This window comes from Enterococcus sp. AN402, assembly GCF_040719405.1.
GTDB lineage: Bacteria > Bacillota > Bacilli > Lactobacillales > Enterococcaceae > Enterococcus > Enterococcus faecalis.
Genome location: NZ_JBFDTM010000004.1, coordinates 167375 through 225045, shown reverse-complemented (window position 1 = coordinate 225045; position 57671 = coordinate 167375). Strand labels below are relative to the sequence as shown.

The window sequence follows — 57671 nt, the reverse complement described above, 5'->3', positions numbered from 1 at the left end:
TACACATAAACCAAACTTCTTTCGCTTTTTTATGGCCGATAACGCGCGCCAAGTAACCTGAGCCGTATCCACCATCAAAGCTACCGACATTTGGTCCTGTTTGCCCAAACTTAGCATTTTCAGCCGCAATTGTTAAATCACAAACTAATTGTAAAACATTGCCGCCGCCAATGGACCAGCCTTTCACCATTGCGATGACTGGTTTGGGAATGACACGGATTAACCGTTGTAAATCTAACACATTTAAACGTGGAATGTTGTCTTCGCCAACATAACCACCATTACCTCGAACTTTTTGATCGCCACCCGAACAGAATGCTTGGTCACCTGCCCCTGTTAAAATAATAACCCCGACATCTTCTTTATCACGACTAATGTTGAATGCATCAATCATTTCCATGACTGTTTTTGGTGTGAATGCGTTGTGAACATGCGGGCGGTTGATAGTAATTTTTGCTACTTTGCCTGCTTGCTCAAATAAAATTTCATCATATTCTTTAATTGTTGTCCAGTTTCTCATTAGGAAACCTCCTTCATTAATCTCATCTTTTCTATTATACACAAGAATCGGCACTTTAGAGAAAAAGTCGCTTGAATTTTAAGAAAAAACATGGCTATTTCAAATTTTCTTCATTCCTGTATAATAAATAAAAAACCTTTTATTCTCTCTTTTATTAGAAAGGACTGATTACTATTCATCTTTTAGAGTATTTAGGCATCACGATTCAACACGTTTCTGCTGAGAAATGTCAGCTTACTTTAGCGGTAAAAGACGTGCATAAACAACCCTATGGCCTTGTCCACGGGGGCTTAAACGGCGTCTTAATTGAAACTGCCTGTAGTTTAGGTGCGAACGAAAACGTTCCTGAAAACACTTTTGCTGTCGGCATAGACTTACAAGTAAATCATCTTCGTAGTGTCCATGATGGTAGCCTTACCGTGATTGCGACGCCCGATCACTCGGGAAAGACCCTTCAAGTTTGGGAAGCAAAAATTTATAACGCAGACCACCAATTGACGAGCGTGGGGCGTTGTACCTTAACAAATCGACAAAAAAAACAGTAATCTTTACAGGTTACTGTTTTTTTGTTTATGGTTTTTAATAAGTAATTAGATTACTTCGTTTATTTAATTTTAGTACCAACCATTTGCTAACCAGAATGATTTAGCTGCATCCCATGAACCATAGCGACCTGCTACGTACTGATCTGCCACGCGTTCTTGGTTGGCAGGTGAATAGTCACCATTTAAATAAGAGGCAGATAATTGGTAACGACCGATATACTGACCGTTTGTTGCATCGTAAGAACCACTAGATTCACGTTGTGCGATCCACTCTTTTGCATCACTGCTTGCGGCAGGTGCTGCTGGTTGCGCTACTTCTTGAGCAACAGGTTGTTGTACTTCTTGTTGTACTGGTTGTGCAACAGGTTGTTCAACTACTTGTTGAACTGGTGCAACTTCTACAGCTGGTGCTGGAGTATTAGCAACTTCTTTTTCTGAACGAATAACTAATTGTTCTCCTTCAAAAATTAAATCAAGGTTTGGCAATTTGTTATCAGAAGCAATTTTTTGAATTAAGCTATTGTCTCCTGCAAATTGATGAGAAATTGTTGATAAAGTATCTCCTGCTTTAACTGTATATAAGCTTTCTGCGTTTGCGTCTGTTCCTAAGAATAATCCTAAACCTGCGGCCAAAGTTGTTCCAAGTAAAATCGTTTTGATTGATTTCATGTATGTTTCTCCTTTGTAATTAAAAATATTTGATTGTTGCTCTTAGCACTCGGCAACAACCACGTCTGCTTCGCTTTATCGAAACGACTTCACATACTTTATCATCGAATGGCCGGCCGTAGGTGAATATCTCGTGACAATTTATTACTAGAATGTCGGTTTTGTTACATTTTGTAATAAAAAGCTGCTGGAAGCTTGATATTATCCTGTTTATATTTTGCGAAAAAAAGTTAAAAAAACAGGATTTTATTTTTGAGAAACCGTTTTCCAACCCTTGATTAGCCCTTAAATGTCGGTTTTTTTACATTCGTTTCAGTCAAAAAGTAACAAAATGTTAAAGATACTAGACATAAGAATGTTTTTTTCAAAATTCACGCCTAAAAAGAACAGGTGTTTTCTTTGAATTTTTTTATCATTTACTATTTTTATTTTTCCTTCTATTATATAGTTAAATTTTATATCGTATTCATTTTTCGATTCTGAAAAAACACTAAGCACTTCCTATTGAAACAAAAAGAGTTAAACAAAAAAATCTTATATTTTGCTTGTTATTTATTCATTTTAATCTTATTCAAAAAAGGAACAGCTAAAGCAACTATGAAAACAAAGTATTGAAAATAAAGCAGAATAAATATTCATTTTTATTGTAATTCACGAATAAAAAACAAACAATCACTCGAACGCTTGTTATTTAAAAACGTAATCAGTTTTTTCTCTTTCTATTTTCCAATCTATGAGTAATAAAATATATGAATCTACATTTAAGTCATTTTATTATCAAATATTCTGAATATTATAAGAATTGGAGTTTTATCTATGAGTGACAAAGAACAACTTGAGAAATTAGACAAATCCTTTCTGGGACAACCGAAAGGACTAGCAACACTGTTCTTCACAGAAATGTGGGAACGTTTCAGTTACTACGGCATGCGTGCTATTCTAATGTATTACATTTACGATACCGTAGCCAATGGCGGTTTAGGTCTCCCCAAAGCAACTGCCTTAGCCATCATGTCCATTTATGGATCAATGGTTTTCATGTCCAGTATCATTGGCGGTTGGGTCTCTGACCGTGTCTTAGGTTCAAGGAAAACTGTTTTTATTGGTGGTTTGTTAATCATTGCTGGACATATTGTTCTCGCTACCCCATTTGGTGTCCCCGCCTTATTCGTTTCTATTATGTTAATTGTATTTGGGACTGGGATGTTAAAACCAAACGTTTCAGGGATGGTTGGCCATCTTTATTCAAAAACTGACTTACGTAGAGATGCAGGCTTCTCCATTTTTTACATGGGGATTAATATCGGAGCCTTAATCGCTCCCCTTGTTGTCGGAACTTTAGGACAAGAATATAATTATCATTTAGGCTTTTCCGTTGCCGCAGTTGGGATGTTCTTCGGGCTACTACAATATTATTTCCAAGGACGTAAATCTCTGGCTGGGATTGGTCAAGCCCCAACTAATCCAATGTCTAAAGAAGAGCAAAAGAAATTTGCTAAAGCATTTATGTTGGCAATTGTCGTTGCTTTACTTATTTTTGGTGGCGCCTATGTCACAGGACATTTAACAATTGATTTCTTTATTAATACCATCAGCGTGTTAGGAATCCTGTTACCAGTTTATTATTTCAGCAAAATGTTAACGTCTAAAGATGTCACTGCTGAAGAAAAACCAAAAGTTCTGGCTTACTTGCCATTATTCTTAGCAGCAATTGTTTTCTGGTCATTGGAAGAACAAGGTTCGTCTATTCTTGCTCTATTTGCAAATGAACGGACGCAAACGAGTTTGTTTGGCTTCCCGATTGCCGCTAGCTGGTTCCAATCATTAAATCCTGTATTCGTAGTTATTTTGACCCCTATTTTTGTTACATTATGGACAAAACTAGGTAAACGTCAACCATCAACAGTTGTGAAGTTTTCACTAGGGCTAGTCTTTGCTGGTCTTTCCTTCGTCTTATTAATGTTGCCAGGTCTACTTTATGGTACCGAAGGACGGGTGAGTCCACTTTGGTTATTCTTTAGTTTCTTCATTATGATTGTCGGAGAAATGTGTTTATCTCCCGTTGGCTTATCGATTACTACAAAATTAGCACCGAAAGCTTTCGAAGCTCAAACCGTTGCTATTTGGTTATTAGCAGATGCCGCTTCACAAGCCATTAACGCTCAAATTGCTCGTTTCTATACACCTGGAACAGAGTCAGCATATTTTGGGATTGTCGGACTTGTAGCTGTCGTTGCTGGGATTCTCTTATTCATTGTGAAAAAACCAATCCAAAACTTAATGGGTGACGTCCGTTAAACCGTCAAAAAAGTTGCCTTTCTCTTTTTTGAAAGGCAACTTTTTTATACAGCTTTTTGATAACGTTTTCATCAAGTGGTATACTAAATAGAAGGAGGACGAGGACATGCGTTACTTAATTGGCGGTATTTTTTTATTGATTAGTATCTGGCAATTCATTGTTACTGGACGAACATTTTCCTACTTAAAGAAAGAGGGCGGCAAAAGAACCTCACCATTTATTCTGTTAGGACTATGGAGTAGTTTAGTGTTTGCTATTATTTCATTTGCTGTGGCGATTGCTTCTTTCTTTTATGTGAGTTTTTAGTAGAAGGCTAGCCATAAGTAAAAGGAGCGAAATTGCTAGTCTCGCTCCTTTTACTTATTTTTTATGGTTGTTTTCCAATATAAGCTAAAATTCCACCATCGACATATAAGATATGTCCGTTAACAAAGTCAGAAGCGTTAGATGCTAAGAAAACTGCTGGGCCAGCTAAGTCTGCTGGTGTGCCCCAACGATTAGCAGGTGTTCGTCCCAAGATGAATTCGTTAAATGGATGCCCTGGTTCTCTTAATGGTGCCGTCTGCGGCGTTTCAATGTAGCCAGGTCCAATCCCATTACATTGAATATTATATTGTCCATATTCAGAAGCAATATTTTTCGTTAACATTTTTAGTCCGCCTTTTGCTGCTGCGTACGCACTAACTGTTTCACGACCTAGTTCACTCATCATTGAACAGATATTGATAATTTTGCCATGACCCTTTTCAATCATATCTGGAATAACCGCTTTTGCCATAATAAATGGCGCATTCAAGTCAACATCAATCACTTGACGGAACTCTTCTGCTGACATCTCCACCATTGGAATTCGTTTAATAATTCCCGCATTATTGACTAAAATATCAATAGAGCCGACTTCTTCTTTAATCTGAGCAACCATCGCTTGAACTTGCTCTTCATCAGTGACATCACACACATAACCACGTGCTTCAATCCCTGCAGCCCGATAATTTTCCAAACCTTGTTCAACTGATTCAGGAGATAAGTTATTAAAAACAATTGTTGCTCCTGCTTCAGCTAGGGATTTCGCAATCTCAAAGCCAATCCCATAGACAGCACCTGTAATTAACGCTACTTTTCCATCTAATTGAAAATCATTCATTTTAAATTCCATGTTTTCTCCTCTTTCTTTGGTTTATTTTAATTGATCCATTGCAACCATATCCATGTCTGTGTACGTAATATTTTCTCCGCACATGGCCCAAATAAAGGAATAATTACTTGTACCAACCCCAGAATGAATTGACCAGCTTGGTGAAATGGCTGCTTGTTCATTACTCATTACTAAATGTTTCGTTTCGTCTGGTTTACCCATCATGTGGAAAATCCGCGTATCTTCTTCCATATCAAAATAAACATACGCTTCCATACGACGTTCATGTGTATGACAAGGCATTGTATTCCAAGCGCTACCTGGTTCTAAAATGGTGTAGCCCATTTGTAACTGGCAACTTTCACAAACGTTCGGATGAATGTATTGGTAAATTTTACGTTGGTTCAATGTTAATGGATCACCCGTTTCCATTGGGGTAATTACATCAATACTAATTTTTACGTTGGGATATTTATGATGTGCTGGCACACAACTAATGTAAAATTTCGCTGGATCATCAGGGTTTTCTGAAGAAAAACGAACATGTTTTGTTTCTTTCCCAATATAATAGCCATCTTGTTTTTTCATTGTTTCTTTGGCGCCATCAATTTCAATAAAGCCTGGTCCCCCAATATTAATAACCCCTAGTTCACGGCGTTCTAAGAAATAGTCAACCCCTAATTCTTTGTCCAAAATAATTTCTAATTCTTCTGTGGTCGGTGTCACACCACCAAAAATCATCCGATCATTATGTGTGTAGGTTAAGCTGATTGCACCTGGAATAAAAACTTTCTCTACTAAAAATTCATCTCTCAATTGTTCTGTTGAATAGTGACGGATATCCGCCGGACTATGTGTATAACGTGTTTCCATATTTTGCATAACTAAAATCTCCTATCTATTTATTTTTCCTGAGCCCGTTGCCAAAAAAGCAAGGACTTCTTTTTGACTAAATTGATTACAATCACCATGGACAGTATGTTTTAACGCACTAGCCGCTGTCGCAAAATCAATGCAGGTTTGTGGATCATAGGCAGCTAATATGCCATGTAAAACCCCACCAGCAAACGCATCACCGGCACCGACACGGTCAACAATCGGTTGTAATCGATGACATTTGGACGTATAATACGCACCTTTGTACCATAGCGTTCCGATTAATTCATTATCTGTCGCTGAGTGTACTTGACGTTTGGTTGAATAAAATACTTGAATGTTGGGATAACGTTCTTGCATTTTTCGGTAGTACCACGTTAATGCGTCTTCAAGTTCTTCCTCTGGTTCTGGAATCTCCAGTAAATAACGAGCATCTAATACCCCAGCTGAACAAATATCAACAAATGGAAGAATGGCCTTCAATGCCACGCTCGCTTCTTTCTGGGACCAAAGTTTCCCTCGATAATTAATGTCAAAACTTACTTGGCACCCTGCTTGCTTCGCTGCTTTAACTAACGCAACCGTCATACTTTGCCAATTTTTTGATAACGCCGCTGTAATCCCTGAAATATGAAAGATCTCTACTCCTGAAAACAGCTCATGTAAGTCCCATTCCATTTCTTCGATTTGAGCAAAGCTTGAATAGGCGCGATCATAGACAACACTGGCTGCTCGTTCTCCTGTACCAGTTTCCAAGTAATACGTTCCTAGACGTGTTCCGCCAGTTCGTACAAATTCCGTTGAAACCCCATAACGACTTAAATGCTTTTTGGCGGCTTCTCCTAATGAATTATCGGGCACTTTACTAGCAAAAGTCACTTGGTGGCCATAGTTCGCTAACGAAATCGCTACATTCGCTTCACCACCGCCGTAATGTACAGCGAAATTTTCTGTTTGTGCTACGCGTATTCCGACAGGCGTGGACAAACGCAACATGATTTCTCCCAATGTTACGACTTTCCCCATGTGCCTACACCCCTTTGATTGCTTGGAATTTTTCCATATAGGCTTGGGCAACCTCACGAACTTTTTCAAAATCCCCAGTTGCTGCTGGCGCTAACAGATTACCGCCAACACCGACGGCCGTCACACCTGCAGCGAACCACTCGGCCATATTTTCCAAACTGACACCACCCGTTGGCATAATATTTAACTGAGGCAATGGCGCTTTAAATGCCGAAATAACACTCGGTCCATAAACACTTCCCGGAAATAGTTTAATAATATCTGCTCCGCTTTTCAGTGCTTCTTTCATTTCTGTGATGGTCATACAGCCTGGCAAGTAAGGAACTTGATATAAATTGCAAATTTTAGCGGTTTCTTCATCGAAGCTTGGACTCACAATATATTCAGCCCCTGCTACAATAGCTAAACGAGCAGTCGTAGCATCCAAAACTGTCCCCGCACCAATGACTACGTCAGGATTCTCTTGGTATAACGCAACTAATTCCTGAATCACTTCTGTTGCTTGAGGAACAGTAAAGGTTAACTCAATCCCCCGCATACCGCCTGCTACAATGGCTTGACTAGCTTTTAGTGCTTCCTCTTTTGTCTTTCCGCGAACCACAGCAATCACGCCAGCATTTTCTAATTTTTGTAAAATTGATACTCGCTTCAACAGACTCCCTCATTTCTTATTTAGAAATATATATTTATTATAAAGAAATTCACAACTTCATTATACAGATAAAAAAAGAAAATGCAAACGTTTTTACAAAAATAAAAAAAGAAAGACAAACAAAAATCCCAATCGACTTTTGTTTGGCTTTCTTTTTCTACTATAATTTCGCTTCAATCGCTGCTTTTGTTGCTAAAAGGGCTTGATTAATCGTCGTTTTATTTTCCTCTGTCAAACGATATTTCGGCATGCTCACACTAAAAGCACCCGCAATTTCGCCATCTTTCATTAAAGATACTCCGCTACAGAAAATATCTTGTTCAATTTCTTCATCATCGTAAGCAACCCCCGTTTGTTGCACTTGTTTTAATTCTTTTTTCAAACGCAAGGGATTGGTAATCGTATTTTCGGTATAGGGAATTAATGTCTGCGTGTCTAAATATTGTTGCACTTGTTCTTCCGTAAATTCTGCTAAAACGGCTTTACCCATGGCCGAATTATACAAAGGTCGAGTAATTCCCACTTTCGAGGACATGCGAATGGTTTGATTTTTCGGTTCTAATTTATTGATATACAGAATTTCATTATTATTTAAAATCCCTAAATGAATGGTTTCATCGACCGTATTTTGAAGGTTTTCTAAATAAGGTACCGCAATTTCAGCTAAATCGATTTGCTCCACACTTTGATTCGCATAGCGAATCAATTTTGTTCCTAAGCGGTACGTTTTGTTCGTGTCTTTTTGAACATAGCCAATTAATGTTAAGGTTTCTAAAATTTTGATTGCCGTTGATGCCGTCATTTCGGTATTCTTTGCAATTTCCTGTAAGGTTTGATCGGGTTGTAAACTTAGACAGTCCATGATTTTAGCCGCTTTTAACAAGACTGTTCCGTAAGGTTTTGTTTCTTTCATCGAAACCCTCCTTTTCCATATAAGAAATTATATAGAAAAATAAAGAAATTGCAAGAAAAAAAGAACTCGAAGATTCATTCAGTAACGTTTTACTTTCACTTCAGGTCTTTCTCCCAGTCCTATTTCATTCTTATTTTCTTTTCTTTAACTCATCAGAAACATCTGCATCCTTAGGAATTAAAAGATACTCACTAACTTCTGTGGTTTCATTAAATACGACATATAATTTTTGTTCTTCATCGAAATCGCCCAAATCAATCGCTACGTAATTGGGACAAACTTCTGAGATACCATGAAACATTTGACTAAAGATTTTTTTCGTCATCCCCACATTACGATGCTGCTCTTCTGCTTTTTCCACCGCACTTTGTAACGTATATCCTTCATCTAAAAAACGCTTGATCCAATGCACTTTGACGACTGTATGTAACCGATATTTCCGTGGACCGTTTGCGTCTTTCGCAATGGAAGAAATATACCCTTTTTCTTCCCAATAACGAAGTTGACGTGGCGAAACTTCAGCAATTTCACTTAGTTCACTAATTCCTATCAACAAATTTTCTTCATTTAACAAACGCTGAATCATTTTTGACCACATTAGTTTAACTTCCTTTCCCTTATCCTTTCCTTAATTGTAGTTTTTTTTACACCTTTGTCAAGTAAGTTGACAAAGGTTCTAATTAGTTGTAAAGTAGTTAATGCAATTTAATTTGAAACTTACAGAAAAAGGAGCGATATATGTGACTTCACAACAACCTGTGGATATTCACGGAAAACCTTATAACCGGTCGTTACTAGTCGGCGTTTTACTAATCGGAACATTTTGTACGATTTTAAACCAAACACTTTTAACGACGGCCTTACCTACATTAATGAAAGAATTTGATATCTCTGCTTCAAGTGTACAGTGGCTAACCACTGGATTCCTACTTGTGAACGGCATTATGATTCCCATCAGTGCTTGGTTGATTAACAAATTGAGTTCAAAAAAATTATACATAACAGCGATGTCAACGTTCTTAATCGGAACCATCATCTGTTTTGTAGCGCAAGACTTCGGCATGTTATTGACTGGACGTCTTGTTCAAGCCGCAGGGGTCGGCGTATCTATGCCTCTTTTACAAACAATTATGCTTTCAATTTTCCCGCCTGAAAAACGTGGCGCTGCCATGGGCACAACGGGAATTGTTATCGGATTAGCACCCGCTTTAGGTCCAACATTATCTGGTTGGATTATTGATTCTTATACATGGCGTGACCTTTTTGGGATGGTCATTCCAATTGTCGTTTTAGTCCTAATTTTAGCTTCATTTTTAATGAAAAATGTCATTCAATTATCTAATCCAAGTATCGATGTCTTATCGGTCATTCTTTCTACTCTCGGCTTTGGTAGCTTACTTTACGGTTTCTCAAGCGTTGGTGATAAAGGTTGGGGTAGCCCGCAAGTCTATGGATTCTTAATTGTTGGTGCGATTGTTTTATGTCTTTTTACATATCGACAATTGCATTTAGAACAACCTTTCTTAGAACTACGCGTTTTTAAATCAAAAGTCTTTACTGTTGCGGCCATTTTATCTGGCGTAACCAACATGGCAATGATTGGCGCCGAAATGGTTTTACCTTTGTATATCCAAAATATTCGTGGCGAATCTGCCTTCCATTCAGGGTTAATGCTTTTACCAGGAGCGTTAGTTATGGGACTTATGATGCCAGTAACGGGTCGCATTTTTGATAAAATTGGTGCCCGTCGTCTTGCGATTACCGGGATGTTTATTTTAACAGCTGCAACGTTACCGTTTGCTTTCTTAACAAAAGCAACACCTATTATTTATATCATTGTCCTATATGCGATTCGGATGTTTGGTATTTCGATGGTCATGATGCCTGTGACAACTTCTGGCATGAATGCTTTACCAATGAATTTATTAAGTCACGGAACTGCTGTAAACAACACCTTCCGACAAGTAGCCAGCTCAATTGGAACAGCTGTTTTGATTAGTGTTTTAACAAATGTTACCAAAGACGGCTTACCTGCATCGGACTTATTAAAAACAGCCCCACTCGCTTATCGCGATCAAGCAACAAACGCAACACTAAACGGTTATCACGCAGCCTTCTTCGTGGCAACAATCTTTGGCGTTCTCGGCTTGGCGATTACTTTCTTCTTAAATAAAAAAGAAGCGATGCCTGTTAAGGAAGTAGGTGCAATGAAATAATGATTATTTTCCTTTTAATCCTTTGCGTGTTAGGCTTTGCCTATACGAATGTATTTGACCGAAAAGTCTGGCATAAATGCTGTATGGTTATTTTTGGTTTAGGGTTCTTAGCTTCGTTAAGTCTTATCGTTTTAAACGATAAAGATCATTTTGGTATGACCGAAGTTACTCAGGACAAAACGTTTGAACTAAAAAGCAGTAGTTCAAGCAAAGATGGCCCCAACATGTTATTGTACCAGCCGTTGGGCGATGGTTCCGAAAAAGTTTATTTATATAACACACCAGATAAAAAGAAACTACAAAAAACAGGAACGGAAAACGTCACAAACACAGTTCAAAAAGATGCTCAAAAAGCCACATTAGTCCAAAAAACGACGAAATGGTCCTATCAAGAGTCTTGGGCCAAAACACTATTTGGCCTTGCTGACAACGATAACCAATTTGCAAAACAAGAAAACACCTTCAACATTGCTAGTGACTGGCTAGTTTTAAGTGCTGATCAAGCCAAAAAATTAGGCGAATATATGGAACAACATGCCGCTGATATCAAAAAAGAAGGGACTGAAACAGTTGGCAAAAAAATGATGGCTGCTATGATGGCGAATCCATCAATGTCCCAAGAAGAACAAGCGAAACTCACCGAACAATATACCAAAGAGTTTCAACAAGAATTGATTCAGAAAATTCTTAGTGACATGAAATAAAAAGAAGGACTGCCTGAGAAACTTATCAGGCGGTCCTTCTTAACGTTATTCCTATAAACTACACTTATCAATAAACGAGAGTTCTAAACATATCATTAATCATCGAAAACAATCTTACATGTCTATATTAATGTTCCAACTTGTCCAAAATTCCAAATAGCTTTATTTTTCTTTTTTAACTTTATTTGTTGCTTATTCTTCCAATTTAACGGATCTTGCTCATAGGTTTCAAAATCAATTTCAGCGACAAGCCATTCTTTTTTATTCTTGTCATAAACTAAAGTAACCGTAGCATTTTCACTTCCATCTCGAACATTTTCTTCCACTTTATCGTCTTTTAATCGAATTGAAATAGACAGGTCAATATATAAATCAAAACGAATCATTTGCAAATCATCAGTCACTTTCAAACTATCATTATTCATTATCAACACTTGAAAATCCTGACAATACATTTCCATTATCGGTTTGATTATTTCAAATGTTTCAATTAGCTCTTTTTTGACATCTTTTTCCACATTCGTTAATAAGTCAAAATTAAAATTATTTTGTATACAGTCATTATATGACTGATAAAAATCTGCAACCACACCTAAAAGCTGTTTTTGAATTGCCTGATTATTTAGAAATGTTTTTGAATCTGTTAAAATTACTTCCTTGTCCTGATCTAATGTGATTGTTTTCTCTTTAGACTCCAAGCCAAAAGAAGGATTTTCAACTTCAAATTCAAACTGATATTTTCCTGGAATCAATGGACCAATTTTATTGTTCTTGATTTCAACAGCTCTTTTCTTGTGAACAACAGAAACTTTCTCCAAATCACTCCCTGTTAATAACTGAATATAACGTTTTCGAGGTAAAAATGTCGTTTTCGGGAATAACCCTTTGGTTGTAACCTTCTTAAAATTTTTCGGATTCAGCAAAAACTGTTCATCTACATTCCCCGCTAATTGAGCAAAGAACAATGAATAGCTTTCTTTAGATATTGCTGAACCATCTGAATAAGTCGGACAAATCATCTTACCTGTGTCAGCGTCTCCCTCAGAGATAGTTCTAACTAATTTTTTTGCTATTGCTTCTGGTGCATAATAAATCCTTCTAATGACATAACTAGTAACGAATAGCGACAGCGTGAATACACACAAACTACCTATAACCAGTAGTTTCCTTTTTTTCATTATAAATACAAATCTCCCATAAATGCTTGTTTTAAATATTTAAATGAATGATTATTACTATTATCTGCGGTATCAATTGTCCACTTATCTGAATTTTTTGTTAAACGAACTTCATAGCCTTCACCACTTGAATAATCATTAGTATTAGTAGAAGCAGATTCAAACTTAGCAGGTAGTTGTTCTAATACATACTTTTCAGCATCGGTTTGCGCTTTGTCATAATCTGAATATTTCCCTTCATTTTTATCCACAAATTCAGAGACAATTCCTGTCAGATCAATACTATCAAAGTGAATTGTTTCTGGTTTTACATAAACAATCGCTGATTTTGGATAAAATTCTTTAAAAGAATAACTGATTTTTGCTTTTTTAGCATTTGCTGATTCAAATGCTTTCACCGCTGTCTCCAATTCTGCTTCTGAAGGTTTGTAATCGTAAAACTGTTCATTTAGCACTTGTCTAAACTCTTTACTAAATGTTTGTTGTTCCTCCCCTAAATTATTCGTTAAATTTTCTGCTGCTTTTTCAACTTGTTTATTTAAAAACACTGTATCAACAAAACCTTCAACTAGTTTTTGAGCTTCCTCTGAATTATCTGGATAATCTTTTGATTCAACAGCTACTTTGATATCCTTTTTCTTATCACCTAAAAAACTAACGGGTGCATAGTGAAGTTCATATTTTTTATCTTTATCTACTTTGAAAATAACATATCCATTAGTACTTTTTCCACCAGAAATAGATTCAAACTTAATCTGTTTAAAATTCTCATCCTCATTATATATATTTTTTTGAGCAATTTTATTGTCGTCTTCATCATAAAGATTAATTTCATCTGGAGATAAACTAAGTGTTTCTTTTCCTTTATTTTTGATTTTAATATTTAATGCTAAATAGCCCGTATCTTCTGTTACAGTTTCTTTTTCAGGAATAACATATGTTCCGTCTACAATCTGCATCGAAACCACTTTACTTGAAACTTCACCTTTCTTCTTTTCCGATTTATTTCCCCCTGTATTACCACACGCTCCAAGAAACACTATCCCGCACAAAAGTAATATACCCAACGACTTCCTAAAATATTTCATCTAAACACTCCTACTCTTTTTTTTATTCCGCAAGTAATCACTCACACAACAAATTATACCTAAATATTTTTAAAGTTCAAGATAAATATTTTTTTAAAAATATTATAAAAATAATAAATATAATAAATTTTACCAAAAAAATAATATTATAATGTACCCGAAACTTTGTAATGTTGTTACTTTTCCAATCTCTTTTTTCATTTAGACAAGAAAGGATATCCTTTTTTTAGTGAACAAACCTTAATAAATCATTTCTTCATAAAATCCAAACTATCTTATATAAAATTTAGTAGAATAATTTTAACAGTTATTTTAAAGTAACTATTTACAAAAAGAAAAACAAATAAATTTATAGAACTAGCATGGTAGATTTTTATCCACCTAAAACAAGCCTGTACAAAGTCAAACAAAAAATTCAAACTATTTTATTGGACTCCAATATTATTCAACATTTTTTCTACTATTTTTTAAATGTACATGTTTACATTTTAATTATTATTTTAAATTGTTTTTTAATAAAATATGCTTCCAGCACAATCATGTTGGAAGCATACCAAAGAATAAAAAACCCAAAATATATCTTTTTAATTATAAATCGCTTTAATCGGATCCATCCTCGAGGCACCAATTGCTGGAATAATCCCGAAAAAGATACCTGTGAAGACCGAAACTAATGTTGAAATAGCAAAGATGGACGGCGTAATAATTGGCGTAATCGAAATATACCCACCGACCACAGTTGCCAATAAATAGCCGCAGCCGACACCAATCAAACCACCAATCAATGTGATAAACGCTGCTTCCATTAAAAATTGGAATAAAATGACTCGTGGTTTAGCACCAATGGCCCGACGAATCCCGATTTCTCGTTTCCGTTCCGTGACAGACACATACATGATGTTCATGACGCCAATTCCCCCGACTAATAGGGAGATTGCAGTAATTGCCATCAGAAACATCGTCATACCCGTGACCATTTCTTCCATTTGTTGTTGGAGTTGTTGGTCTTGGTCGTTTTCTTTAAACGTTCCTTTCACTTCAGGATGATTTTCACTTAAAATAGTGATTGCCTGTCCTAAAATTGCTTCACGGTCCGCTCCCTCACGAACCTTAATATTGATGCCACTAATTGCTTTTGTTTTCGCTAATTTATTGTATGATTCTCGAGAAACAAAACTACTCATAGCAGTTGCCCAATCATCGTTCATACCCAAACTATCTAAATCTTTTGGTGCTAAAATACCAATCACCTTGTACATATAACCACCAATTGAAACAGCTTTTCCAATGAGTTGGCTAGGATCATCAAGCCGAATTTGCGCTTCAAAGATATCATGATTTAAGACAATCGCATCTGTATTTGCATCGCTCGGTTGAAAATCACGACCATATAAAATATCATTCTGCCCTTTAGTCGACGTAATGGATAAATTCGCTTGCGCCCCAAAATAATCCATTGGTACAAACAAATTGTCTCCGCCCCCCATCATTGATTCACCATATTGAGGATAAATACTTTCAATTCCTTGAATGTCTTGTAATTTTTTCAAGTCCACTCGGCTAAACGTATAATCTGGCTCTTCATAGGACATAAAATTGTCACTGCTACCATCTGACATTGTATAATGAATCTTCAAAACATCCGCGTTCACTGCACTGGATGCCTTCACAACTTGACGCTTCATCCCTTCACCTAGCGCAGAAATCGTTACGACTGATGTAATCCCAATAATAATCCCGACCATCGTTAAAAATACCCGCAACTTATGCGCCTTTAAGCTTAAAAAAGTACTAACAAATAAATTAGCAATCATCTAATCACCTCTTCTTCCAAAAAGCGACCATCTTTCATATGAATCACTCGTGAGGCATATTTTTTCATATCTTCATCATGTGTCACCATGACAATTGTTTTGCCCTGTTCATTCAATTCTTTCAATAATTCCATGATTTCTGTACCCGTTTCACTATCCAATGCCCCAGTCGGTTCATCAGCCATAATCAATAATGGATCATTCACCAAGGAACGAGCAATGGCTACTCTTTGTTGCTGTCCTCCAGAAAGTTCAGTAACTTTTGATTTGGCTTTTGTTTCCAAACCGACAATTTTTAGGTATTTTTCAGCAATCGCTTTTTTCTCAGCGCGGCTTTTTTTCCCTTCATAAACACAGGGCAATTGAACATTTTGACTAACATTTAAAGAATTAATCAAGAAAAATTGTTGAAAAATAAACCCTAGATATTCATTGCGAAAGGCTGATTTTTTATTTTCAGACAATTTTGAAACATCTGTTCCTGAGAAATGATAGCTTCCGTCTGTTAAGCGATCCAAGAAACCAATAATGTTCATCAGCGTTGTCTTACCGCTGCCGGACTTCCCCATGATTAAAATGAACTCTCCTTGATGGATGGTCAAGTTCAATTCTTTTAAAACATGTAGTTTTTCCTTACCTACCGGATAGAACTTGTTAATGTCCCGCAATTCAATGAGGGGTTGATTTGTATTGTTTGCTTCCACCATCAAGCCCTCCTATTTCGACGCATCTGTCATTGATTCGTTGGTTGCTGATTCATCAGAAGCAATCGCTGCATCTGATTCCACAATATCACCGACTTTTACTGGTTTTTTTGAAGAAATAACCACTCGGTCGGCTGATTCTAAGCCAGATTCAATCGCCATTTTGTCGCCATTTTCTTGCCCGACTTGGACATCACGACGAATGATGGTTCCAAAATCATTCACTAAAACGTAGGCCTGTTCACCCTCTTTTTGAATTGCTTTTTTCGGTAACTCAATCGCCCCTAAATCGCCTAAATCAATGGTTGCTTGCATATGATAGCCATTTTTGACTTTGTCTAAATTGGCCAACGCAATTTTGACGCTATAACTAGACATCGTCGTGCCGCCCTCTGGATTGCCACTCGCGGCATCGCTGTTGCCTTCAGGAGGATTATCATCGATGTAAGAAATTGAGCCATCCACAACCACATTGTTGGAAACAGAAGTTAGTTTAGCTTTTTGCCCAACACTAATTTTAGTCAAATCCTTTTCATTCACTTTCCCAGCTAAATAAAGATCTTCTGAAGTTAACCGTAAAATCGGTGAATTGGCATCTTTTACTTCTGGAATTGATACGCGGCCTTTGAAATTAGCCTTTGTGGAAATATATTGCTTCGCTCCTAAATCCGCTAAGGTTTCATTGGTAAAGGTAATCTCTTCATCTACCGCATCGACTTCTGTTTGATATTGTTCATTTAAATCATCACCAGACATCGTGCGGTCTTCTTCTTTAGTTTTATTAAATTTATCAATGGCCCGATTCCACTTATTATAGATATTCGCCCGCTTCGTTTCTAATTTGGCTAAGCTATTTTGTTGTGCCTCAATTTCTTTTGTGACCGCCTCATCTTCATAAGTAAATAATTCTGTGCCTGCATCTACGACATCGCCGTTTTTCACCTTAATCTCTGGATCCTTTGTTATTTTTTGATCGCGCGCAAAGGCTTCCATTTGTTCCGGTTGGATGACACCGTTAATATAAATTTGTTGCAAGTCAGGAACGTCAAAATAGTCAATTCCCCAGTCATCTTTAGGCGCTTGCTTGACAGCTACTTGTTGTGCATTTTTATTTAACGCATTCACAGTTACGATGCCCCCAACCGCAATTACCGCAACTGCCCCCAATATAATTATCGTTTTCTTCTTCATTTTCTTCGTTTCATCTCCTCATTCTGTCTATTTTCCCCAACAAACTAAATTGCTCGGTCGTTCACTTATAACTATTTAACCATGCTTGAATTCAAGAAACAAGGGCATTTCTCTAGGCCTTTAGTCTGATTTATTTCATTTTTGTTCATTTTTTTATTTATTTCACGACAATAAATAACCATTGTTGGGTCTTTGTATTTCAACAATCTAAAAAGGTTATTTTTATGTTATTTATAACTAAACTATGCGCAATCGAGATTTTTTGCTTCTTTTTTTATTTAAGGTACACTAGAAGAAACAATTGAAAGTGAGGGCTTGCCATGAAAATCATTATTTTTGGCGGTAGCGGTTTTTTAGGTCAACAAATCGCGAAAATTTTAGTCCAACGCCAACATCAAGTCATCAGTGTTTCACGTCATGGAAAGCCTGCCACGCTCTCCGCATCTTGGAGCCACCAAGTGCAGTGGGTATGCTCCGATGTTACTCGTGACACGAATTGGCAAGAACAAGTCCAACGTGCTGACTGGGTCATTGATACAGTAGGTATTTTATTTGAAAATCCACGAAAAAAGAAAACCTATCAACGGCTAATTCTGACGCCAGTGAAAAAAATCAGCTCTTTTTTAGCACAACAAAAAAAGCCAGCTAAGTTTTTATTTATTTCAGCCAATACTGTTCCTTTCCCTTTGAGAAAATATATGGATGCCAAATTGGCAGCAGAGGAACTAATCCACCAAGAAGTCGCCGAAGCAGTAATTTTTTATCCTAGTTTACTCGTAGGTCAAGAACGTACCGGCACCATACTTTTTAGTAAATGTATTTATTTTTTTAAGAAAATCCCCTTTTTAAAGAACTTATTTATTGGCTATGATCCCGTGCCTGTGGCAGAAATGGCACAAGAAATTGTTCACGTTTTAGAAGGCGGCAATTCTATTTACACACATAGAAGGACCCGTTAACAAGTTATCTCCCAATCGTCTCTGTCTAGAGGCGGTTTTTTTGTGTTACAATACAACTGTTCGAAGGAGAGAAGAAGCATGAAAAAAATTGCCATTATTGGCGGCGGCATTATCGGAATGACGTTAGCTAATTATTTAGATCCACAAAAATTTGACATTACCGTTTATGATGAAGGGATCGGCCAAGCGACTAAAGCGAGCGCTGGGATTATTTCCCCTTGGCTATCCAAACGTCGGAATAAGAAATGGTACCAATTAGCGCGAGAGGGCGCTGCCCTATTTCCAAAGCTAGTCAAAGATTTTCAGCTGACGGAGGATATTTATCGTCAATCAGGGACAGTCATTTTGCGTCCGGCAGCTGCTTTGGCAGACTTAGCCCATTTGGCAGAAGAGCGTAAGCAAACTGCACCCGAAATTGGAGAAATCACGATGTTGTCAGCAGTTCAAACAGCGAAGTTCTTACCGCTACTTAAGGAAACTCCCTCACTTTTTATTTCTGGCGGCGGTCGCCTAGATGGACCAGCTTATCTAAACCATCTTCAGAAACGCGCCGAAGCTAAAGGGGTCACTTTTTGCTCACAACGGGCGCACTTTCGACAACTGAATCAAGGGTGGGAAATTGTCACAAATTCAGGAAAAAAGAGCGTTGATTTTCTCGCTTTAACACCTGGTCCTCATTTAAAGGAATTACTCGCTACTTTAAATTTATCTGTGGACATTCGTCCCCAAAAAGGACAATTATTAGTTTTCGAGACCCCTTTTACAAACAGTCAGCAATGGCCTGTTGCTATGTTAGATGGCGAAGCCGATTTAATTCCTTTTAATCAAGGAAAAATTTTATTAGGTGCCACCCACGAAAATGATCAAGCCTGGGATTTAGAAGAGACTGTTAGCGCTTTTCAACAACTAACTTCTGGGACTGCACCATTTCTAAAAGAAGCAGAGCAGCTTTTTAAGCAACCCATGCATTACCGCGTCGGTACACGTGCTTATACATCTGATTTCGCTCCGTTTTTTGGCCCTTTGCCAGAAATGCCCCACCTTGTGGTTGCTAGCGGACTTGGTTCATCAGGACTCACTACTGGCCCATTCATTGGTTACCAATTAGCTGAATACTTCAATACAGGTGCCTTCAAAGGAGAGCTTTATCAAAAACCACTTAGTCAATATGTTAAAAACAACCCCTCACTTTAATCAGCGAGCGGTTGTTTTTTCCCTTTAATTAAGAAATGTGAAGTATCTTGGTAGAAGGATTTTGTTATTATGCTACTTGTGGTCGCGCATAGCGTTCTACGTTTTGTTTAATATTTTTAACCGTTTCTGGATCTTCAATGCCCGTTACTTCAGCAATCACTGTATCAACGCTTTCTTGGTCAAGCATTTCCTGTAATTGACGGCTTTGTTCATCTTCTGGATCATGATAATTAAAGACAATACCAATCATTGCTAATAAATGCGGCGACACTAGATTGCGTTCCTGTAATTCACGTATTGGTCGAATAAACCGTTCTTGCGCACCTAATTTTCTGATTGGTGTCCGTGCTACACGTGTAATAGCATCTGAAATATATTTATTTTGGAAACGTTGAATAATTTTTTCAATATAGGCTGCATGTTCTTGTTCATCAAAATTCCATTTAGCCACTAAAAGTTTACCGGTTTCCTGCAAAACTGATTTGAGTTGTGCTACCACTAAGGCGTCCTGCATCGCTTCGTCAATAGTTTGATAGCCTAACAACGCCCCTGTATAGGCAACTGTAGCATGGCCAGTGTTTACACTAAATAATTTTCGTTCAATATACGGCTCTAAATCAGCAACGTAATGAACGCCTTCTAACTGAATCTCTTTGGCTTTTCGGTTGGTATCATCAATGACCCATTCACAAAAAGGCTCAACTTGAACAAAAAGTGGATCTTCATGTTTTTGTAATGGAACAATCCGATCAACCGCCGCATCAGGAAAACCAATCCATTGTTCAGCATAAGCTGGGTTTTTCAAATATTTGGCCACTTCTTCTGCTAAAAAGGTTGAACCACCAATCATATTTTCACAAGCGATAATATCCAGCGGCTTTTGACAATTTGCTTCGGCACGTGCATCAATTCCTTGAGCAATTAATTCAGCAATTCTTGGTAAAATATTGGGACCAATCGCCGTCGTGACTAAATCGGCTTCCGCAATTGCTTCTACTACTTTTTCTGGTTCTGTCATGTTATTTAACCCGGTCACATTTTCAACGTTAATTTGTTGATGTGAGGCATCGGCCAATTCAATTGTATAACTTTTACGTTCTTTTAACGCTTGAATGATGGTTTCATTAACATCCACAAACGTAATATGAAACCCGTTTTTAGCTAAAATTTCGCCGATAAAGCCGCGTCCAATATTTCCTGCTCCAAAATGTACTGCGTTCATTCTTATTCTCTCCTTTAAGCAATGGCTAAATTTTCTGTTATTTCTTCTTTACTTAATGCGTCGGCAAGTTGCACCACGTTATCCATATCACTACAATAAAGTGCAATTTGTTGGACTAATTGCAAATGTTCTTCACCGACTCCGGCAATCCCAAATAATACGGTAGCAATTTTTTCATCTTCTTCGGTGCCAAAATTAACGCCCTCTGGGACTTGCACTACACAGATTCCTGATTTTTTCACTAATTTTTTGGCTTCTTCTGTTCCATGAGGAATGGCAATAAAATTCCCCATATAAACAGATAGCAATTGGTCTCTTTCAATCATTGCTTCGATATAAGCGGGCTCAACACAGCCTGCCTCGACTAGTTTTTCGCCGCAAAAGCGAATAGCTTCTTCTTTTGTATTAAACTGTTGATTTAATTCAATTGAAATATTCGTAAGATTTTCCATTGTTTTCTTCCTCTCTAGGCACTTTCTTTTAAGAGCGAAACCACTGTTTCATATTTTTGGGGATTAACCATACTTTTTACTGATAAGTGTGTCGCTTTCGGTGCTTTTTTACGGGCTTGTTCCGTTAGTTCAGCTTTTGTGACAATTAAAGCCTGTGTTTGTTGAGTTAATTCATTAATATTAATTTTTCGAATCGGCATTGAAATTTTCTCTTTATCTAAAATTTCTTCTAAGACTTTCATTCCCATCGTTGCTGACCCGACACGATCATCGTGAACCAAAAGAATCTCATTGACATTTGCTAAATCTCCCTCAATTTCAGAAGCAGGTGTTGCTTTGGAGGCTGTTGGTTGTGCGTCGTTTTTTTCTTTGGTACCTGATAGTTCAGCCACAATTTCATCATAACGTGGTGAGTTCAAGAAGTTTTCAACTGCTACAAAGGTTGCATTAGGTGCTTTCTGTTTGGCTCGTTCTTGCAATTCCGCTTGTGTGACAATCAATGTATTTCCCTCATCGGTCAAATTATTAATAGCCCGATTCGTCACAGTTTGTACTAAACCAGCCTCTTGGACCTTTTTCCGTAAGATAGACGCACCCATTGCACTAGAGCCCATCCCAGCATCACAAGCAAAAATAATTTGTTGAATTCCTGACAATGAAGCACTACCATTTGTGACAGTTAATCCTTTTGATGCTGCTTTAGCAGCTTGGGTTTCTTTCACTTTTTGGGCAAATTCATCACTTTCTTCTTTCGCATCTGCTTTTAAAATGACTGCGGATACTGCAAAGGAAACAGCAGTTGCTGCCAAAACACCTAAAATAACTGGTAAGTAAGAACCCATTGGTGTCATCGCTAAAATAGCTATAATGGAGCCTGGGGAAGCGGGCGCACGTAAACCAGCATCTAACGTTTGGAAAACCAAACTACCTGTCGCGCCACCTGCAATAACCGATAAGAATAATAACGGTTTCATCATTACATATGGGAAGTAAATTTCGTGGATACCACCAAGGAAATGAATAATTATTGCTCCCGGCGCAGAAGATTTTGCCGCACCTTTTCCAAAAAACATAAATGCTAATAAGACACCTAACCCAGGACCAGGGTTTGCTTCTAATAGGAAAAGAATTGATTTACCAGCCGATAAGACTTGTTCTGTCCCTAAGGGTGTTAAGATGCCATGATTAATCGCATTGTTTAAAAAGAGCACTTTTGCCGGTTCAATAAAAATACTCGTTAATGGAATCAAATGAGCATTTAAAATGATTTCCACACCACGTGCCATTGCAGCAGTCAGCGCATCGACAATTGGGCCAATCGCTGAAAAACCAAGTAAAGCTAACGCAAAACCAATTAATCCAGCTGAAAAATTGTTTACTAACATTTCAAAACCAGCTTTAATCCGATGTTGGAAATACTGATCAAATTTCTTAATTGTAAAGCCACCAAGTGGACCCATAATCATGGCACCTAGCATCATCGGAATATCGGTTCCCACAATCACGCCCATTGTCGCAATTGCGCCAACTACGGCACCGCGATCACCTGCAATTACTTTCCCACCAGTGTAGCCAATTAATAATGGAATTAAATAGGTCAACATTGGGCCAACCATCGTGGCAAAGGCTTTATTGGGCAGATATCCATCTGGGATAAATAGCGCTGTCAAAACGCCCCACGCAATCAACGCCCCGATATTGGGCATCACCATGCTAGATAAGGTACTGCCAAGTCTTTGGACTTTCGCTTTAATTGATACTTTATTTTTTTCTGGTACTTGTTCCATTTTTATTCCCCTTCTCTCAAGTAACTTTTCTTGTTGACTAAATTGTATCCGCTTTCCGAATCTGGAAAAAGTCGTACTTTGGCACAAACCATTGTGCCAAAAGTTGAAAGAAAAAAGCACGTGTTCTCTAGTTACGAAAACCAGAAAACACGTGCTTATTCCATTTCTAATAATTTCAATAATAAATGAACAACTTTTTATGCTATACTCAAATTGGCGACTTGCCTCGAAAGGAGGTGCATCACATGTACGAGATTGTCACAAAAATTCTTGTGCCGATTTTTGTCGGGATTGTCCTGAAACTTGTAACCATTTGGTTGGAAAAACAGAACGAGGAATAAACAAGTTGCTTTCAACCGCTGCTGTCTAAACAGCAAAAAAAGACACCCTACTACTGATAGGGTGTCTTTTTAGTGCATCCATGCACGACTTTGTCACAAGTTACCTTAAATTTATCATAGGGCCTATTTTTTGTCAAGGAATCTTCTTATCTTTTTTGTTTAATCTCTTAAATAAAAATATTTTAATTTTTATTATAAAATTATTTAAATAATTATTGAACATTTCAGAATGAATTGATTTTTTACTACCAATTTTTTTCAGACGTAACTTTAGGCTTGAGTCAGAATTTTTTGTGCTTCATCTATTGTTTGACAATCACTGAGCCGCTGAATGTTTTCGAGATCTGAACAGAAAAAAGCTAATTCTTGAAGCATGCTTAGTTGCCGTTGACTTTTTAAAGCAACGACAAATAACAAAGTAGCTATTTTTCGATCTGCTTCCGTACCAAAGTTGACCCCATCAGGCACTTGAATAAAGCAAATCCCTTCTTTTAAAACTTGTTCATCTTGTCCTTCCGCATGAGGTAATGCCACGAAGTTACCGATATACACACTGACTTTTTGTTGACGTTGATACATTGCTTTGACATAGTCAGGCGTGACCAACTGATTTTTTAGCAGTAATTCACCAGAAGCTGCTAGCGCTTCCTCCCAACTAGCATACGACTGATTCAACATTATTTGCTCCGCTGTAATTTCAAACATCTCTCAACACCTAGCCTTTCATTTCTTCAATTAATAATGACGAAAGCAACTGATAAACAATGGCTTCATTTCCTGAATGAAAAATTTCTGTATTTAAATCATTCATAATAATCGCACCACTGATTTTTCCTAAAATTTTCCCGATTGTTTCATCAATCGGCATCGGCGCTAGCATGAGTAACATACGTTGTAACTGCATCGGCTTTTTATCCATCCCTTCAATCATAAGTGGCTGGGCCAGATTAAAAATACAAAAAATAGGCTGTGTCACTGCTGTACTTGAGGTATGGAATAAGGCCATTTCCGTCTGAGGAATCCCAATAGGCGCTTGCTCGTAACGTTTCATCAATTGCTGACAAACGATTGCACTATCGGTGATTAAATCTGCGGAAAGTTGCGCGAGGGCTTGTTGAACGGTTTCTGCTAAATCCGCTTGATTATTTAAATCTGCTATGAAAAATGTTTCTAATAGTTTACTAATTTCTTCCATGAAAGCGACCACCGTTTCGTAGCTTTCTTCGCCACCTATTTTTTTCACAGGCGCTTTCCTAAGCGAGCGTTTTTCGTGACTAATCCGCTTAAACTCTTCTTTCAATTGGCGGATTTCATCGTCTAAAAGTAACGGTGAGATCAATTTATATTTACCATTGTATCCTGGTAATAACGAAGTGGAAATCACTAAGTCATAGTTTTCCTCAACATTCACCTTACCTAAATCCGCAATCCGAAAAAAATGAATCTGGTTGATAAAAGGAAAGTAGCGCCGTAATCGCATTTCAAGCATACTTGTCGAAGCCAAGCCGCTAGGAGAAAAACCAGCAATATCAACTTCCATAATTTTGGGACTCCGTTCTAAAGAATTGGCAAAATGAAGTACCATGTAGGCAATTTCCTCTTCCGATAAATTCTTTTGCGGAAAAATTTGCGGCAACGCTTGGCGTAAAGCCGCAGCTATTTCTTGATATTGATTCATAATCCGTTCTAAAATGGGATTCGTTAAATCTTCTTCTTGTAAAACCGCCCGAGAAAAAACACCTGATAAATGCGTCAACAACATTTTATACAAATTGGTATCTTCGAAAAAATTAACTTCCGTTTCTTGACTTACTGCTTCAATCAGTTGTTTCACTGCATAAGCCAGCTGAGTGTCAAAATGTTCATCAAAAAAATCTTCATCAAAAGAATTAGAAAAATCACTTAATAAGCTAGCAAAAAAAACAATCTCACTGACAGCGTATAGTTGTTTTGTTTCAGCAGCGACTTTTGAAAAAAGTCGTTTAGAACAATTTAGAAAGGCCTTATTCATCTGCCCAGTATAGGTCTCATCAGCTAAATAAAAACCTGCAGTGACCCGATCCATCGCAATTGTTAACATTAAAATCAAATGTTGTAATTTGCGATCACTTAATGCTGGAAATAAAGTTTCTACTTCTGGCTGAACAATTTTTTGTGCAAATGCTAAATGTTCTGCATGAATAAACTGAAAGAAAAAATGGTCGTTTGTTGTTAATTCGGTAAAATGAAAAAATTGGTACTCATTAATTTCCATACTTAGAATATTCGCCATTAGAAGACGGCGATATTTTTCAGAACCAGTCACTTCATAGCCTTGATTCCGAGAAATCGTCAACGGAATCCGAGCAATCCGTGTTTCTAATTGTTTAATATCGGCATAAAAAGTCGTATTACTAATACAATACGTTTCCAGAAAATAATGCATAGAGACTGGCTCTTTTGTTTGAAGTAATGTCAATAAAATCGCATGTTGCCGCGCCAAAGTAGAAAGTTCCTGTGTCTCTTCTCCTAAAATAGCAGCCTGAATTTCCGTCATCGCTGCTTCATCTGCTTGAATCGAAAAGCGCCCACGAGCTACTTTTTCCAACGTCGCGCCCATCGATGCTAGCGAGGTTTCTAAATTTTCTAATTCACGATATACCGTCCGGCGGCTAACCTTTAACAAATTCATCATGCGGTTTACTGAAACGGGGGTGGGACTATTCACTAATTCCGTTAATAGAACAGTTTCTCTTGTCGTTAAAAACATCTATCAGCTCCTCCTTCCAGCCATTCTTGATACTCTTTCTTATTCAAAAAACTAGTAACTACGTATAAATTTTGTTGCGTTAGATCTAAATGATAGGCTTGCGCCAGTTCACGAGTCACTACGTAGGTTGTCTCCTTGGTAAAAAAGACTGTTTCCAGTGGTTCTTTAGATACTTCAATCGCGACTCCTTGTTTCGCCGCTTGTTGCCGCAATAATTCCATTCCCATTGTTTGCGATCCTCGAACATTCTCGGCATATAAAAAAACAAGCTTCTGTATTTGTTTTATCGGGTTCGTTTCAGTAGACTCTGAACCAAGTGAAGATTGCTCTTGAGAAGAAGCAGTCAGTTTGGCTAAAACTTGCGGGTAATAGGATTTAATTTCTAAAAAATTTTGAACACTCACCATATCCTTTTCTGGGACGTACTTTTGTGCTAACTGTTTCAATTCTGCTTGAATGACCACTAATGTCTTAGGCTGCCACTTCATCTGATGAACGGACTGGTAAGTCACAGGTATCTCCAAGTCCACAGCTTTTAATTGTCGGCTTAGCAAACTAGCCCCCATGGCACTTGAGCCCATTCCTGCATCACAAACAAATAAAATTTGCTGATAGTTAGGTGTGACTGTTTCCACTTGGTCTTCCTCCTTCATCTTTATCATTGAAACTGGTTCAATTCCTCGTTGACGTTTTAATAACAAGCTTGCTATTGCAAAAGAGCACAGAAAGCTAACAAAAATTCCGCTAAAAACCGCCAGCCTCGCATCAGTCGGGGAATTGGCTAAAATCGCAACCAATGAACCTGGCGAAGCTGGAGCATTTAGCCCCACATTAAATATTTGAAAAACAAGCGTACCACTCATTCCTCCAGCAATTACTGCTAAAAATAAGCGCGGATCCATCAAAACAAACGGAAAATAAATTTCATGAATGCCCCCAATCAGTTGAATCATGGTGGCACCTCCTGCTGTTTTTCGTTGTCCTAAAGGCCCAAACAGCAGAAAAGCAACCAAAACGCCCACGCCTGGTCCAGGATTTGTTTCCAATAAAAATAAAATGGACTGACCTGTTTGACTAGCGCCTTCTAAACCTAGAGGCGTTAATAATCCGTGGTTAATCGCATTATTAAAAAATAACACTTTTAAGGGCTCTAAGAAAACGTGAACCAATGGCAAAAGATTGGCTTCAATTAACCAAGAAGAAAATTGATACAGCCAAAAACTAGCACTTTCAACAGCAGGAGCTACAACCAGAATACCAAAACAGCAAAGCAGTCCTCCCACAATTCCTGCTAAAAAGTTTTTAGTCAGCATCTCATAGCCTTCTTTAACTTTCGGTAAGAGAATTTGTTCAATTTTGGCGAAAGTATATCCTGCTAAAGGACCAATAAACATAGCACCAAACAACTGTGGAACATCTGTGGAAACAATCACGCCCACTGTCGCAATAGCAGCAACGACGCCGCCACGTTGTTCCTCGAACATTTTTCCGCCTGTAAAACCAATTAAAATCGGTAAAACAACTCGAATCATTATCGTTTCGACTTCAGAAAGAGCTAGCCGTAGATTTCCTGTCGTATAGCCAGCCATCAAAGACAATAAGCTCCACGCAATAAAAATACTCAAATTTGGCATAATCATCCCACTCAAACGATGACCAAAACGACGTAAATAGGGAGTTACTTTCACAAACTTATGTTTAAAAAAGAGCGAATGCATTTCTTTTTCCTTCATATTCCTTGTCCCTCGCTCTCTATGTAGATAATTAGAATACTTCTATTATATGAAATTTCACAAAAAAATAGTATAGATTTTTGTAAAATAATTCTTTTATACACCTCACAAGAGAATCCGTTTACATTAATAGAAAAAACTTTTATACTAAAAGAAAGAAACTCTTCGGATTGGAGGCCAATTATGGCAATCAAAGCAATTGTAATGGATATTGATGGCACCTTGTTAACTTCAGAAAAAAAGATTTCACCAAAAACGCGACAAGCATTAGTAGCTGCACAAAAACAAGGCCTCTCACTGATTTTGGCTTCTGGCCGCCCGACTAACGGTATGCGGCCCTTAGCAGATGAATTGGAGATGGCTCATTATAATGGACACTTACTTTCCTATAACGGCGCTTGTGTCACCCATCATGGCAGTCAGCAACAACTATTTAACCAGACAATTTCAAAGTCATTGAGTCAACAAATTTTAGAACATTTGAAACAATTTGACGTAATTCCAATGATTAATGATGAAACATTTATGTATGTCAATGATGTTTTTCATAACACCTTACATTTAGAGACTGGTGATTTTAATATTATTGAATATGAATCACAGGGCGGCAACTTTCAATTATGTGAGTGGCATGATTTAGCCGCCAGACTAAACTTTCCCTTGAACAAAATTTTAATTGCTGGTGAACCCGCCTATTTACAAAAATATCATGAGGCCATCTACGCGCCTTTCAAAGAAACCGTCACCGCTGCTTTTTCCGCTCCTTTCTATTTTGAATTTACCGCTAAAAATATTGATAAAGCGCGTTCTTTAGAAAAACTAACCCTACAGTTAGGCATAACTGCTGAAGAAGTAATTGCTTTTGGTGATGGTCACAACGACTATACTATGTTGGAATGGGCCGGCACGGGAATTGCTATGGAAAACGCCGTTGACGAGCTTAAAAGCATCGCAACGGAAGTCACTTTATCCAACGACAATGACGGCATCGCTGTTGCATTAGCCAACTTTCTTTAAGAATGTTGATTGATGTAAGCGTACGCCGTCATTTTTTATTGCCTATTCAAATGTCGTGATTTTTTCTGGTGCTAAACGAACAGATTCATAACCAGTTTCCATGCCCTTACCCACAGATAAAATCATTACTGGGACATAGCGCTCTTGATCTAAACCAAATGTTTCGGCTAATTTTTCCGCTTCAAAACCACCGATTGGATTTGTTTCATATCCGTGAGCTCGGGCCACTAACATAAATTGCATAGCTGCTAAACTCGCATCAATTTTTACGATGTCATTCATTTGTTCTCTGCTTAAACTTTCATAATGGGGAATAATGGCTGCTAATTGTTGGTCCCGCACTTCCTTAGGCATTTTACCACTAGCATAGGCTTGATTGTAAATTTCCTCTCCTCGCTCATGGCAGTTTAGATCACCAAAAATTAAGAGCATTGCAGAAGATGTTTCATTTTGACGCGTATTAAAGCGAATTAAGGGTTTTAATTTTTCTTTGCCTGCTTCACTTTCCACTACGACAAAACGCCAGGGCTGCATGTTAACAGAAGAAGGGGCAGTGGTCGCTTCTTGAATCATTGTTAACATTTCTTCATGAGAAATTTTATGGGTTTCATCGTACACCCGAACCGATTTGCGGCCAAAAACAATCTCTGAAAAATCATTCGTTGTATATGTTGTCATTCTATCATACCTCTTTCGTTGTAATGCTTTGATCTAGTTTTGTCAAAAGTTCTTTTAACTGGCGACAGTCGTCCTTTGTAAATGTACTGGGAATAATTTCTGTTACCGTTTGTTGCTTGGCTGTACATTGCTGTAGTTCTTGTTGTGCTTTTTCTGTTAAATGCACTAGCACTTCCCGATTATTTTCTGGATTTCGCTGTCGTGTCACATACTGTTTCTCTTCTAAAATTTTCAAGTGGCGAGTGACCGCACCACTATCGATTTTTAAGTGTTCTTGAATCTCCGTTTGAAGACACGGCTGACGTTCTTTTAAAATCATCAGCAACTCATAACGAGTCAAACTCAAGCCAACTTGCTCTTCAAAAACTTTGGTAATTTTTTGATCTAATACCTTTAACTGACATAATAATTGGCTGACTTCCCGTAATGATAACGACATAGTTTCCTCCTTAAAAAAATGACTCGTCAACAATTGACTAGTCAACTATAACTGTTTCTTTCTAAAAATGCAACCTTTTTTACAAGAAAAATAGAACAATTGACAGAGAGAAACTACAGTATTCCCCATCAACTGTTCTATTTTAATCAATCTATTTTTCGGTAACAGGTTCTGCTGATAACCGCTTAATCCCTAAACCAGTAAATGCACTGACCATTGAGAAGACAGGCGATAATAAGCTAAAGAAAACAAATGGTAAGTAAGTCAACGTTGGTACGCCAAAGGTCCCCGCTACGAAGCTACCTGCAATCCCCCAAGGAATGAGGTAGTTAATAACCGTCCCACCATCCTCCAAGGTTCTGCCTAAAACAGTCGGATCCAAGCCTTCTTTTTTGTAAACTTCTTTAAAGGCATTCCCTGGTAAAATAACCGATAGGAATTGTTCACCAATAAAAATATTTACGCCAATTCCTGTTAATAACGTTGATAAAATCAATTTCGGTGTACTGCTCATTTTCTGCGAAACAACTTCCATGACCGCAGAAATCAATCCTAATTCCATTAATAAGCCACCTAGAGACAACGTTAGAATAATAAGTGCCACAGTCGGCATCATGCTCATAATTCCGCCACGACTTAATAATTGATCAATTTGTGCGTTCCCCGTTTGAGAAACAAACCCATTTTCCAACGTGTTTCCTAATGCCTGCAACGATACTTTCGGATTTTGAATAATAATCATAATTACTGCCACAATAATGTTTAACAAAATCGTGATAATCGCTGGAATTTTGCGCCAGGCACAGATTAACATTAAGGCTAATGGTAACAATGACCAAATGGAAATGGTAAAGTGGTCTTCCAATACTTGAATAACTTGAACTACTTCTGTCAGACTTGTATTCGCGTACGTTTGCCCTAAAATCATAAACAAGATTAAAGAGATGATAAATGCTGGTACAGTCGACCACATCAAGTTTTTTATATGTTTAAACAAATCCGCTTCAACAATCGCTGCGGCTAAGTTTGTTGATTCTGATAAAGGCGACATTTTATCACCAAAAACTGAACCAGAAACAATCGCCCCCACAACTAAAGCAGGGTTTAATCCTAAGGTACTGCCAATACCGAAAAAGGCAATTCCAATTGTTGACATCACTGTAAAAGCACTACCTACTGCACTGCCGACAATCGCACAGACAATAAAAACTGACGGCACAAACCATTTAACACTAATCATTTTAAAACCAAAAACCATAATCGTTGGAATAATTCCTGCTTGAATCCAAACGGCAATCAATGCCCCCACTAAAATGAAAATAAAAATTGGAATAATCCCTGGCTTCAAGCCATCAACAATCCCTTTATGCATTTGATCAAATGGTACTTTACGAAACATTGCGTAGCCTAAAATCAATGCAATCACAAACAAAATAGTAATATTTGGCGATATCTTTAAGCCAATTACTCCTGTTGCAATAGCTGCCACAATAATTAATAACACGATACTTGCTTCTCGAACACTCACGGTCTTCTTTTTCTGTTTTTCTTTCATTTCGTTACTCTCCTCTAATCTTTTTTCTGAATACTCTGACATTAAAGGATCTTATGATAACGAATAACCCCTCCACAACTCATTGAAAACGCCTCCTAAAGCTACATAAAAAGAGAGATTCATCCTTAAAGAATAAGGACGAATCTCTCCGCGGTACCACCTTAATTAGAAGCTTACTTGCTTCTCGCTTATGTATTATGTAATTGTTACTACTTATTAGTGTAATTCACAAATAGACTTGATCGATTCGCAGCAACCATCGACTTTCTGAACAAAACATCTATTTCCTACTGGGCTAATAATTTATGAATCTCAATATACCAAGAAGAAACCGACTTGTCAACGAAAATAGTATAAAAAATTTTTTCACACGCCTACAAAAATTACTTTTTCTTTTTGTAAAAATAGAAAAGCGCCTCCGTTCTCACGAAAGCGCCTGTTAATTAATGGGTTGTGCCACCTTGTAGTTGAATATCTTCTTGCGTTTTTACTGCTGCTTCAATCATATAGAACAAAGAATCTGTGATTGCTTCTAATGACATAGAAGCAAACGTTGGTTTATCAATTGTTTGTTCTGGTAGGAACGGAACATGAATAAATCCGCCACGAATAGTTGGATATTTAGTGTTAATTAAGTGTAGTAAGTGATACATAATATCATTACATACAAAGGTTCCTGCTGTATAAGAAATCGCTGCAGGTAATTGATGGTCATGACAATTTTTTACCATCGCTTTAATCGGTAAATTTGTAAAATAGGCTGTTGCTCCATCTTCAACCAACGGCACATCGCTTGGTTGTTGTCCTGCATTATCCGGGATACGCGCTTCCGCTAAATTAATCGCCACTTTTTCAACAGTGACTGTTTGGCGGCCGCCTGCTTGTCCAACACAAATCACCATATCTGGTTGATGGGTTTCAATTGCTTCAGCCACTTTTTCACCACTAGTGCCAAAAACAGTTGGCACCTCAACTTTAATAATTTCAGCTCCTGCAATTTCAGCAGGTAATTTTTTGACTGCTTCAAAGGCAGGATTGATTGCTTCTCCTCCAAATGGATCAAAGCCAGTAACGACAACTTTCATTTCGATCATCCTTTCTTATTTGAATAGAATCATATAAACAATTTGGAAAATTAACATGAAAAGTGCAATCGGCAATTGATTTTTAATGACGCCGTACTTATCTTTCATTTCCAACATGGCTACAGGTACGATATTAAAGTTCGCAGCCATCGGTGTTAACAGTGTACCACAAAAACCACATGTTAAGGCAACCATCCCAACTAATGCGGGATCTGCACCTAAAGAAAAGACAAACGGCACACCAATTCCGACTGTCATCACGGTTATTGCTGCAAAGGCATTGCCCATGATAGCCGTAAAAATAACCATTCCCACAGCATAAATAATAATCCCTACATTGACATTTCCTGCCGGTACTACGGCACTAACTCCTTTTGAAATAATCTCACCAACACCAGCGCTAGTAAAAACAGCCCCTAAACAAGCTAATAGCATTGGCAACGTACTAAGAGGACCGACTGTTTCTAACATTTCCGCCGCATCATCAAAAAATACTTTCGGCGTATTATTTTTAGAAAAGAACATCATGATGAAAATCGCTACAAAGACACCAACACCGACACCGACTAAAGCTCCTAAAGTAGTCAATGTGGCAAAAAGAATTGCAAAAACCCCGATACTTAGTGCGGGAATAAAAATCTTCATTCCTAATTTTTGAGACATTTTTTCCATGTATTCTTTCGAAGGTAAGCGACTTTCTCCTTTTGTCACTTTTTGAAGAATTGCCGGAATTGTCATCACAAAAATAAGTACGCCACAGGCAACTGGTGGAATAAACCGACCAAAACCGATTAAGATCCCTAAGATTCCCCAGAATAAACTAGTCCCATACGCATGTTGATTGGTTTTATCACGAAAACTACGAAAACTTGTGTATAACAAGATAATCCCCATAAAAATATAAAGGACTTCCAATAACTTTGCACTCAAATCAATACTTGGATCTGTGAAAAAACTCATTTCAGTCCCTCCTGTCCATAATATTTTTTACGTAATCTTTTTTCTTTTAAAGTAAAGTAAATACTTGCCGAAATTAAGGCAACTAAGGCGACTGGTACTTCCACTAAAGCCAATTTACCTAATGTCACTTCATAGCCTAAATCTTTTAATGTTGATTGAACAAGTAATGCCCCAGCCCCACCAACAAACAGAACTTGACCAAAGAACCAACAGATATTTTCCATGGCTGAAGCCATCCCTTTTAGTTCTTCTTCATACTCTGGCACCATTGGTAAATTTTTTGATTCAATTGTTCCTAACGCCATTGGCAAAATAATCGGACGCACAAAACCTGCTACCCCACCAAAACTTACGTTAAAAGCGGCGAAGATAATCCGAAAGACACCATAAATGTCAATAATCACACCAGCAGATACCTTTTTGAATCGTTTAATCAACGTAGCCGCTGACTCTTTCAAGCCATTTCTTTCTAACGTTCCTGTTGCTAACATAATAATAATAAAGATAGCCATGCCTCGATTATTCACAAAGGTTGTTCCTAGTGTTTCTAGCATCGATGTCAAACCAAGCCCGCCAGTAAAAGCCGTCACTATTAAAGCAACCATCACAATCAAGATAGCATCAAATTTCAATGCGAAGCCGACAATGACGATCAATACGCCTAATAAAGGTAATAAATCCATCAAATCTCTCCTTCTTAAAATAAAATTTCACTTTCCATTATATGCCAATTTTCGCTCATTTGTAAGACTTTTTTAATTTTTAATGTTATTTTTTCTAAAGACACAGTCTCCAACACTTTTTAGAGCTACCACTCGCACTTTTTTCTTTTTTCCGCTAGAATAAAAGAAACAATAACATTGAGGAGGATTTTTATGTTCCAAACTTTTAGAGAAAATTTTCGGCGCCATACCCTATTGCGCGACGCCGTCTTTATCGTTATCGGAAGTGCCATTGTCTTTAATCCCGGTGCTTTCTTCCAGTTCGTCGGTTATTTAATTGCTGGTTATTTGATGCTTTTAGGGTTAATTAATATTTATGATGACTACAAAATAAAAAAACAAACGGGTAGCTGGGGACTTGGTTTCGTAACAGGTTTAATCTTTGTCGTCTTAGCAGTAGCCTTTTTATTTTTTGCACCAGTGATCGTTTCGATTCTGCCGTTTTTATTAGGGATTAGCATTGTTATAAACGGCCTCGTTCAATTGACTCTTGCTTTAAATACTCGTCAAACAGGCGCGCTTATCTACAGTATTCTGGTTTTAATCGCTGGAGCCGTTTTAGTTTTTAATCCCTTCAAAAGTCTCTTAGTTTTGATGCAAGTCTTTGGATTTATCCTGATTTTCATGGGTGTCATTGAAATTATTGGTCATTTTAGAAATAAAGCTTAATGAAAGGAGCAACTTATGGATAAAGAAAGTACCAAGTGGATCCGCTTTTTAGGTGGGAAAAATTTACTTTACACATTAACTATCCTTTGTCTAATTGCTGTAACTATCTTTTTATTCAACACTGTTTCATTTATCTTTAAACCAATTTTTGTTATTTTTAGTGCCGTCTTAGGCCCGGTACTTTTTGGTATTATTCTATTTTATTTGCTTAATCCAATGGTGAAACGCCTTGAGAAAAAAATTCCCCGTGTTTGGGCGATTGCGATTCTCTATGTCTTAATTATTGCATTACTAGTGTTAGTTGGACTGCAACTTTTCCCAATTATCCAAGACCAAACGGAAGAATTAATCAAACAATTCCCAAGTTTTTGGAAAAGCACGCTCCAAACAGTACAAGAATTTATGGCTAAAACACCTTTTGCAAAAGATTTAGAATCTGCTAATGAGTCGATTAATCAGCTCTGGGGCAAACTTGCAAACTCCTTTAAAGACTTTGCAGGGGATTACCTACAAACAGGCGCACAAGGTCTGGGAAGCGTCTTTTCTGCAGTCTCTTCTACTTTCCTAACCTTGTTTACAGGACCTATCATCGCCTTTTTCCTTTTAAAAGACAAAGAAAAGTTTTATCGCTTTGTAAAAGGCATCATTCCCCCAGCTTTTCGTCCTGATTTTGACGAATATAGCCAAATTGCCAACATTCAAATTGGCGATTATCTAAAAGGTCAAGTCATTGCTTCGTTGGTTTTAGGGATTATGTATTGGCCAGCTTTTCTATTAATTGGTTTACAATTTGGTAGCATTTTAGCTTTAGCTGCGGGTATTTTATGTATTATTCCTTATATCGGGCCATTTATTGCCTTTATTCCTGGATTGATTATTGCCTTTCAGGATTCCACATTTATGGTAGTTAAATTTGTTATCGTCTGGTTTGCCATCCAATTGATTCATGGTGATTTTGTTATTCCTCGTGTGATGGGCGATAAATTAAAAGTCCATCCGATTACTATTTTACTTGTCTTGTTAGTTATGGGTGAACTGTTTGGTTTAATGGGCGTTATTTTTGGGATTCCAATGTATTGCCTAGTTAAAGTGACAGTCATTTATTTATTCCGCAAATTCAAACAACGCTATAACCGCTTTTATGGTGACAACGGCGAGTATGAACACACGAATTTTACTAAAGATCAATATTTAAAATAATACAATGAAAAAACTGGGACATAAGCCGTTTAGACTTATGTCCCAGTTTTTTTACCATACTTCTCTAGCAATTTCTTGAAGTAATTGAACTTTGCGCCATTGTTCTTTCTCCGTCAAACGATTTCCTTCTTCCGTCGAAGCAAAACCGCATTGCGGACTAATACTTAAGTTTTCTAAAGGAACAAACTGTTGGGCTTCTTCAATTCGTGCTTTCACTTGTTCAGTCTCTTCTAATTCAGGAAACTTAGAAGTAACTAAACCTAAAACGACTTTGCTGCCATTATTTTGCCAATGTCTTAATGGTGAAAAGTCCCCTGCACGATCTGAGTCATATTCCAAGAAGAAACCATCATAATTCGTAGCAAATAATTCTTTTGCTATCGGTTCATAACCACCTGAAAATAACCAAGACGAAGCATGGTTCCCACGGCAAATGTGCGTGGTTACAGTTAAATTTTCTGGCTTACCAGCTAAGGCTTCATTAATAATCGTGGTACACACTTGTGCAATTTCTTCTGGCTGTATTCCTTTTGCTCGTAATTCTTCTTGTTTTGTCTGATCCGCTAGAAACGCCCAATTTGTATCATCAAATTGCAAATAACGGCAACCTCTCTCGTAAAAGGCCGCAATTGCATCTTTATATGTTTGTGCTAAATCCTTATAAAAATCACCAATTTCTGGATAAATTGTTTGAATGCGCGAGGTGCCATCGTTAGATAAAATTTCTTGACGTAAAATCATGGTCGGACTAGGGATCGTTGCTTTGGCTACCGTGCCATCACCAACTTCCACCACCTCTTTTAAAAATGAAAAGTCCTCTAAAAATGGATGTTGCGCAGGAAAAGATATTTTATCCACTACGCGGATATTATAGGCCGGAGCTGCTTTTCCATGAAAGGTTTGGTTATACCCCGTTTCTGGGATATAGCCTGTCACACCATTTAATCCTTCTAAGAAATCAATATGCCAAAAACCGCGACGAAATTCACCATCTGTGATTCCCCGTAAGCCGCCAGCTTTTTGTTTTGCTACTAATGCTTTGATTTCTTCATCTTCAATAAGACGTAGCTCTGCTTGAGATAAAGCACCTGCTTGGACCTTTTTCCGTGCTTTCTTAATTGTTTCTGGACGTAAAAAACTTCCCACATGATCAACTGTAAAAGGAATCTGACTACTCATTTGCCTCACTCTTTCCTATTTTTATTTATAAAAAAACGCCCTTTTACTAGCCGTAACTAGTAAAAGGGCGATTATTATCGCGGTACCACCTTTTTTCGGAAAGATGACTCTTTCCCTTCAACTGACAATCATAATCAGCGGTCTTGTTAACGAAAGACATTACGTTTTTGCCTACGTTTCGACAAAAATTCCTCCTAGGCCATTTTTCGATACAGACATCTAACTTTTTTCACCAACCAAAGTCTCTCTACCAGCTGTCTTGCATTTACTTTCCTATTCAACGGAAATTATTAGATTATAATTAGAATACCACGTTTAGCAAATTTGTCAACGGAGATGGATGAAATAGTAATGAAAAAAGCAGCTTCTTTTCAGAAGCTGCTTACGTCTATTTTTATCATTGCTGATTAGGCAGAGTGTCCTACGATTGTGCTACCTGAGTAACCAAAACCGACACGCGTAATACCTGGGTTAATTTCCCAATCACGGTGACCGCTACCTGAAGCTGTTACCATGTTTGTTTCATTGTACCACGCCATGATTACTGAGTTACCTGGCGCCCACATAATTGCGATAACTTCATCTCCACGAGACCAGTGATCATTTGGAATGCCACCTGCTTCAACTTGTGCTGCACGAGCAGTTGCAGAAGCTGCCAAACCTGCATCCCATACTACTGGACGTAAACCTAATGATTGACGTAGAACGTTCAATGCATTGATTGTTGGATCAGCAGAAGGCGCTGGTGTTGGTTGCTCTGGTTCTGGTGTTGGTGGTGTAACTGTTCCACCACCAGTTTGGCCACCATTATTTCCATTATCACTTGGTGTTGTAGGGTGTACTGGTTGTTCTGATGAAGAAGAGCCAGTATTTTCTGTTGCACTATTATCTGTACTTGGTGTAGTTGTTTCAGTTGTTTGTTGCGTGCTTGATTCAGTTGCTGAGCTTGAGCTTGCTGGTGCTTGCGCTTCTGTTGTTGAAGAAGAGGCAACTGGTGCTTCTGCTTTTACTTCAGCTTTAGCTTGAACTGGTTTTGCAGCAGCTTGTTTAGCTTTTTCAGCTGCAGCTTTTTGTTCAGCAGCTAAGCGTGCTTGCTCTGCTTCAGCAGCTGCTTTTTGTTTTTCTAAGCCAGCTTTAGAACTTTCAGCTGATGATTGTTCTAATGCTAATGAAGCTTTCATTACATTTAATTCAGATTGTTTAGAAAGTAAATCTTGACGTTTTGTTTCTAATTCAGCTTCTGTTGCTTCAAGTTGTTTCACTTTTTTCTCGTTTTCAGCTTTTTTATCAACAACAGCTTGTTTGTCTTCTTTTTGTTGTTGCATTAAGTCGTTGTTGGCACTTACGATTGTTGAAACAGCTTGAACACGGCTGATTGCATCTGCAACTGAGTCCGCATCTAAAACTGCATCTAGCATTGTTGTGCTTTGTCCATTAACTTGAACATCACGTGCTTGATTTTTGATTGCTTCGTTACGTTTTTCAATACGTTGATTCAAGTTTGTAATTTCTTGTTGTAATTGTTCTGATTTTGCTTTTAGTGTTTGCTTTTGTTCACGTAAAGCCATGCTTTCATCAAATACTGAAGATACTTCTGCTTCTAAAGAAGATACTTGTGAAGCTAAATCCCCTTGTTTTGCTTTTAATGATGAAATTTCTTGATTTTTTTCTTCAATTTTTTTATCAACATTGTCCGCCAAAGCGATGCTTGGGGTAGCAATTGCTGATAGCGTTAATGAACATAGTAATACTGATGCAAATAGACGTTTCTTCACTTGTCATTCCTCCGAATTAATTTCTAAAGTTTATTTAAAATATCTTAATCTTTTCTTACGACAAAAACATTCTACCACACCCATATTTCAATTAAGCAATAGAAATGTTACAAAAACATTTCAGATCACTCGTTCTTTCTCCATAATAGGTAAACTTACCTTTTGTAAGGCTTTTACACCTTGTCATGACTGGTTTTCACGTGTTTTCAATTGTTAAACAATTCTTCGATTTTTTTTCATATTTTTTCTTTTTTTATTCAAATTTTGCTTCTTTTTTGTCGATATATGCTTTTTTTCGTAAAATTAATCATTTTCCCTTCTTTTTATCAAACGTTTTTGTTACAAAATTCGTTATATTTTGGTAATGAACCAAGAAAAAGGCCGCTTCGTTGAGCTGCCTTTTATTGCTTTATTTAAAGAATTATTTTAGTTTCTCTGCTTAAGTAAATAGAATCCAGATAAACCTACCAACAAACCACCTAATAGTAAGAATACTCTTTGAAATTTCTGGGTTTCGTTTGTTTTTGGCAAATGTCTGTCATTGGGTGTAGCCTTCGTTATTTTTTTTGCTGTTGTGTTCGTCTCTGCTGAGAAATTATTATCCTTGAGTTCTGAGGTTGTTGTGGTAGTTTCTACAACAATTGGTTTTTCAGCACTCGAATTTGTTGTAGCAGTCTCAGAACTTAAAGACTCATTCGTACTTGTATCTGTTGTGCTGGAAACAACTTCTTTACGACGATTTGTAAGGATAAATTCATCCTTTGTCTTTGTCATTATACTGTCAAATTCAGCTGGCACGTTCACTTCTTCTATCTGATATACAAAGTCTTCACCCCTGTTATTAAACTTAGGTAATGCTACTTCTGCGCCATTAACCGTTACTTGATTAATCAGCTTTTGATAGCCTTCTTTTTTGGTTAGTTGCATGACTTCTGAAGTAGACCAAGCAGCTTCTTCTGTTATCGCTTTTCGAGTTACTTGATATTGAATTGCTTCTGGAATTTCTTTTTCTGCAATATTTTCCCAGTTCTTAATCAATTTTAATTGTACAGTAGGTGCTTTAATTGCTGGAATCGGAAAATCAACTGCTTCTTCTTCTGGAGTTGGTTGTAACGTAGTACGATCATTACATAAAAACCATGTATCTCCTTTAAAATCATTTGTTTCTGTGTTCAATCTAATCTGATAAGTTAATGTTAAACGTTCGTTCTTTCCTAATGAAATAGTAGAAATATGGAGCACTTGATTTTCTTCTGTAACTACGACATCAGTCAATAAGTCACTAGCCTCTGACCATTCACCCGTTGGCATTTTTCGCCAACCTTTTAGTTGGTAGTTATCTTCTGTGAAATTCCCAGCACCTTGTAAAAGAATATTTTCTCCCATTGGATCGATAATGAGCCCCTCATGGATAGTATTATTGATACTCCCAGCTAATTCTTTCAGTGCAGTGCCCAAACCAGATAAATTTTCATCAATAATCAAATAATTTTTAGGATCAGAAGCTATATTCCTACTAATATACTCTCCTCTTAACGAAGGATTAGCTGCAATTGAATAATAAGTATCTCCTGATTTTTTTAGAGAAACAATGGTTCCTAACGTATTATCTGTCACTGTTGTACTGTTTGTTTGGATAGCGTTAGCATCAGTAGAAGCACTGTTACTTGTATAGTACTGATTGGATTCTGTTTGAAACTCTTCCATGTAGGACGATGTATGGTAACCGTTGTAATCGATAATTTCACCATTATTGGGATAGCTTTGAGCATTTTCTCTAGGTAAAAAACTAGCATTTGCACTACCATCACCAATATGAACCAACATCTTTTTTGCATTTGGACGACTTTTTTCAGCCAATAAACGTTGCCCTTCTAGCAAGCCTTTTTGCATAAACGTACCTGAATGTGGCTCGGCTGTATTTCTTAAAAAGTCTTCTAAGTCATTCATGTCTGTAGAAAAATCCGCGGTGGAGTAAGTTAGTCGATTATAGGCAACGATACCAATTCGAACATGACCATCTGTTAATGAATCTGAAAGTTCTTCGCCGAATTGTTGCAAGCCTTTCAAAGCGTTGTTTAATTTTTCACCTTTCATTGATGAAGAATAGTCAATCACTAACACTAGATCAATAGGGCTTTCTGTCTGATTTCCTTTTACATCTAAAGTCACATTAAAAAGCCCTTGCTGGCCTGTTACAGCCGCCACACTTTTCTTCAAATAAGCTTCATCTCCATAATTCACATATTTTTCTTCGTCAAATGTCGCTTCAGGGGCATGACCATAATCATAATTGTTTGTGTCTCCCTCACTAATTCCGTTCGTTAAATAATGACCTTGTTCGTCATTTTTATAGTTAAAATTGTATGTTTCTGCGGAAACGTCTATACTAAAAATAGTCATTAGGAAAAAGAACATAAATAAAAATAAGGTTGTTTTTTTCAATTTTTTTTAACTCCTTTGTGGTAAGTAATTTCTCATTCAAATGAAATTTGAGCGATATATGTAACTTACTACAGAAATAACTTTTAAGGAGACAAAAAAATGTACTTGTTAAGTACATTTTTTTAAACAATCGAATAAAAAACAAGTTATACTTATTTTAACAAAAAGAATCGAACCAATTGGAGAAGAATAATGGAAATATTAGACACTTTTTTCGGCTCAGAAGTTAAAAAGGAATTGGATTTACTGCGTTTGTTGTACCATAAAAAAAACTTTATTCGTATTGAAACACTTAGTCAATTGTTACAAATGGATCGACGTTCAATCAATAAATACTACGAATCCTTAATTAATAAACCTTATGTGTTGGCTAATAATTGTTCACATATTTTCTCTGCCGAGCGGGGTAAAGGCTATTGTTTCATGGGGTCAAAAAAAGAATATAAAATTTTGACGAAGCAAATTTTGCAAAGTAGTCCGTATTTTACATTGCTCGAAAAACTATTCTTTGAAAGTAATGTTCATTTAACAAAATTTAGTATGGACCAATTCTTATCCGAATCAACTGTTCGGCATAAGGTTGCTGAGTTAGATACCATTTTAAAAACCTTTGATTTTTCGATCCAGAGAACCAAAGGCGAGATTCGTTTAGTTGGTGCTGAACCACGCATTCGTTTTTTCATGATTGCTTTCTATTGGCGCGTTTTTTCTGGTCTCGATTGGCCATTTGCTGACGTTTCGCAAACAAAATGTGAAACCCTTGCGAAAGAACTGATTGCTTTAGGCTATTTTCCAGCTAATCAATTGAATATGAAACTTATTTGTTATATTTTAGCGGTAAATATTATTCGTTATCGAAAGGGATTCCAGACAAATTTCCTGCTTTCTGAATCTATTTCTTCTTTATCTGATGAAGATCAAGAAGTACTGCTTCAATTTGTTGATACTCATCATCTACTAAAAGAACATTTAGAAAATCAATTAACGAACGCCTTTCTGTTACCCAAGAGTGAAAGTCATCTGATTTTTTTATTTCTATTAACAAATACAACAGTACAACTCTCGAACAAACACTTTACAGATTTAATCGAACCTAACCGACCTTTTTCAGAGACGAATTCTTTTATTAAAAAGATTCTTCACTCCCTTGAAACAGAAAACCCTCATGCCTTTGAAACGACAAAAAACAGGGTCTTATTCACAAAACAATTAGTGGCTGGCCTTCTTTTCGTAGAGTTATTTGAACAAATGGATTTTACACTTACTGGCTACAATATTAAGAAGTATTTATTACAAAATTTTGCTCATTTATTTGAGCATGCACAAAAGATAGTCACCGAGCAAGACATCTATGTTTCGAACCCAGCTAAACAAACTGGCTTAGGCCTTCAATTATCGATGGCCTACACGTTAATTACTGCTCCAACAGCTTTCAATCAAACAATTCACATAAAAATAGAAACAGACTTACCTACACCGATTGAAGCGATTATCATTCAACGAATTCGTGAAACGTTTGCAAGTTTCTATCACCTTGCAATTAATCAATTGTCTGAAGAAGATAGGTACGACCTTTATTTAAGCACTACGCCTTTGCTCCAAGTAAAACAAGCTGCACCATTTTTATTAATTAATGCGCAAGTTTCTTTATCTGACTTACTAGCGATTCAAGAACAATTAGTTCGGTTGGTAGCAAAGAAATGATTTAATTCTGTTAATAAATAGAACTCGTGGAACAAAAAAATAACTAAAACAGGATCAATCAAACACATCTTTACCTTTATCAAAAAAAGCTCAAAATGTTAGTTTTGACAACTAACATTTTGAGCTTTTTGTTTTTTTCTTAACGAATGATTTCGACTTTTTTGTCTGTCTTGACTGTAACACGGCCGTTTTTAATAACATATAACCGTTCTGGAATATCAATAATCGCATGTTCAACCACTTTTGTGTCTAATAAGACTAAATCTGCTTTATTCCCAACTGCGACACCGTATCCTTCTAGTCCCATCGCACGAGCAGGACTTGTTGTTACCATTGGTAGCACTGTTTTTAAGTCATCCGCTCCACCTAGGTGCCCAACAGGAATGGCTAGCATCGCTGTTTGAACAATATCCCCTGTGCCATATGGTGTAAAAGCATTGCGAATATTATTTGTAGCAATACAGACATTCACGCCACCATCGCGTAATTTACGAATTGGCGTAACCGCACGTCGAACATTGTACTGATCACCACGAGCCCCTAAATGTAAATCCGTTGCTGGTAAAGCCATCACGCTAATATTTGCTTCCGCCATTTTTGCAATAATAGGCGCCAATTCTGCTTCAGGTAAGGCATGCAATGCCGTTAAGTGGCCCACTGAAACACGGCCTTGGTAGCCTTCAGCAATGGTTTTTTCACATAAATATTCAATACTCATATCATCAGCTTCATCGGCAAAATCTTGGTGTAAATCTACATCTTTATCATATTTTTTAGCAATTTCAAACACTAAATCAATATGTTCTTTCGCTGGTGCATCATTATAAGGAATACCGCCGACAATGTCTGCGCCCATATCCATTGCTTCATACATCATTTGTTCTGTTCCAGGGGCTTTAAAAATTCCTTCTTGCGGAAATGCAACTACTTGCATGTCAATTAACTCTTTGTATTCTTCTTTCAAACGCATAATTGTTTTGAAGCCAGTAAAACCTTGCGCTGGGTCAAATTCTGCATGCGTTCTTAACGCCGTGGTTCCATGAACGATTAACATTTCTAAGGCACGTTTAGCACGGTCGTAAATGTCTTCTTCGGTAAATGTTGGTTTTAATTCTGCGGTTACTTCAATCGCTTCTTTCAACGTACCTGATTTATTTGGTTTACGATCAGCGATTAATGCCTTGTCCAAATGTAAATGGCTTTCTACAAAACCTGGGATTAAAACACGACCATCTGCTTCGATGACTTCTTTGGCATCGCCAGTAATAACTGGGGCGATTTCAATGATTTTTCCTTCTTTAATAGCTACATCTTGTAATGCTTCACCGTCTTGAAGACGAACTTGTTTAATTAATAAATCCATGTTTTCCACTCCCTAAATTGTTTTTTATCCAAAGATTAAACCGATAACTAATAATAGTACAGAGGCAATACTTAACCATTTCACGTTTCCTTTAACTACATCCAAAATTGGAATTTGGAAGCCTGAAGATAAAGCTTGCATAGTAATATTAACGAAACTCATTTGACTACCTAAACCAACACCCATTGCTACAAAACCTAATGCTAACGGCGGGAAGTTCAACGATACAGCAACTGGTAGCACTAAAGTTAAAACAGAACCTACGTAGGCCCCAGCTGGAATCCCAATTAAAATCCCTGTTAAAATGGCAACTGGCACGACAATAAAGGCTGGTGCATTTTCAGCAACACCTGCGATGACAGCAAACGTTCCTGTTTCCGCAATAACATTAATAAAGGCTAAGAAAATCCCTACTTGGAATAAACGAGTCAAAATATATGTAGACCCATCTACCATCGCTTCGACAGATTTGTTCATTGAGAAATCTGTACATAAGAAAATTAAAACTAATGTTAAAATCATGTATACAAGTGGCGTAAAGAAGGCAAAACCAATTAAATCATTCACAATTGGTCCAAAAATTACAGCAAACAATAAGAAAATGGCTGGCAAGGTAATTTTAAATAATTCACCATTGCTCTTTTTATCAAATTCATCATCTGCCGACTCTTTAAAGCCAACATTTCTATGTTTCGTTCCCCAAAAGGCTAAAACAATCGCTAATGCTACGAAGAATAACCAATAAGGTCGCATGGTTGAAACATATGAACCGACACTGATATCACCTAATTTTGAAACAATACTTGATTCTAATGAAGCGGGTGATGTTGTAAATGATACCGCAGCAGCTAAAGACATTGCTGCAATTAATTCAGGAACAACGCCAACTGCAGCAAAGGCCAATGGTGCAATAACCATCGCACTTCCGCCACCAATTCCTGACATATATGTGGCTGCGGCTAATAAGATAACAATAAAAGCTGAAACATACTCGACTTTTCCTTTTGTGCCTCGTTTGGCTAAAGTTAATGCAGCTGAATAACTACCTGCTTTAAAGACCGCCATCGCAACAGCTGAATTAATGATGGGAACGGTAATTCCTAACATCATTGGGATAGCTTCTAACATCTGTTTATTCGCTTCTTCTAGTCCAATGCCACCAATCAGCATCGCTAAGACGCCACCAATTAAACCTGCGATAATCATATCGACTTTCATAAACAATAGAACCAAAACAACAATCAATGGAATAATCACAACTAATGCCATGATTCCTGTCGGGGCAACTACATCCCCAATCTCATCAGCAAAGGCCGCAACTGGCACAAAAATACTAACTAAGAATGCAAAAATAAGTGCTACTTTTGACGATTTTTTCATTTTACTTTCCTCCAATAGAAAGAAGGCGAGAGCAACGCAGCAGCGAATACTCTCTGCGCTCCTCATTATTTGGCAAAGGCACCTTGCCCGCCATATTTATCGTAATGTACAATCTCACTAACTAAATAATCATAAATACTTTGTGGAATTTCAATGCCTTCTGACATGGCTTTTTGATAGTTTAGCTGACCAATTTCTCCTGGATAGTAAACTTGTTGAAACCCTTCTGCTGTAGGCACACTATGAAGTTCTTCCACCATTTGATTAATATTTTCTTTAAATCGTTCAGAATCTGTAAAGCGGCTTGGATCAATGATTAAAAACATCTGTCCCAGATTCCGTTTCTCCGTTAAATCCGCATACATGGAGCTGACATGTTTGCCAAAAGGTAAGCCTAACAACGAACCAGCTAAGACATCGACCATCATCATTAGTCCATATCCTTTTGGTCCTGAAATCGGCAATAAACCTCGTACTTCATAAGGATCAGTCGTTGGCTGGCCTTTTTCGTCTACTGCCCACGTGTCGGGAATTTCAACATCTCTTGAACGTGCATCTAAAATTTTCCCCCACGCCTGTACTGTCGTAGCCATATCAAACACGACTGGTTCATGACCTGCTCTAGGTGCTGCAAAAGCGATTGGATTTGTCCCAAAATAATTGCTTGTACCACCAAACGGTACCACCATTGGATCAGATTGACACATCGAAAGAGCAACCATGCCTTGTTCCGCTGCTTTTTTAACATAATACGATAACGTCCCGCTATGACTCGTTTGAGAAACGCCAACATATGCTAACCCTGATTCTTTGGCTAGGTCAACTGCAGCAGCTAATGCTTCGTTACAAACAAATTGACCCACGCCATTATCGCCATGAAAAATGGCAGTGGACGGTCCAGTTTTTTCAAATGATAATTCGGGGTCAATCGTGATCCCGCCTTTTGCAATCCGTTCCGCATAATAATCCATACGAACCGCCCCGTGTGAATGAATACCGCTAGCATCTGCAAAAGTTAAATGTCGAGCAACTTCTTCGGCATGTTCAGAATGTAAACCAGCAGCTTCTAATTTTTGCTTCATCAGCTTTTCTAATTTTTCCGGTGTAACGACAACCATTTCTTCCATTGCGCTTGCTCCTTTATCATTAATCTTAAAAAAGGGAAAGAAAACAAGTGATTTTCTTCTTCGTCCTTGCATTTCCTCCCCTTTTTTCACTACTTATTGCTACTGTTAAAGACAGTATAGTCAATTTCATCCACTGATTTTGCAACTAGAATAGCAGAGTAAACATCTGAATTGACATTTAAAATTGTTCGTAACATGCCAACAAACCATTCGACGCCTGCAAAAATTGCAATACTCTCAATGGGTAAACCCATTTGCGGAACAATCACTGCCAGTGAGACTAAGCCCGCACCGGGAACAACTGCGTTTGCTAGTGAGACAAACGTTGCTGTAATTGCTAAGTAAATCATTTTCGTAATATCAAACTCTAGCTGATACATCTGAGCGATAGTCATTACAGTAAAAGCCATATGCATCGCTGAACCGTTACTGTTTAACGACATACCTAACGGCAACACTAAGTTAGTAATTCGCTTACTTAAACCTAATTTTGTTTCTGTTTCTTCCAAAGCTACTGGTAAAGTAATTGCTGAAGAAGTTGTCGCCAAGGCCATCACAGACATATTTTTCATGTTTGTAATTAAACGTAGTGGACTTACTTTACAGTACAATGTGATAACCAAAATCCAGATGCCCAAAAATAAAATAGTTCCTAATCCATAGACCAATAGATACTTCACTAACGGTAAAATAATTTGAAGGCCTAAGTGACTAATTGTTGAAGCAATTAAAGCAAAAATCCCCAGAGGTGCTAGATACATGACGTATCGAATGACTGTAATGATAACTTCATTAAAGTCCACAATTATTTGGAAGAGTTGTGTCTCTGGATGGCTTTGTAAGTATTTATTCAGTGCTAAACCAAAAAATAATGCAAAGACAATAATTTGAATAATCGATCCTTGAGTCAGTGAATCAAAAATATTTTTCGGAACGAAATTTAAAATCGTATCAGTGATTGAGATTTCTTGCGCTTTAATAGAAGCATCTTGGAAGCCAGTCATTTTAACACCGTATCCTGGATTAAAAATGACTGCCATTAGGACGCCCCATAAAGCGGCAGCTAAGGAGGAAATCCCGAAAACAGCGATTGTTCTACCCCCAAGGCTCGTTAATTCTTTTGGATTAATACTGCCAACTGCTTGGACAATTTGCCCTAAGATCAAGATAGGAATAGCCATTTGCATCAGTCGCAAAAAGACATCTCCAACTATTTTCAAGTAATTGCCGCTAGCAGGAATCAAGAGTCCTACGAGGATTCCTACGACAACAGCAATTGCAATTTGGGTGATCATGGACGGTTTTTTCATGGTAAACTACCCCTTTTGACTGATCACAGTTCCTGCTTCTTTATCGATGTTTTCTAAGTTTTCGATAGAAGTAATGATTGCTTTCCGTTTGTCATCACCTTTTACGAAGTCTAAGGCAGCTTCGATTTTTGGTAGCATACTACCAGCAGCAAAGTGACCTTCTTTAATGTATTCTTCTGCTTCGGCTACACTGATTTGTTCTAATGCTTTTTGATCTGGTTGATTGTAATTAATGTAGATGTTATCAACGCCTGTCAAAATAATCAAACGGTCTGCATCAACGTTTTCAGCTAAAACACGTGCAGAGAAATCTTTGTCGTTAACCGCTTCCACGCCTACGTATTGTCCGTCTTCTGCTACGACCGGAATGCCCCCGCCACCAGAACAGATAGTTAAAACGTCCGCCTCTACTAAAGCACGAACCGCCTCTTTTTCAACAATTTCTTTAGGCATTGGTGATGGAACAACTTTTCGGTAGCCACGGCCAGCATCTTCCACATACGTAGAGCCATCTTTGGCTGCTTCCGCGTCAGCTTCTTCTTTTGTATAGAATGGACCAATTGGTTTGGATGGTTTTTTAAACGAAGGATCTTCTTTGTCCACACGCACTTGCGTAACTACAGAGATAACTGGTTTAGCAATGTTACGTTTTTCAAACTCATTAGTTAAAGCATTTTGTAACCAGTAACCGATGCTTCCTTGTGTCATCGCAACACAAGTATCCAATTTCAACGCTGGATTTTTTTCACTTTCGCCTGCTTTTTGTTGTAAAAGCAAATTCCCTACTTGTGGTCCGTTTCCGTGACAGACAATGACTTGTTCCCCTTTAGCAACAAATTCTGCAATATATTTGGCCGCGTGATTAACGACGGCTTTTTGGCCTTCATCTGTTGGATCCGTATCTAAAATAGCATTCCCACCTAGGGCAATTACGTTTAAACTCATTGATTGATTCGCTCCTTTTTAGTAAAGCAAAGACAAAATCTTTTCAGTATCGACGGATAAGAAATAATTTGTTTACGAAATGAAAGATTTTGTCTTGCTCATTTTGATTGTTTCAGTCATTATCGAAGGGATAATTAACCTAATTTCGGTTTACTTTCATCTTTAGCTAAGAAAGCAAAAGCTAGTAAACCAATAACTAATAGTACACAAGAAAGATAGAAGCCAACTTGCATTGAGCCTGCTGTATCTGCTAAATATCCTGTGACATACGGTGCTAGGATTGACCCTGACATCCCGATAAAATTATAGGCACTTAACGTTGTTCCTAAGGCCGCTTTTGGTGCATGTTTGGTAACAAAAGTCACCATAATTGGATCTAACGCTAATTTCCCTGTTAACCCATAAAGAATTAAAACAGAAATTAACAATGTCCGATTTGTTACAAAAGCAATCGCAAAGACAGATAGGATTGCTAAAGGTACTAATGTAAAGACTAATTTTTTCGTCGCACCTGTTTTATCATTCAAACGAGCGAAGATTAAGGCGCCTGGAATAGAGGCCCATGGTACAAGTGATGAAATAAAACCAACGCTCGCTCCTGTAAAGCCACGTTCAGCAATTAAAAATTGTGGCAACCAAGTAATAATAACAAAGTTTGCATAAATACTTGTGAAACATAAAATAAATGCGGCTAATAAATTACGATTTGAGAAAATTTCTTTTAATGAGATCTTTTCTTGCGGTCCTTCTTCAGCAGCTGCTCGTGCAGCTTCTTCACCAGGACGAATCACTTTTTCTTTCAAAATTGTATAGAAAAGAATTCCTACGATAAACGTTGGAATCGCCATGATAAAGAATGGTTTGCTCCAATGTTCACCATTTTCTAAAACCAACTTACTTGAAAGTAGGTACCCACCTGATGTACCGAAAGCCATCCCACTATTGATGATGGCATTACCGATGGTCCGTTTACTTGCTGGAATCGCTTCTGTCGATAGCGCATATTGCGGGCCATAGTAAGCTCCTTGACCAATACCAGCAATTGCACGAATGACTAAAAACATAACAAAGGTTGTCGCTAATCCACTAAAATAAGTAGAAATAGCAAGAACGATAAACCCAACAGCAATGACTAATTTCCGCCCAATTTTATCGCCAATCATCCCAAAAGGAATCTGTGCAACAGCATAGGTTAGAAAGAAGATACTATTGGCTAAACCAAGTTGTGTGTTACTTAGACCAAATTGTTCTCCAATGACCCCCATCACTGGATTAAAAATAGTTCGTGTTGCGTACATTAAAATCCAGCCTACGAAGAAAATGGCTACGACTTTAATCCAGTAACTATTGCTCACTTGCACTGCTTGATTTTTTTTACTATTCTCCATGTCTTCTCCTCACTTCTCATCTAACTCTACAGATTGTAAAGCTAGTAACATTCCAAATGACATATCTTTACCAGAGGAATGTCCGATTTGTATAATTCTGTCAATATTTTCGTCAACTCTATTATCCCGATGGTTCTCCAAATCCAAGAGTAACTGATACAACAATGAATTTACATATCCTTTAGCCGAGCTTGCAATATAGCCTTTACTAACATCTGTTGTGGATAAATTTGCTGCCGAAAGAGTAGCGGCTAACGCCGCAGCTCTTTCATCAGCAAGTATGAACAGAATTGTTTGATACGCTACTAAAATGTCATCACCACTCGGGGTTAACCCTTTGCCCCGACCAATCAGATAATTCGTTACTTCTTGCCATTCCGATAGTGTCCAAACTTTTTGTTTTTGGCTCATTTTTTTGAAAATATGCTTTGCTCGTTCGTCTAAAGGCAGGCCAATTCTACGTTCTAAGTTTCTCGCTAATAAGCGGTCTCGCAACAAGCGTAATTGGTCTTTTTCTAACTTGAAATGAGTAATGTTTAAAGAAACGACCTCGGCAGGTGTGAGTTGGATCGTTTTCACGCCGACTGTACTGTAAAAGGTCAACTGATTTTCTGTGATTTTGACTTTATTACCTTGTTGTACATACGGAAAGATTTCTTGAAACAATTGATCTGGCAAAAACATACCAAAGCTTGATAAATAATTATGGAAGTTTGCAACATTGATTAATTGATCCTGGACTTTCAGATTAAATGAACGTTCAAAAACACTGTGAATGGTTCCCATCTTGCCATATTGGTGGATAGGAAAAATGTAGTCACTAATGACTAGTTGGTTATTCAACCGTAATGCCTAGTTTCTCAGCATACGCTTCTAGGGCTTTTTCAAAACAGCCTAGAGGTGCTCTAACTGTCCCTGCACCAATTTGACCAACACCGGCATTTTTGTGTGCAATCCCTGTATTGATGATTGGTGTAATTCCCAATTCCACCACTTTACGGATATCAATTCCTAAACAAGTTCCTTGGAAATCCCAAGTTGGAATTGAGAATGTTGGGTTGTGTCCTTCACAGATTTTTGCCATTTCATTTGAGGTTGCTAACGCATCTTCAAAGCCACCTGCACCAACAAACCGTGTTACGCCAGGTGCAGCTACCATAGCCATTGCTCCAACGCCTACTGTTTCAGTAATTGCACTATCCCCGACATCAGGATTTCCGTCTTCTTCGCTGAAACCAGTGAAGTAAAGACCTTTTGGTGTATTTACTGGTGCGGTATGCCATTGATCGCCTGTTTCTGCAATCCGGACCCCAAAGTTCACGCCGTTACGAGTCATCGTTGTGACAATCGTTCCGTTGGTATCTTTACGGGCACCATCAACAATTGCTTTTCCAGTTGCCATCATGACATTTAAGAAGAATTGATCTGTGTCAGCTAAGAATTTGATTACTTCGTATTTTTGATCTTCTGGAATATCTGTTTTGATAATTAATGGAGACAATTCTTTTAAGAAGTTCAAAGATGCGGCAATATTTCTTTGGTGGAACTCGTCACCCATTGTAATAGAGCGCGCAATCAATACGTTTAAGTTCAAGCCTTCTTCAGAAAGTTTCAAGGCTTTCGCAATCGTTGGTCCTAAAACATCTTTAATCCAATCTAAACGATCAACCACTTCTTGTGAATAAGCACCAAAACGTAATACTTTACCGATACCTTCATTCAAGATACAGTATGCTTCGTTACCTTCTAAGCGATTTTCTACAACAAAGACTGGCATATTACCAGAAGTAATACCGCCCATTGGTCCAACTGCTTTTACATGGTGACAAGGAATGAAACGTACTTCGCCAGCTTCAAAAATCTTCAAAGCATCTTCTTCGTTGTCTGCCCAACGTTCGAATAATGCTGCACCGATACAAGCACCTTTCATTGGTCCAGTCATTTCAGACCATTGGATTGGTGGTCCAGCATGAAGTAATGTTTTTTGTGCGTCATCATTTAATTCTGGAATCACTGATTTCGCAGGTACCACATCTACTAAGAATGGTTGTGCATTTTTAATTTTGTCTGTTACTTTGTGATTTTCAGCTTCGATTTGTTCACTGTAATCTTCCAAAGCATCCAAAATTTTAATCATTTTTTTATTGCCGTTAGCACGCGGACGCCAGTTGAATTGAACAGTTTGGCCACCGTAATCAACGATTGATTCTGTAAAGCTTTGCAACCCAACGTTAATAATTCTTGGTTTGGTTGTTAATAGTTCCATTACTTTTTCGCCTGGTTTTGGTACATCGACAGTTGGTCCGTTGTAAGCAACCACTTCTTTATCGTCTTCTGAAATTTCGATTCCTTTTAGCAATAGAGCTAATTGAACAGCTTTAGCATTGCTTTCTGCAACTAAAACGCCGCCTTCTTTCAAACGATCAACCGATGATTGGTAATTTTGCGGATCTTTCGTCGTCCCACAAACAGTTGCAACAAAGTAAAGATCACGTCCGGCTTCTTTGGCTGTGGCACGCGCTTCTTCAATTGCTGGTAATAATGCACCAACCATGTCTTCATGAGCACCGTAGCCTAACACCACATCGAATAAGATAATCCCAGTTTTTTCATCTTGTGCGTATTCACGAATTTTTTCGATACGAACATCTGGGTCAATCATTGGGTGCGGACGACCTTGTGTATACATATCATCACCTAAGTCAATGACTTCATAACCGTGAGATTTCAAGACATAACCTTCTGCTTTCACTAAACCGCCAAGATCTAAAGCTTCAGAAATTAACATACCTGCTTCAGAAGCTAATGTACCACCTGAATATAAGCCTTTTACAACTTTATCTTCTGGTAATGTTGGTACAGCTGGTTTTGCTAATGCTTCAAAGTAATTTTTCTTCACGGCCACATCATTTGCTAAATCAACAGCAATTTTAGCTGTTTCTTCTAATGTATGAGCTAGATAAACTTTGCCTTCGTGACTTGTTGGTTTTTCTCCTAAGAAAATCGCAACGACTGGTTTTGAAATACTTTGTAATAATTCAACCACTTCATCACGAACTTCTTTTGCAGGTGGTTTAGAAATAACTGTAATCACATCGGTTGGTTCGTGATTTTCTAAGGCCATAATAGCATCTTTCACTGTGATAGCGCCTACTTTGTCGCTTAGGTCACGACCACCAGTACCAATGGCGTGAACAACTCCGCCACCTAAGCGGTCAATAATCGTTGTAACTTCTTGAATCCCTGTTCCTGAAGCACCAACAACGCCAATGTTTCCTGGAGAAACAACATTTGTAAAGGCGATTGGAATACTTGAGATAATACCAGTTCCACAGTCAGGGCCCATCATTAGTAAGCCTTTTTCATGCGCTAATTTTTTCAAACGTACTTCATCTTCAATTGACACATTATCCGTGAAAGAGAACACGTGTAAATCATTTTTTAAGGCACGTTCCATTTCTGGCGCACCATATTCACCAGGAATACTGAATAGCGCTACATTCGCCTCTGGTAAAAGATCAAACGCTTCTGACCAAGAAGTTGCTGCTTGTGCTTCTTCACTAGTTCCCTTTGCTGATAAATCATCTAAGAATTCATCAATCGCTGGCATAACTTCTTCCATGATGTTTTCTTTTTCACTGTCAACCACAATCATCATGTCGTTTGCAGATGCACTATTGGCCTCATCCGTTAACAAGTTCGTGTTGTTAAGGATGTCTTTGTTGGCATCTGTTCCCATCATGATTTGACTCATGGTTACACCATCTAATGCATTGATTTTATTGGTCAATAACATTAAGTTGATGGAGTCTTGGTAATTGTTTTTCAAAATTACTGTGTGTAACATTGTTCATCCTCCTATCTATTCCTTACAATGCTATTGTATCGAAACGAGAAAGTGTTTTCATCGGACATAATTCTAAAAAAATGGTATAATTTTTATCCATAAGAGGGAAAAAGGAGAAAACGATGAAATTAAGAGAGTTATTATCGATAGGTGACTTAAAAAAAGGTAAAATTTTGACGAAAGAGATTGGTTTAGACAATGAAGTTGACTCGGCAATGGTCTTAGAAGCGATTGACATTGAGAACTGGAGTAGAAAGAATCAGTTAATTTTGACTTCTTTCTACGCATTGCATGATCTACCCGAAAAAGAGTTGGAAAATTTTTTCGTAAAGATGCGCCGAATTGGCATCAGCGGCTTAATTTTGAAAACAGATCGATTCATTAAAATGATTCCAGAGTGGTTTATCGAATTATGTTTCAATTATGAAATCCCTTTAATTAAAATCACACAAGACATTAGCTATGAAAAAATTCTATTTACGATTTACGAACCTTTGTTGAATTATCAGTCGCATGTCTTACGTACGTATTACGATGTGCGCCAACGTTTCACCAAATTAGAGCGCCACTACCCAACGGTTGAGACGATTATGCAAGAATTTTATGACATCATTAAATTACCCTTCGCTTTAAAAATGTTGGATAAACATCTGGAAATTAGCGATGGCGACTTACCCCATGATGCGATTGTGCTTTCAAGAGAAAAACTAAAAAACAGTGAGTTCACTAAAAATGATTACTCTCTTTTAACACTTTACTCACATGCCAACCCCAAAAAACAGCTGGCACTAGAAGTTTCTATTTTCAATAGTTATTCCACTAATTGTTTACTTCTGGTTTATTTACAAGATGAAAAGATTAAAGAGACGGATTTAGTGATTATCGAAAATGCGATTGATGTCTTACAAGAAAAATTCAATACCGAAAATTTATTAAAAAAAGAACGGTATACTCGTTTGAACAACTTAGCGGATGCTATTTTACAAAATACACCGCAAAATCCTGACGAGCTAAACAGTTTGCTTCGTGAAGTGCAAATGCAAGAACTAGATTCTTACCAAGCGATTGCTTTTTCTACTAAAGACACCAATACACAACTCATGAAAGAACGAATTATTGCCTTACTTCGTACCCTGCGTGTGAAATCCATCTTCTTTGATCAGCTAAATTATTCGGCGGTCCTTTTTAACTTCAATGAAAGTGATGGAAAAATTACCAAGCTGCAATTAAGTCGTTTATTAGCTGAACTTTTAGAAGAAAACGACACGCTTACCGTTGCCGTCAGCAGTTTAAAATCACGAGAAGGGATTAAAGAGCTACTGATTGAATGTCTGGACATTCTGCGCTTTAATGAAACTTTTTATAACGGACCAATTGTCACCTTAGCCGATATTGGGGTATTTAAAAATTTTATCCGCGAAGACCAATTGGAAAATTTAGACGAATTAATTCCTCGCGCACTTTATCAATTAGCCGAAAATAACTACGATTTGTTTGAAACCTTGTACAGTTTTTTCCAAAATAATCGCAATTATAAACAGACCTCTGAAGCGATGTTCCTCCATTCAAAAACGATTCGTTATCGTTTAAACAAAGTGGAACAACTTCTTGATATTGACTTAGCCAATCCCTTGCAATTGTTAAATTATGAAATTGCCACATACATTATAAAGATGAGGAGACGTGCACTTGAAAAACAATCAAACACTCGCTAATGGCGCAGCAGTTACTATCTACCCCACTACGACTGAACCAACGAACTATGTCGTCTATTTACACGGTGGCGGGATGATTTATGGAACCAAAAGTGATTTACCAGAAGAACTGAAGGAGCTGTTTACAAGCAATGGCTATACCGTTTTAGCACTGGACTATTTGTTGGCTCCAAATACAAAAATCGATCACATCTTAGGGACGCTAACAGAAACCTTCCAATTGCTAAACGAAGAGATTATTCAAAATCAGCCCTTTGGTTTGTGCGGACGTTCCGCTGGCGGTTATTTAATGTTACAGTTAACCAAACAATTACAAACACTAAATTTGACGCCACAATTTTTAGTCAATTTTTACGGCTATACAGATTTAGAATTTATTAAAGAGCCACGGAAATTATTAAAGCAAGCCATTTCCGCTAAAGAAATAGCTGTTATCGACCAAACGAAGCCTGTTTGGGATGATCCTTTTCTTTCTCGCTATCTGCTGTATCATTACAGTATTCAGCAAACGCTATTGCCGCACTTTTACGGATTACCAGAAAATGGGGACTGGTCTGCTTACGCACTGTCAGACGAAACATTAAAAACTTTTCCACCTTGTTTCAGTACAGCTAGCAGTTCAGACGAAGAAGTGCCGTTCCGCTATAGCAAAAAAATCGGACGGACCATTCCTGAGAGTACCTTTAAAGCGGTTTACTATTTAGAACATGATTTTTTAAAACAAACCAAAGATCCTTCGGTCATCACTTTATTTGAGCAATTGGATAGCTGGTTGAAGGAACGATAAGCATAACAAAAAAAGAAGCGAGAAATCTCGCTTCTTTTTGTTATTTTTGATAAAGTATGGTTCCTTTTACCACACTGATTTCCACCGGTGTCTGACGAGCGACAAAAGCCGCCGCACATTCTGCTTCAGTGAGTAAGTAAGTTGCTTCAGCACCAACTTGCGGCCAATTTGCTTGCCCTTGTTCGTCTAAAGTTGTGACACCATCTGTCACTAAGCCCAATAATTGGGTTAAAGCATCTTGATCTTTCACATTAAAAAGTTCACCTAAACGAGCCAATTTTTCTTGTAATGAACCATCACCATAGGGAGACCAGCAATCGTAGATATTGTCACAACCAAGATGGACATTGACTCCATGACGTAACAATTCCATAATTGGCGGAATCGTATTAGGTGTGATTGGCACGCTGGAAT

Annotated in this window: 53 protein-coding genes and 1 other annotated feature (2 of these 54 running past the window's edge); of the genes, 15 read left to right on the top strand and 38 right to left on the bottom strand. The window is 37.6% G+C overall.

Translation table 11 applies throughout. The features are described from left to right. On the bottom strand, positions 1-520 hold the 5' portion of the coding sequence (gene menB, locus AB1I62_RS02530) for a 1,4-dihydroxy-2-naphthoyl-CoA synthase (protein WP_002361188.1). Its footprint begins 296 nt before the window's first position; 520 of the gene's 816 nt are visible here — the first part of the coding sequence; it begins with the start codon at positions 518-520; the stop codon falls past the left edge of the window. A 164-nt stretch (positions 521-684) separates the two neighbouring features. Here menB and AB1I62_RS02525 point away from each other — a divergent pair, with 164 nt between their 5' ends. Continuing rightward, entirely contained in the window at positions 685-1065 is a 381-nt protein-coding gene (locus AB1I62_RS02525) for a PaaI family thioesterase (RefSeq protein WP_002361187.1), read from the top strand. Positions 1066-1134: 69 nt separating this feature from the next. Here the strand turns inward: AB1I62_RS02525 and AB1I62_RS02520 are convergent, their stop codons facing one another. Both AB1I62_RS02520 and AB1I62_RS02515 read right to left on the bottom strand, forming a co-directional pair. Continuing rightward, positions 1135-1734 (bottom strand): LysM peptidoglycan-binding domain-containing protein, encoded by a 600-nt coding sequence (locus tag AB1I62_RS02520; protein ID WP_002355317.1) that lies wholly within the window; start codon positions 1732-1734, stop codon positions 1135-1137. 312 nt (positions 1735-2046) lie between these two features. After that, on the bottom strand, positions 2047-2232 hold the full coding sequence (locus tag AB1I62_RS02515; protein WP_308726318.1) for a hypothetical protein: 186 nt from the start codon (positions 2230-2232) through the stop codon (positions 2047-2049). A gap of 318 nt (positions 2233-2550) precedes the next feature. Here AB1I62_RS02515 and AB1I62_RS02510 point away from each other — a divergent pair, with 318 nt between their 5' ends. Both AB1I62_RS02510 and AB1I62_RS02505 read left to right on the top strand, forming a co-directional pair. Continuing rightward, positions 2551-4032, top strand: a complete 1482-nt coding sequence (locus tag AB1I62_RS02510) for a peptide MFS transporter (RefSeq protein ID WP_002355315.1) — start codon at positions 2551-2553, stop codon at positions 4030-4032. A 106-nt stretch (positions 4033-4138) separates the two neighbouring features. Further along, positions 4139-4339, top strand: a complete 201-nt coding sequence (locus tag AB1I62_RS02505; RefSeq protein ID WP_002355314.1) for a hypothetical protein — start codon at positions 4139-4141, stop codon at positions 4337-4339. Between the two features lie 61 nt (positions 4340-4400). Here the strand turns inward: AB1I62_RS02505 and AB1I62_RS02500 are convergent, their stop codons facing one another. The 6 genes from AB1I62_RS02500 to AB1I62_RS02475 form a co-directional block, all read right to left on the bottom strand. Next, positions 4401-5189 (bottom strand): gluconate 5-dehydrogenase, encoded by a 789-nt coding sequence (locus AB1I62_RS02500; protein WP_002355302.1) that lies wholly within the window; start codon positions 5187-5189, stop codon positions 4401-4403. Positions 5190-5210: 21 nt separating this feature from the next. After that, positions 5211-6050: a 5-dehydro-4-deoxy-D-glucuronate isomerase gene (kduI, locus tag AB1I62_RS02495; RefSeq protein WP_164978383.1), complete on the bottom strand. Its 840-nt coding sequence runs from the start codon at positions 6048-6050 to the stop codon at positions 5211-5213. A gap of 12 nt (positions 6051-6062) precedes the next feature. Beyond that, complete coding sequence (locus tag AB1I62_RS02490) at positions 6063-7070, bottom strand: sugar kinase (RefSeq protein ID WP_002385349.1); 1008 nt, start codon at positions 7068-7070, stop codon at positions 6063-6065. A 4-nt stretch (positions 7071-7074) separates the two neighbouring features. Next, complete coding sequence (locus AB1I62_RS02485) at positions 7075-7722, bottom strand: bifunctional 2-keto-4-hydroxyglutarate aldolase/2-keto-3-deoxy-6-phosphogluconate aldolase (protein WP_002367887.1); 648 nt, start codon at positions 7720-7722, stop codon at positions 7075-7077. Positions 7723-7882: 160 nt separating this feature from the next. Next, on the bottom strand, positions 7883-8635 hold the full coding sequence (locus AB1I62_RS02480) for an IclR family transcriptional regulator (RefSeq protein WP_002397543.1): 753 nt from the start codon (positions 8633-8635) through the stop codon (positions 7883-7885). A 130-nt stretch (positions 8636-8765) separates the two neighbouring features. Further along, the gene (locus AB1I62_RS02475; RefSeq protein ID WP_002383688.1) at positions 8766-9233 is read right to left on the bottom strand and encodes a MerR family transcriptional regulator; all 468 of its coding nucleotides are present in this window, start codon (positions 9231-9233) and stop codon (positions 8766-8768) included. A 100-nt stretch (positions 9234-9333) separates the two neighbouring features. On the opposite strand from AB1I62_RS02475, the gene AB1I62_RS02470 reads away from it, so the two are divergent. Together AB1I62_RS02470 and AB1I62_RS02465 are read left to right on the top strand one after the other, a co-directional pair. Beyond that, on the top strand, positions 9334-10851 hold the full coding sequence (locus AB1I62_RS02470; protein ID WP_104859231.1) for an MDR family MFS transporter: 1518 nt from the start codon (positions 9334-9336) through the stop codon (positions 10849-10851). Beyond that, positions 10851-11555, top strand: a complete 705-nt coding sequence (locus tag AB1I62_RS02465) for a DUF4811 domain-containing protein (protein ID WP_104859232.1) — start codon at positions 10851-10853, stop codon at positions 11553-11555. The genes AB1I62_RS02470 and AB1I62_RS02465 overlap by 1 nt, the downstream gene beginning before the upstream one ends. Before the next feature lie 122 nt (positions 11556-11677). Here the strand turns inward: AB1I62_RS02465 and AB1I62_RS02460 are convergent, their stop codons facing one another. From AB1I62_RS02460 to AB1I62_RS02440, 5 genes are all read right to left on the bottom strand, one after another. Beyond that, positions 11678-12733 carry a hypothetical protein gene (locus AB1I62_RS02460; protein WP_048737109.1) on the bottom strand — a complete coding sequence of 352 codons (1056 nt, stop codon included), beginning with the start codon at positions 12731-12733 and terminating at the stop codon, positions 11678-11680. Continuing rightward, the gene (locus AB1I62_RS02455) at positions 12733-13821 is read right to left on the bottom strand and encodes a DUF4352 domain-containing protein (protein WP_010819732.1); all 1089 of its coding nucleotides are present in this window, start codon (positions 13819-13821) and stop codon (positions 12733-12735) included. The genes AB1I62_RS02460 and AB1I62_RS02455 overlap by 1 nt, the downstream gene beginning before the upstream one ends. Before the next feature lie 584 nt (positions 13822-14405). After that, positions 14406-15635, bottom strand: a complete 1230-nt coding sequence (locus tag AB1I62_RS02450; RefSeq protein WP_002355288.1) for an ABC transporter permease — start codon at positions 15633-15635, stop codon at positions 14406-14408. Next, complete coding sequence (locus tag AB1I62_RS02445; RefSeq protein ID WP_002383683.1) at positions 15632-16342, bottom strand: ABC transporter ATP-binding protein; 711 nt, start codon at positions 16340-16342, stop codon at positions 15632-15634. Before AB1I62_RS02445 ends, AB1I62_RS02450 begins: the two co-directional genes overlap by 4 nt. A gap of 9 nt (positions 16343-16351) precedes the next feature. After that, complete coding sequence (locus AB1I62_RS02440) at positions 16352-17530, bottom strand: efflux RND transporter periplasmic adaptor subunit (protein WP_002355284.1); 1179 nt, start codon at positions 17528-17530, stop codon at positions 16352-16354. Between the two features lie 320 nt (positions 17531-17850). Between AB1I62_RS02440 and AB1I62_RS02435 the strand changes: the two genes are divergently transcribed. Further along, entirely contained in the window at positions 17851-18489 is a 639-nt protein-coding gene (locus AB1I62_RS02435; RefSeq protein WP_002373205.1) for an NAD(P)H-binding protein, read from the top strand. Positions 18490-18567: 78 nt separating this feature from the next. Next, positions 18568-19683 carry an FAD-dependent oxidoreductase gene (locus AB1I62_RS02430; protein WP_048737111.1) on the top strand — a complete coding sequence of 372 codons (1116 nt, stop codon included), beginning with the start codon at positions 18568-18570 and terminating at the stop codon, positions 19681-19683. Positions 19684-19750: 67 nt separating this feature from the next. Here AB1I62_RS02430 and AB1I62_RS02425 read toward each other — a convergent pair whose 3' ends face one another. From AB1I62_RS02425 to AB1I62_RS02415, 3 genes are read right to left on the bottom strand one after another with little or no spacing between them, the layout of a single operon-like run. Then, the gene (locus AB1I62_RS02425) at positions 19751-20905 is read right to left on the bottom strand and encodes a mannitol-1-phosphate 5-dehydrogenase (RefSeq protein ID WP_002355280.1); all 1155 of its coding nucleotides are present in this window, start codon (positions 20903-20905) and stop codon (positions 19751-19753) included. Between the two features lie 14 nt (positions 20906-20919). Continuing rightward, positions 20920-21357 (bottom strand): PTS sugar transporter subunit IIA, encoded by a 438-nt coding sequence (locus tag AB1I62_RS02420; protein ID WP_002355279.1) that lies wholly within the window; start codon positions 21355-21357, stop codon positions 20920-20922. A gap of 14 nt (positions 21358-21371) precedes the next feature. Next, positions 21372-23144 carry a PTS mannitol-specific transporter subunit IIBC gene (locus tag AB1I62_RS02415; RefSeq protein ID WP_002405272.1) on the bottom strand — a complete coding sequence of 591 codons (1773 nt, stop codon included), beginning with the start codon at positions 23142-23144 and terminating at the stop codon, positions 21372-21374. A 245-nt stretch (positions 23145-23389) separates the two neighbouring features. Between AB1I62_RS02415 and AB1I62_RS02410 the strand changes: the two genes are divergently transcribed. Beyond that, positions 23390-23485: a type I toxin-antitoxin system Fst family toxin gene (locus tag AB1I62_RS02410; protein WP_015543884.1), complete on the top strand. Its 96-nt coding sequence runs from the start codon at positions 23390-23392 to the stop codon at positions 23483-23485. Positions 23486-23755: 270 nt separating this feature from the next. Here the strand turns inward: AB1I62_RS02410 and AB1I62_RS02405 are convergent, their stop codons facing one another. The 3 genes from AB1I62_RS02405 to AB1I62_RS02395 are packed head-to-tail and all read right to left on the bottom strand — an operon-like array spanning position 23756 to position 27967. Then, positions 23756-24190: a PTS sugar transporter subunit IIA gene (locus tag AB1I62_RS02405; RefSeq protein WP_016632886.1), complete on the bottom strand. Its 435-nt coding sequence runs from the start codon at positions 24188-24190 to the stop codon at positions 23756-23758. Between the two features lie 10 nt (positions 24191-24200). After that, on the bottom strand, positions 24201-26234 hold the full coding sequence (locus AB1I62_RS02400; protein ID WP_048737118.1) for a BglG family transcription antiterminator: 2034 nt from the start codon (positions 26232-26234) through the stop codon (positions 24201-24203). Next, on the bottom strand, positions 26225-27967 hold the full coding sequence (locus tag AB1I62_RS02395; protein ID WP_048737120.1) for a PTS transporter subunit EIIC: 1743 nt from the start codon (positions 27965-27967) through the stop codon (positions 26225-26227). Before AB1I62_RS02395 ends, AB1I62_RS02400 begins: the two co-directional genes overlap by 10 nt. Before the next feature lie 183 nt (positions 27968-28150). Between AB1I62_RS02395 and AB1I62_RS02390 the strand changes: the two genes are divergently transcribed. Then, positions 28151-28984: a Cof-type HAD-IIB family hydrolase gene (locus AB1I62_RS02390; protein WP_048737122.1), complete on the top strand. Its 834-nt coding sequence runs from the start codon at positions 28151-28153 to the stop codon at positions 28982-28984. A 42-nt stretch (positions 28985-29026) separates the two neighbouring features. Here the strand turns inward: AB1I62_RS02390 and AB1I62_RS02385 are convergent, their stop codons facing one another. The 6 genes from AB1I62_RS02385 to AB1I62_RS02360 all read right to left on the bottom strand — a co-directional run bounded on the left by AB1I62_RS02385 (position 29027) and on the right by AB1I62_RS02360 (position 34387). Beyond that, on the bottom strand, positions 29027-29662 hold the full coding sequence (locus AB1I62_RS02385) for a nitroreductase family protein (protein ID WP_002358386.1): 636 nt from the start codon (positions 29660-29662) through the stop codon (positions 29027-29029). Positions 29663-29666: 4 nt separating this feature from the next. Next, positions 29667-30101, bottom strand: coding sequence for a MarR family winged helix-turn-helix transcriptional regulator (locus AB1I62_RS02380; protein ID WP_002362972.1), 435 nt, complete (start codon positions 30099-30101; stop codon positions 29667-29669). A 151-nt stretch (positions 30102-30252) separates the two neighbouring features. Beyond that, positions 30253-31698 carry a Na+/H+ antiporter NhaC gene (gene nhaC, locus AB1I62_RS02375; protein ID WP_048737123.1) on the bottom strand — a complete coding sequence of 482 codons (1446 nt, stop codon included), beginning with the start codon at positions 31696-31698 and terminating at the stop codon, positions 30253-30255. 401 nt (positions 31699-32099) lie between these two features. Beyond that, positions 32100-32741, bottom strand: coding sequence for a pyroglutamyl-peptidase I (pcp, locus tag AB1I62_RS02370; RefSeq protein ID WP_002355269.1), 642 nt, complete (start codon positions 32739-32741; stop codon positions 32100-32102). Positions 32742-32756: 15 nt separating this feature from the next. Then, a complete protein-coding gene (locus AB1I62_RS02365) occupies positions 32757-33701 on the bottom strand; it encodes a DUF979 domain-containing protein (RefSeq protein ID WP_002355267.1) in 945 nt (314 codons plus the stop codon). Continuing rightward, entirely contained in the window at positions 33698-34387 is a 690-nt protein-coding gene (locus AB1I62_RS02360; RefSeq protein ID WP_024797200.1) for a DUF969 domain-containing protein, read from the bottom strand. Before AB1I62_RS02360 ends, AB1I62_RS02365 begins: the two co-directional genes overlap by 4 nt. A 189-nt stretch (positions 34388-34576) precedes the next feature. On the opposite strand from AB1I62_RS02360, the gene AB1I62_RS02355 reads away from it, so the two are divergent. After that, positions 34577-35092: an HdeD family acid-resistance protein gene (locus tag AB1I62_RS02355; protein WP_048737125.1), complete on the top strand. Its 516-nt coding sequence runs from the start codon at positions 34577-34579 to the stop codon at positions 35090-35092. Between the two features lie 15 nt (positions 35093-35107). Beyond that, positions 35108-36292, top strand: a complete 1185-nt coding sequence (locus tag AB1I62_RS02350) for an AI-2E family transporter (RefSeq protein ID WP_048737127.1) — start codon at positions 35108-35110, stop codon at positions 36290-36292. A gap of 51 nt (positions 36293-36343) precedes the next feature. Here AB1I62_RS02350 and AB1I62_RS02345 read toward each other — a convergent pair whose 3' ends face one another. Then, positions 36344-37471, bottom strand: a complete 1128-nt coding sequence (locus AB1I62_RS02345) for a 5-methyltetrahydropteroyltriglutamate--homocysteine S-methyltransferase (RefSeq protein ID WP_048737129.1) — start codon at positions 37469-37471, stop codon at positions 36344-36346. Between the two features lie 60 nt (positions 37472-37531). After that, positions 37532-37761 (bottom strand) — a binding site (T-box leader). 117 nt (positions 37762-37878) lie between these two features. After that, on the bottom strand, positions 37879-39246 hold the full coding sequence (locus tag AB1I62_RS02340) for a CAP domain-containing protein (RefSeq protein ID WP_002370200.1): 1368 nt from the start codon (positions 39244-39246) through the stop codon (positions 37879-37881). A gap of 185 nt (positions 39247-39431) precedes the next feature. Here AB1I62_RS02340 and AB1I62_RS02335 point away from each other — a divergent pair, with 185 nt between their 5' ends. Further along, positions 39432-39611, top strand: a complete 180-nt coding sequence (locus tag AB1I62_RS02335; protein WP_033627607.1) for a hypothetical protein — start codon at positions 39432-39434, stop codon at positions 39609-39611. 61 nt (positions 39612-39672) lie between these two features. Here AB1I62_RS02335 and AB1I62_RS02330 read toward each other — a convergent pair whose 3' ends face one another. Beyond that, positions 39673-41691 (bottom strand): vWA domain-containing protein, encoded by a 2019-nt coding sequence (locus AB1I62_RS02330; protein WP_229233426.1) that lies wholly within the window; start codon positions 41689-41691, stop codon positions 39673-39675. Between the two features lie 192 nt (positions 41692-41883). On the opposite strand from AB1I62_RS02330, the gene AB1I62_RS02325 reads away from it, so the two are divergent. Beyond that, the gene (locus tag AB1I62_RS02325; protein ID WP_048737131.1) at positions 41884-43395 is read left to right on the top strand and encodes a helix-turn-helix domain-containing protein; all 1512 of its coding nucleotides are present in this window, start codon (positions 41884-41886) and stop codon (positions 43393-43395) included. A 139-nt stretch (positions 43396-43534) separates the two neighbouring features. Here AB1I62_RS02325 and AB1I62_RS02320 read toward each other — a convergent pair whose 3' ends face one another. The 8 genes from AB1I62_RS02320 to fdrA form a co-directional block, all read right to left on the bottom strand. Then, a complete protein-coding gene (locus AB1I62_RS02320; protein ID WP_048737132.1) occupies positions 43535-44758 on the bottom strand; it encodes an amidohydrolase family protein in 1224 nt (407 codons plus the stop codon). A gap of 24 nt (positions 44759-44782) precedes the next feature. Continuing rightward, positions 44783-46138: a hypothetical protein gene (locus AB1I62_RS02315; RefSeq protein ID WP_010707871.1), complete on the bottom strand. Its 1356-nt coding sequence runs from the start codon at positions 46136-46138 to the stop codon at positions 44783-44785. A gap of 65 nt (positions 46139-46203) precedes the next feature. Beyond that, positions 46204-47265 (bottom strand): ureidoglycolate dehydrogenase, encoded by a 1062-nt coding sequence (gene allD, locus AB1I62_RS02310; protein ID WP_010708246.1) that lies wholly within the window; start codon positions 47263-47265, stop codon positions 46204-46206. Between the two features lie 89 nt (positions 47266-47354). After that, positions 47355-48575 carry a dicarboxylate/amino acid:cation symporter gene (locus AB1I62_RS02305; protein ID WP_002361159.1) on the bottom strand — a complete coding sequence of 407 codons (1221 nt, stop codon included), beginning with the start codon at positions 48573-48575 and terminating at the stop codon, positions 47355-47357. Between the two features lie 6 nt (positions 48576-48581). Continuing rightward, on the bottom strand, positions 48582-49520 hold the full coding sequence (gene arcC, locus AB1I62_RS02300; protein ID WP_002355252.1) for a carbamate kinase: 939 nt from the start codon (positions 49518-49520) through the stop codon (positions 48582-48584). 134 nt (positions 49521-49654) lie between these two features. Next, positions 49655-50908, bottom strand: coding sequence for an MFS transporter (locus AB1I62_RS02295; protein ID WP_002355251.1), 1254 nt, complete (start codon positions 50906-50908; stop codon positions 49655-49657). 9 nt (positions 50909-50917) lie between these two features. Next, positions 50918-51751: a DUF2877 domain-containing protein gene (locus AB1I62_RS02290; RefSeq protein WP_002355250.1), complete on the bottom strand. Its 834-nt coding sequence runs from the start codon at positions 51749-51751 to the stop codon at positions 50918-50920. Beyond that, complete coding sequence (gene fdrA / locus AB1I62_RS02285; RefSeq protein WP_367018987.1) at positions 51744-54755, bottom strand: acyl-CoA synthetase FdrA; 3012 nt, start codon at positions 54753-54755, stop codon at positions 51744-51746. The genes AB1I62_RS02290 and fdrA overlap by 8 nt, the downstream gene beginning before the upstream one ends. A gap of 122 nt (positions 54756-54877) precedes the next feature. Here fdrA and AB1I62_RS02280 point away from each other — a divergent pair, with 122 nt between their 5' ends. Both AB1I62_RS02280 and AB1I62_RS02275 read left to right on the top strand, forming a co-directional pair. Beyond that, positions 54878-56470 carry a PucR family transcriptional regulator gene (locus AB1I62_RS02280; protein ID WP_104859236.1) on the top strand — a complete coding sequence of 531 codons (1593 nt, stop codon included), beginning with the start codon at positions 54878-54880 and terminating at the stop codon, positions 56468-56470. Next, positions 56445-57257 carry an alpha/beta hydrolase gene (locus AB1I62_RS02275; RefSeq protein WP_048737134.1) on the top strand — a complete coding sequence of 271 codons (813 nt, stop codon included), beginning with the start codon at positions 56445-56447 and terminating at the stop codon, positions 57255-57257. Before AB1I62_RS02280 ends, AB1I62_RS02275 begins: the two co-directional genes overlap by 26 nt. A 40-nt stretch (positions 57258-57297) precedes the next feature. Here AB1I62_RS02275 and AB1I62_RS02270 read toward each other — a convergent pair whose 3' ends face one another. Next, on the bottom strand, positions 57298-57671 hold the 3' portion of the coding sequence (locus AB1I62_RS02270) for an amidohydrolase family protein (RefSeq protein WP_048737136.1). It continues 838 nt past the right edge of the window; 374 of the gene's 1212 nt are visible here — the last part of the coding sequence; its start codon lies off the right edge, out of view; it ends in the stop codon at positions 57298-57300.

Bases quoted from the DNA above. Each gene is read 5' to 3' on its own strand.
- AB1I62_RS02520 (WP_002355317.1), bottom strand. From the start codon at position 1,734: ATGAAATCAATCAAAACGATTTTACTTGGAACAACTTTGGCCGCAGGT.
- AB1I62_RS02510 (WP_002355315.1), top strand. From the start codon at position 2,551: ATGAGTGACAAAGAACAACTTGAGAAATTAGACAAATCCTTTCTGGGA.
- AB1I62_RS02505 (WP_002355314.1), top strand. From the start codon at position 4,139: ATGCGTTACTTAATTGGCGGTATTTTTTTATTGATTAGTATCTGGCAA.
- AB1I62_RS02500 (WP_002355302.1), bottom strand. From the start codon at position 5,189: ATGGAATTTAAAATGAATGATTTTCAATTAGATGGAAAAGTAGCGTTA.
- kduI (WP_164978383.1), bottom strand. From the start codon at position 6,050: ATGCAAAATATGGAAACACGTTATACACATAGTCCGGCGGATATCCGT.
- AB1I62_RS02490 (WP_002385349.1), bottom strand. From the start codon at position 7,070: ATGGGGAAAGTCGTAACATTGGGAGAAATCATGTTGCGTTTGTCCACG.
- AB1I62_RS02480 (WP_002397543.1), bottom strand. From the start codon at position 8,635: ATGAAAGAAACAAAACCTTACGGAACAGTCTTGTTAAAAGCGGCTAAA.
- AB1I62_RS02475 (WP_002383688.1), bottom strand. From the start codon at position 9,233: ATGTGGTCAAAAATGATTCAGCGTTTGTTAAATGAAGAAAATTTGTTG.
- AB1I62_RS02470 (WP_104859231.1), top strand. From the start codon at position 9,334: ATGCAATTTAATTTGAAACTTACAGAAAAAGGAGCGATATATGTGACT.
- AB1I62_RS02465 (WP_104859232.1), top strand. From the start codon at position 10,851: ATGATTATTTTCCTTTTAATCCTTTGCGTGTTAGGCTTTGCCTATACG.
- AB1I62_RS02460 (WP_048737109.1), bottom strand. From the start codon at position 12,733: ATGAAAAAAAGGAAACTACTGGTTATAGGTAGTTTGTGTGTATTCACG.
- AB1I62_RS02455 (WP_010819732.1), bottom strand. From the start codon at position 13,821: ATGAAATATTTTAGGAAGTCGTTGGGTATATTACTTTTGTGCGGGATA.
- AB1I62_RS02450 (WP_002355288.1), bottom strand. From the start codon at position 15,635: ATGATTGCTAATTTATTTGTTAGTACTTTTTTAAGCTTAAAGGCGCAT.
- AB1I62_RS02445 (WP_002383683.1), bottom strand. From the start codon at position 16,342: ATGGTGGAAGCAAACAATACAAATCAACCCCTCATTGAATTGCGGGAC.
- AB1I62_RS02440 (WP_002355284.1), bottom strand. From the start codon at position 17,530: ATGAAGAAGAAAACGATAATTATATTGGGGGCAGTTGCGGTAATTGCG.
- AB1I62_RS02435 (WP_002373205.1), top strand. From the start codon at position 17,851: ATGAAAATCATTATTTTTGGCGGTAGCGGTTTTTTAGGTCAACAAATC.
- AB1I62_RS02430 (WP_048737111.1), top strand. From the start codon at position 18,568: ATGAAAAAAATTGCCATTATTGGCGGCGGCATTATCGGAATGACGTTA.
- AB1I62_RS02425 (WP_002355280.1), bottom strand. From the start codon at position 20,905: ATGAACGCAGTACATTTTGGAGCAGGAAATATTGGACGCGGCTTTATC.
- AB1I62_RS02420 (WP_002355279.1), bottom strand. From the start codon at position 21,357: ATGGAAAATCTTACGAATATTTCAATTGAATTAAATCAACAGTTTAAT.
- AB1I62_RS02415 (WP_002405272.1), bottom strand. From the start codon at position 23,144: ATGGAACAAGTACCAGAAAAAAATAAAGTATCAATTAAAGCGAAAGTC.
- AB1I62_RS02410 (WP_015543884.1), top strand. From the start codon at position 23,390: ATGTACGAGATTGTCACAAAAATTCTTGTGCCGATTTTTGTCGGGATT.
- AB1I62_RS02405 (WP_016632886.1), bottom strand. From the start codon at position 24,190: ATGTTTGAAATTACAGCGGAGCAAATAATGTTGAATCAGTCGTATGCT.
- AB1I62_RS02400 (WP_048737118.1), bottom strand. From the start codon at position 26,234: ATGTTTTTAACGACAAGAGAAACTGTTCTATTAACGGAATTAGTGAAT.
- AB1I62_RS02395 (WP_048737120.1), bottom strand. From the start codon at position 27,967: ATGAAGGAAAAAGAAATGCATTCGCTCTTTTTTAAACATAAGTTTGTG.
- AB1I62_RS02390 (WP_048737122.1), top strand. From the start codon at position 28,151: ATGGCAATCAAAGCAATTGTAATGGATATTGATGGCACCTTGTTAACT.
- AB1I62_RS02385 (WP_002358386.1), bottom strand. From the start codon at position 29,662: ATGACAACATATACAACGAATGATTTTTCAGAGATTGTTTTTGGCCGC.
- AB1I62_RS02380 (WP_002362972.1), bottom strand. From the start codon at position 30,101: ATGTCGTTATCATTACGGGAAGTCAGCCAATTATTATGTCAGTTAAAG.
- nhaC (WP_048737123.1), bottom strand. From the start codon at position 31,698: ATGTCAGAGTATTCAGAAAAAAGATTAGAGGAGAGTAACGAAATGAAA.
- pcp (WP_002355269.1), bottom strand. From the start codon at position 32,741: ATGAAAGTTGTCGTTACTGGCTTTGATCCATTTGGAGGAGAAGCAATC.
- AB1I62_RS02365 (WP_002355267.1), bottom strand. From the start codon at position 33,701: ATGAGTTTTTTCACAGATCCAAGTATTGATTTGAGTGCAAAGTTATTG.
- AB1I62_RS02355 (WP_048737125.1), top strand. From the start codon at position 34,577: ATGTTCCAAACTTTTAGAGAAAATTTTCGGCGCCATACCCTATTGCGC.
- AB1I62_RS02350 (WP_048737127.1), top strand. From the start codon at position 35,108: ATGGATAAAGAAAGTACCAAGTGGATCCGCTTTTTAGGTGGGAAAAAT.
- AB1I62_RS02345 (WP_048737129.1), bottom strand. From the start codon at position 37,471: ATGAGTAGTCAGATTCCTTTTACAGTTGATCATGTGGGAAGTTTTTTA.
- AB1I62_RS02335 (WP_033627607.1), top strand. From the start codon at position 39,432: ATGACTGGTTTTCACGTGTTTTCAATTGTTAAACAATTCTTCGATTTT.
- AB1I62_RS02325 (WP_048737131.1), top strand. From the start codon at position 41,884: ATGGAAATATTAGACACTTTTTTCGGCTCAGAAGTTAAAAAGGAATTG.
- AB1I62_RS02320 (WP_048737132.1), bottom strand. From the start codon at position 44,758: ATGGATTTATTAATTAAACAAGTTCGTCTTCAAGACGGTGAAGCATTA.
- AB1I62_RS02315 (WP_010707871.1), bottom strand. From the start codon at position 46,138: ATGAAAAAATCGTCAAAAGTAGCACTTATTTTTGCATTCTTAGTTAGT.
- allD (WP_010708246.1), bottom strand. From the start codon at position 47,265: ATGGAAGAAATGGTTGTCGTTACACCGGAAAAATTAGAAAAGCTGATG.
- AB1I62_RS02305 (WP_002361159.1), bottom strand. From the start codon at position 48,575: ATGAAAAAACCGTCCATGATCACCCAAATTGCAATTGCTGTTGTCGTA.
- arcC (WP_002355252.1), bottom strand. From the start codon at position 49,520: ATGAGTTTAAACGTAATTGCCCTAGGTGGGAATGCTATTTTAGATACG.
- AB1I62_RS02295 (WP_002355251.1), bottom strand. From the start codon at position 50,908: ATGGAGAATAGTAAAAAAAATCAAGCAGTGCAAGTGAGCAATAGTTAC.
- fdrA (WP_367018987.1), bottom strand. From the start codon at position 54,755: ATGTTACACACAGTAATTTTGAAAAACAATTACCAAGACTCCATCAAC.
- AB1I62_RS02280 (WP_104859236.1), top strand. From the start codon at position 54,878: ATGAAATTAAGAGAGTTATTATCGATAGGTGACTTAAAAAAAGGTAAA.